Source organism: Mycobacterium sp. E735 (genome assembly GCF_001666955.1).
In the GTDB taxonomy this organism is placed as follows: domain Bacteria; phylum Actinomycetota; class Actinomycetes; order Mycobacteriales; family Mycobacteriaceae; genus Mycobacterium.
On sequence record NZ_LZIX01000243.1, the window covers coordinates 1 to 47,293 of the forward strand.

Genomic DNA, 47,293 nt, shown 5'->3' on the forward strand with positions numbered 1-47,293 from the left:
GCCGTCCGCGGCAGCGCGGCGTCCACGCGGGACACGAAGTCGCGCAGCGGTTCCGGCCGGGGCAGGGCGCCGATCCGCCCCAGCCCGGCGTCGCCCGGCGCGGGCACCAACGCGAACAGGTCGAACGCCGGCTCCTCGTAGGGATGGGCGGCGCGCATCGCCGCCAGCACGGCTCCCCGGATCCGCGCGGGCGCGACCACCTCGAACCGATCCTCGGCCACCCGCTCGACGGTGCCGACGCTGCCCACCGCGGGCGACGCCCCTTCGTGCGGCAGGAACTGGCCGATGCCGCTGACACTCCAGCTGCAGTGCGAGTAGTCGCCGATGTGCCCGGCGCCGGCCTCGAACACGGCCGCCTGCACCGCTTCTGAGTTCTCGCGCGGCACGTAGACCACCCACTTGTCGAGGTCGGTCGCGGCCGTCCGCGGCTCCAGCGGTGCTTCGACGGCGAGGCCGAGGGCTTCGGCGAGCGCGTCCGAGACGCCCGGGGCGGCCGAGTCGGCGTTGGTGTGCGCGGTGAACAGCGAACGCCCCGTTCGGATCAGGCGGTGCACCAGCGCGCCCTTGGGCGTACTGGCCGCCACCGTGTCGACGCCGCGCATCAGCAACGGATGATGGGCCAAGAGCAGCCCGCCGTCGGGAACCTCGCCAACGACGGCCGGCGTCGCGTCGACCGCCACGGTCACCGACTCGAGCGCATCATCGGGGTCCCCGCACACCAGGCCCACCGAATCCCACGATTCGGCCAGCCCCGGTGGGTAGGCCTCGTCCAGCGCGTCGATCACGTCGGCCAGCCGCACGCTCACGCGCACACCTCCGAGACGGCCTCGACCAGCAGCGGCCATTCCCGGCGCACCGCGGCCCGCAGGTACCGTTGGTCCAGGCCGACGAACGTGTCACAGCGACGGATGGCAATCCCCTTGTCTCGCAGCTTGTTTCGGATCTCAACGGCGTCCGGGCGGCGGAACAGGACGAACGGCGCCCGCCCGTGGACCACCTCGGCACCCACCGACGTCAGACCGTCCACCATCTCGGCGCGCAACTCCGTGAGACGCTCGGCACCGGCCGCCGCTTCGGCGACGGACTGCGGGCCGCAGCACGCCGCGATCGCCGTCAGCTGCAGTGTGCCCACCGGCCAGTGGGCGCGCTGAGCGGTCAGCCGGTCGAGGACTTCCGGTGAGCCCAGGGCGTAGCCCACCCGCAACCCCGCCAGCGCCCAGGTCTTGGTCAGGCTGCGCAGCACCACCACGTCGGGCAGCGAGTCACCGGCCAGCGACTCCGGTTCGCCCGGGATCGCATCGGCGAACGCCTCATCGACCACCAGGATGCGGCCCGGCCGCCGCAGCGCGAGGAGCTGCTCGCGGGTGTGCAGCACCGAGGTGGGGTTGGTCGGGTTGCCGACCACGACCAGGTCGGCGTCGTCGGGGATTCGCACCCCGTCCAGGCCGAACGGCGGCTCGAGCACCACATGGTGCACGGCCACCCCGGCGGCGGTGAGCGCTGCCGCCGGCTCGGTGAACGAGGGCGCGACGATCGCCGCCCGCGCCGGACGCAGGTTGCTCAACAGCGCGAACCCCTCGGCCGCCCCGGCGAGCGGCAGCACCTCGTCGCGCGCCCGGCCGTGCCGCTCGGCGACCGCGTCCTGCGCCACCCGGACGTCCTGGGCGCTCGGATAGCGCGCCAAATCCGGCAGCCGCGCGGCCAGCCGCCGCACCAGCCATTCGGGTGGTTGGGCGTGACGGACGTTGACGGCGAAATCCAGCATCCCGGGTGCGACGGCCTGATCACCGTGATAGCGCGCCGCAGGCGGGGTCAAGTTCAGACTCGCCATCCGAGAAACACTAGTGGGCCGCGCCGGGGCGCGGCAGCGACACCGGCACACCCGGCCGCGGGGCATCGAGGACAATGGTGAGGTGACAGGCTCAACGTCCACCGATCGCCCTTCGCCACGCCTGGCGACCGAGCTGGTGATCTTCGACCTCGACGGCACGCTCACCGACTCCGCGGAGGGGATCGTGGCCAGCTTCCTGCACGCGCTCGAGCAGGTCGGCGTGGACGTGCCGGACGGCGACCTGGTGACCCAGATCGTGGGCCCGCCGATGGACGACACATTCCACGCCATGCTGGGCGAGGACGCCGAGCGGGCGATCGCGGCCTTCCGCGCCGAATACGCCGACCGCGGCTGGGCGATGAACACCCTGTTCGACGGTATCGAGCCGCTGCTGGCCGACCTGCAGGCCGCCGGCGCCCGGCTGGCGGTGGCCACGTCGAAGCTCGAGCCGACGGCGCGCCGCATCCTGGCCCATTTCGGGCTCGATCGGCATTTCGAGGTCATCGCCGGGGCGAGCCCGGACGGCTCGCGCAAGACCAAGGTCGAGGTGCTGGCGCACGCATTGGAGCAACTGCAGCCGCTGCCCGATCGGGTGCTCATGGTCGGCGACCGCAGCCACGACGTGCACGGCGCGGCCGCGCACGGCATCGACACCGTGGTGGTCGGCTGGGGCTACGGCCGCGACGACTTCCCCGACGGGGCGACCGCCGCGGGCGTCACGGCGGTGACGCACGCCGCGACCGTCGACGAACTGCGGGCGGTGCTCGGTGTCTGAGCGCGAGCCGCTGCACGTGACGTTCGTGTGCACCGGCAACATCTGCCGGTCGGTGATGGCCGAGAAGATGTTCGCCGACCAGCTGCGCCGCCGCGGCCTCGCCGAGGCGGTGCGGGTGACCAGCGCGGGCACCGGCAACTGGCACGTCGGGGAATGCGCCGACGACCGGGCGACCGACGTGCTGCGCGCCCACGGTTACTCCACCGACCACCGCGCCGCCCAGGTCGGCGAGGACCATCTGGCGGCCGACCTGGTGGTGGCCCTGGGCCGTAACCATCTTCGGATGCTGCGCGAGCTGGGCGTCGACGAGGAGCGGGTGCGGATGCTGAGGTCGTTCGACCCCCGTTCGGGCGCCCACGCCCTCGACGTCGAGGACCCGTACTACGGCGACGCGCGGGACTTCGAGGACGTGTTCACCGTCATCGAGGCCTCGTTGCCCGGCCTGCACGCCTGGGTCGACGATCGGCTGGACCGGAACGGATCGCCCTGACATGCGTCGGTTGACGTTCTTGCTGCGGCCCGGCTGGATCGCGCTGGCGCTGGTGGTCATCGCGTTCGCCTACCTGTGCTTCACCGTGCTGGCGCCGTGGCAACTGGGCAAGCACAACCGGACGTCGCGGGAGAACCGCCAGATCGAGTATTCCCTCAACACCGAGCCTGTTCCCCTGAAAACCCTGCTGCCGCAGCAAGGTTCGGCGGCCCCGAACGCGCAGTGGCGCCGCGTCACGGCCACCGGGCACTACCTGCCCGACCTCCAGGTGCTGGCGCGGTTGCGGGTGATCGAGGGCAAACCCGCGTTCGAGGTGCTGGCGCCGTTCGTCGTCGACGACGGGCCCACGGTCCTCGTCGACCGGGGCTACGTGCGGCCCGAGCAGGGCTCCCAGGTGCCGCCGTTCCCCCGCCCGCCCCGGGAACCCGTCACCATCACCGCGCGGCTGCGCGATTCCGAGGCCGTCGTCCCGGGCAAGGACCCGTTCACCCAGGACGGTGTGCAGCAGGTGTATTCGATCAACACCGAACAGGTCGCTGCGCTGATGAAGGTCCCCCTCGCCGGGTCCTATCTCCAGCTGACCGAGGACCAGCCCGGCGGGCTCGGCGTTATCGGCGTGCCGCACCTGGACGCCGGTCCGTTCCTGTCCTACGGCATCCAGTGGATTTCGTTCGGCATCGTCGCGCCGCTGGGTTTGGGTTACTTCGTGTATTCCGAGATCCGCGCCCGCCGCCGGGAAAAGCAACCCCCGGCCGCGGCTGCGCGGGCCCCGGAACCGCCGAAGACCGTGGAGGCGAAACTCGCCGACCGCTACGGCCGCCGCAGGTAACACAGCAGCCCCGCCACGACGGCGGCGCCCGCCTGCACCGTCCGCGACAGCGCCACCGCGCGCCGCAGGTCGGCCACCGTCGGCTCGTGGCCGTCGCCCAGGGTGGGCCGGATCTGCAACTCGTGGTGGTATTGCGTGGGCCCACCGAGGCGCACGCCCAGCGCCCCGGCGAAGGCCGCCTCGACGACGCCGGCGTTGGGGCTGGGGTGCCGGGCGGCGTCACGGCGCCAGGCCCGCACCGCATCCGAAGCCGACCCGCTGACGAAGGGCGCCGAACCTACCACCAGCGCCGCCGTCACCCGGGCGGCGACGTAGTTGGCTGCGTCGTCCAATCGTGCTGCGGCCCAACCGAATCGGGCATAGCGCGCCGAGCGATAGCCCACCATGGAGTCCAGCGTGTTGATGCCGCGGTACGCCAGCACCGCGGGCACCCCGCCCACGGCGGCGCACAGCAGCGGCGCCACCTGGGCGTCGGACGTGTTCTCCGCGACCGATTCCAGCGACGCACGCGCCAGGCCTGCGGCGTCCAGCCAGGCCGGATCGCGGCCGCACAACGAGGGCAGCAGGCGGCGCGCTCCCTCGATGTCCCCGCGTTCCAGCAGTTCCGACATCGCCAAGCCGGTGCGCGCCAGCGAGGTCCCGCCCACCGACACCCAGGTGGCGGCGGCGGTGGCCGCGATCGACCAGGGCCAACCGCCGCGCGCGGCGGCCCGTTGCAGCGCGGCGCCCAGCAGGCCCACCGCTCCCACCAGCACGCCGACGTGCACCACCCCCGCGCCCCTGGCGTCGCGGTAGGTCACGCGCTCCAGCCCCGCCGCGGCCCGGCCGAACACCGCGACCGGATGCCCCCGCGCCGGGTCGCCCAGCGCCACGTCGGCCAGGTAGCCGGCCAGCACGCCGGCCAGCCGCGTCCGCGTCGCCAACACCCTGGCAGCGTCTCACACGCGTGCCGAGCGCTAGGCCATGGCGAAGAGGCCCGCGACGATCACCGCGGCGATCAGCACGACGATCACCCACCAGATCAGCAAGGGTGAGTCGAACGTGGCCGTCGACGCGGTCGCCCGGTGGCGCGCCGGGCCCGTGGCCGGAACGCCGAATGGGGTGCTCATTTTGCTAGGCGTGCCCGTTTTCGGCCGGTTCTAACGTCCGGGTCGTGGTTCACTCGAAGGCATGGCGTCGTCCGCGACGAAGCGGCCCGCGACCCGGGTCGCCGACCTCCTGAACCCGGCGGCACTGCTGCTCCCGGCCGCGAACGTGATCATGCAGTTGTCCTTGCCGGGCGTCGGGTACGGGGTGCTGGAAAGCCCGGTGGACAGCGGCAACGTCTACAAGCATCCGTTCAAGCGAGCCCGCACCACCGGCACCTACCTCGCGGCCGCCACCATCGGGACCGAGTCCGACCGCGCGTTGATTCGCGGCGCCGTCGACACCGTGCACCGGCAGGTCCGCTCGACGTCGTCAAGCCCGGTGCCCTACAACGCTTTCGACCCCAAGTTGCAGCTGTGGGTGGCCGCGTGCCTGTACCGCTATTTCGTGGACCAGCACGAATTCCTGCACGGCCCGCTCGACGACACCACCGCCGACGCCGTCTACCTCGACGCCGCCCGGCTGGGCGCCACTTTGCAGGTGCCCGAGGGCATGTGGCCGCCGGACCGGGCGGCCTTCGACGCGTACTGGAAGCGCTCGCTCGACGAGCTGCGCATCGACCCCCCGGTGCGCGAGCATCTGCGCGGCGTGGCGTCGCTGGCGTTCCTGCCCTGGCCGTTGCGGGTTTTGGCCGGCCCGTTCAACCTGTTCGCGACGACGGGTTTCCTGGCTCCGGAGTTTCGCGCGCTGATGCGGTTGGACTGGTCGCGGGGCCGGCAGCGCCGGTTCGAGTGGCTGCTGTCCGCGCTGCGGCTGGCCGACCTCTTCCTGCCGCACGGGGTCTGGCTCCTCGGGTATCAAATCTACCTGTGGGACATGCGATTTCGTGCGCGGCGGGGTTGGCGAATCGTCTAGCCCCGGATCGTCGCGAAGAACGCGCGGACGTCGTCGACGAACAGCTCCGGCTGCTCGAACGCCGCGAAGTGTCCGCCGCGCTCCATCGTGGTCCAATGCGTGATGTTGTAGACCGGCTCGCACCAGCTTCTCGGCGCCTTCAGCAGCTCGTGCGGGAAAGCCGCGACCCCCGTGGGTAATTCGACTCGGTCCAGCTGCCCGAACACCCTGAAGCTCTCCCAATACAGGCGGGCCGACGACGCGGCGGTGTCGGTGACCCAATAGACCATCACGTTGTCGAGCAGCTCGTCGCGGGTGAACGCGTTCTCCGGATGGCCGTCGCAATCGGCCCACGCCCAGAACTTTTCGACGATCCACGCCAGTTGCCCCACCGGCGAATCGGCCAGCCCGTAGCCCAGCGTCTGCGGCCGGGTGGACTGCTGCTTGGAATAGCCGGTGCCCCACTTGCGGTGCTCGGCCATCGCGGCCATCGCCCGCTGTTCCTCGTCCGTCGGGTTCTTCAGGGACTCCGGGGTGGGCCGCCCGATGGGCATGTTGAGGTGGATTCCCGCGCAGTGCCCCCGGTTTCGCCCGATCTGCGTGGTCACCGCGGCGCCCCAGTCGCCGCCCTGGGCGCCGTAGCGGTCGTAGCCCAGGCGCAGCATCAGCGCCTCCCACGCCTCGGCGATCTTCTCCACCCCCCAGCCCGTGCGGGTCGGCTTTCCGGAGAACCCGTATCCGGGCAGCGACGGGCAGATGACGTGGAAGGCGTCCTCTGCACGCCCGGACGCCGGGTTCGTCAGCGGCTCGATCACCTTGTGGAATTCGACGATCGAGCCGGGCCAGCCGTGGGTGATCAGCAGCGGGAACGCATCGTCGTGCGGCGATCGCTGGTGGATGAAATGGATGTCCAGCCCGTCGATTTGGGTGGTGAACTGGTCGAAGCGGTTGAGCGCGGCTTCGCGTGAGCGCCAGTCGTATTCGTCGGCCCAGTAGCCGGCCAGCTCGCGGGTGTAGGCCAGCGGCATGCCCTGGCTCCAGTCGTCCACGCATTCGGCTTCCGGCCATCGGGTGCGCGCCAGCCTGGAGCGCAGGTCTTCCAGGACGTCCTCAGGGACGTCGATGCGAAACGGTTCCACGGGTTGCTCGTCCACGCTCCTGAGGTTGCCACACCGCCACGGTGCGGGGCGAGCGTAACGCCATGGCGAAGATCGGAGCCGAAAGTCGCCGTGGCGTTACGCCCACGACCGCCGCGAATGGGTGAGAGCGCGACAGGGACGCGAACCGGCGGAGCCGGCCGGTTGCCGGGCCGGCTCCGCGGGTATCGCGGTCGCTACTCGCACGGCGATCATGGCCACCGCGGTCAACTGAACTGTTCTGCGGACATCCATGTCGACGTGGCGATCAGGTCGCCGCGGTCGAGCGCGGCGGCGCGGTGCTCGTGGACCTTCGCGTACTCCTCCGTGGTGACCATCTCCAAAAACGCTCCCGGCGTCGGGTATTCGACGAGCAGGATCGCGTCCCACCACGGCTCTTGACCCTCGCCGATGACCACCGCGGGGGCGGTGCCGCCGAAGCGAACCTTCGCGCCGACGCGCTCGAGGTGCGGCGCGACCTCCGCCCCGTATTGCAGGTAGCGCTCGAGGCCGCCGGGGTTCTTGAACTTCAGCAGATTGACCATCACCACCGGGGCGTCGGCCGGCCGCGCGACGAGCGCTTTCACCTGCTCGGGGGTGGTCTCTATCGAGGTGCTCATGTGGATCTCCTTGTCGTTGTCAGTGCTGGCTAACCGTGCCGGCGGCCCCACCGCCGATGTAATTGACCGGCCCCGCTTGTTGCGCCTCGGCGACCACCGGGGTCAGGTGGCGGATCATCACCGCGTCGAGGACGGAGTGGAATTGGCCGTCCTCGGTGAAATTGATGTTGGCTCCCTCGACGCGGATGAACACGACCGTGTCCTCGGTGTTGGACTCCGGGCAGACGAAGGTGTGCACGGAGCCGGCCGGCTCGTACAGATACGAACCGGCGGTCTGCGGCTGATCGGGGTACTCGAGGTAGTACCAGCGACCCGAGAGTGTGTAGGCCTCCGCGGTGCCGGTGTGGTAGTGCACGGGCAACTGGGCTCCGGGACTCAAGACGGCCAGCACCACCCAGCAGCCGGCTTCCAAATCGAGGCGAAGCGGCTTGAAGTGCACTCCTGGGGCGAGCGCGTCGCGCAGCAGGGGGTTGTCCCCCTCGTTGACCGTCAGGAGTTCGCCCTGCGGCAGGGCCGCCAGCGGCAACGGCGTTCCGGAGCTTGTCTTGGCCGATGTTGGTTCAGCGGCGAGCGTCATGGTCTTTCCTTGGGCTGCAGTGACTTCCCCCGCATCGGTGGAAGGGCGGTGTTGGTACCGCCGACTCCACGATGCCGAAGTGGCATGCCTTCGGTCTTGACCGTCAGAGACTACCTTTTGGCTTTTGACGACACCGGGGTCCGTTCGCTACTAGCATCCCGGAGCATGTCGGTGGTGCGCGGCACGGCGCTGTCGAACTATCCCGAACTGGTCACCGAGCTGGGCGGTGACCCACGACGGCTGCTGGCGCGCGCGGGGATACGGCCCATGGACATCGGCCATTACGAGGTGTTCGTGCCGTTGCGCGGAGTGGTTTTCGCCTTGGAGTCGGCAGCCGAAGAAACGGCCACACCGGATTTCGGCCGCCGCCTGGCCCGGCGGCAGGGCATCGAGATCCTCGGTCCGGTGGGGGTGGCGGCCCGCACGGCGGCCACGGTGGGTGACGCGATGGCGATCTTCGGCACCTTTCTTGCCGCGTACAGCCCCGCCCTGTCGGTCCGCGCCGCGCCGGTGCCGGACCGTCCCGAACGTTCTTTTTTCGAGTTTCACATCCTCATGGAGCGCCTGCCGCCCGTCATCCAAAGCGTGGAGTTGTCGCTCGGCGTGATCCTGGAGGTGCTGCGGCTGCTGCTTGGCGCCGCGTACTGCCCGCTTTCGGTGCACGTGCCCCATGAGCCGGTCACCCCCGCCGCGCAGTATCGCGAATACTTCGGATGCAGGCCGTATTTCGCGGAGCCGGTCGCCGGGTTCACTCTCCGAACCGCCGACTTGAGCGGCTCGCTCCAGCACGACGAACTGGCTCACCGGGCTGTGGTCGAATACCTCAGCACGCTGATCGGCCCGCGCGGCCCGGACATGAGCCAGTCGGTGCGCACGATCGCCCGGCAGTTGTTGCCCACCGGCGCCGCGAAGCTCGAGGTGATCGCGGCGCAGTTCAACATCCATCCCAAGACGTTGCAACGCAGGTTAGCCGACGAAGGCACAACGTTTTTCGAGCTGATCGACGACTTGCGGCGCGAAACCGCCGAGCACTACCTGCGCGACACCGACATCGACCTGTCTCACCTTGCCCGAGAGCTCGGCTACACCGAACAAAGCGTGCTGACCCGATCCTGCAAGCGCTGGTTCGGCACCGGGCCGGCGGCCTACCGGCGCGCCCTCAGACCCCGCAGACATCCCGCCTTTTCCTGACCTCACAGTCCGACAGCCCGCTCCAAGTCCTTGAGTGAGGTTTCCAGGTGGCCGAGCAGGCGCTGCAGGTGCGGGACGGCGCGACGGCATCCGACGAGACCGAAGTCGAGGCTGTCGGCACTGGTGGCGACCGTGACGTTGAGGGCCTGCCCGTCCACGGCGATCGACAACGGGTAGTTTCCGTCGAGGCGGGCCCCGTTGCAGTACAACGGTTTCTGCACACCCGGTACGTTGGAGACGACGATGTTGAACGGCGGCGGCGTTGCCGCGCCGAGGCCCGGAATCCCGCCGAAAGCGGCCGGCGCCAGCAAGCCCATCCCCAACGCCATCGCCTGGGCGCGTGGCAGTTCGGACAGCACCAGCTTGTTGTCGCGCATGGACTCATGGATGGTCCGCAGACGGTCGGCCGGATCGTCGCGGTCGGTCGCCAGGTTGCACAACACAGCAGAGACCACGTTGCCGCCGTCCGCGTCGCGTTCGGTGCGCAGATTCACCGGGACCATCGCGGTCAGCGGCTTGTCCGGCAGCGCCTCGTGATCGGTGAGGTAGGAGCGTAATGCGCCGGCGCACATGGCCAGAACGACGTCGTTGACCGTCATTCCCGCGACGTTCTTCACGTCCTTGATGCGGTCCAGCGGCCAGGACTGGGCGGCGCACCGCCGGGCACCGCCGATCGGAACGTTCAGCATGGTGCGCGGAGCCCGAAACGGCAGGGTCAGCTGCTGTTCGAGCAGCGCGGCGCGGGTCAGCTTCAGCGTCGCCGGCGCGAAGCCGGCCGCGGTCGCAATGGCGTCGGCCAGCATCGCGCGGCGCCCACGAGCCGGCCGCTTCTGCCGCGGCGGCGGTGCCCAGGGAGCCCGAATCACGGTGTCATGCGGGTCAGCGCTCAAGGCGCCCTGCAACATTCGCAGCGCGGACACGCCGTCGACGACCGCGTGATGCATCTCGGTATAGACCGCGAAACGTCCGTCCGCCAACCCCTCGATCAGATGTGTCTCCCACAGCGGGCGGTGCCGGTCGAGCAGGGTTCCGTGCAGCCGCGACGTCAACTCGAGTAACTCGCGGACCCGTCCGGGCGCGGGCAGCGCCGAGCGCCGCACGTGATAGCCGAGGTCGATCTCCTCGTCGAACTTCCACAGGGCGTTGCTGAACGCACCGAGCGTCTTGGCCGGACGCTTCCGGAAGGCGGGAGCCACGTGGCCGCCCGCCACCAAGGCGTCGTAGATGTCGCGAGCGAACTCCGGGCCGGCGCCCGGCGGCGGCGTGAACAACTGCAGGCCGGCGACGTGCATCGGGTGCTCGCGAGACTCGGCCAGCAGGCAGAAGGCGTCGACTGGTGCGATGAGGTTCATTGTTCCTTCGGCTTTCGTCATGGATGGTCGCGCTCACGCGCTCATCGCCGCATCAGGTGTGCGCATCGCCGCCACCGGGATGAAAGTCAAGTTGCCATCCGCGACGGAGCTCTCGCGCAGCATCTTGGCGTCGGCGAGGTGGTCCATCGCCGTCCGCCACGGCTGGCGGTCGCCCTGGCGCGGGAACTCCTCGACCGCCCTCTGGACGTAGCCGGCGTGCACTTCCAGTAGCGGCATGGTGCGCATCTCCCCGCTGATGTGCGGGTAGCACACCGCGTACCCGTGCGCGTCCATGTGGTCGAGCAGGCGGCACAGGTGCTCGCACACCGGGCCGACCTTCAACGTCCACGACGAGTTGGTGTAGCCGAACGAGTAGGCGAAGTTGGGCACCCCGTCGAGCATCATCCCCTTGAAGGCGACCTTCTCCGGCAGGTTCACCGGTGCACCGTCGACGGTCAGGGTGATGCCGCCGAATGCCAGCAGGTTCAGCCCGGTCGCGGTCACGATGATGTCGGCCTCGAGCTCCCGCCCGGACACGAGCCGGATGCCCTTCTCCGTGAAGGTGTCGATCCGATCGGTGACCACCGAGGCGCTGCCGTTGCGGATCGCGGCGAACATATCCCCGTCGGGGACCGCGCAGAGCCGTTGGTCCCACGGGTTGTAGGCCGGCCGGAAGTGCTCGTCGACCGGGTATCCCTTCGGTAGCTGCCTGGCGTTGAGGTAGCGGATGATGCGCCGTGCGGTGTCGGGATGGCGTTGGCACAGCCGGAATACCGCGCGCTGCTTGGCGATGTTCTTGCGCCGGGTGATCGCGTACGCCCGCTTACGCCCCACCAGCTTGGGCAGCGCATTGGCGATACGGTCCTTCGCGGGAACCGGCAGGACGTAGGTCGGTGAGCGTTGCAGCATCGTCACGTGGGCCGCGGCGTCGGCCATCGCCGGAACCAGCGTGACTGCGGTGGCGCCGCTGCCGATGACGACCACGCGCTTACCGCTGTAGTCCAGGTCCTCCGGCCACAGTTGCGGATGCACGATCTGCCCCGAAAACCGTTCGCGGCCCTCGAACTCAGGGGTGAAACCTTGGTCGTAGCGATAGTAACCGCCAGCGCAGAACAGCCAGCCGCAGGTGATGCGCACCCGCGCACCGGTGTCCGTGCGCTCGACGTCGACCGTCCACCGGGTGTCGGTGCTCGACCATGACGCACTGATCACCTTGTGGTGGAAGCGAATCGCGGGCGCAATGTCGTTTTCCGCGACCGTCTCGCGCAGGTAGACCATGATGGCATCGGCGCTGGCGATCGCCTTGTCGTTCTCCCACGGCTTGAACTCGTAGCTGAAGGTGTGTAGATCGGAGTCGGAGCGAATCCCCGGGTAGCGGAACAGATCCCAGGTGCCGCCGATCTCACCGCGCGCCTCCACGATCGCGAAGGTCTTGGCCGGCCGCCTGGTCTTCAGGTAGTACGCCGCCCCGATGCCGGAGATTCCGGCCCCGACGATCAACACGTCGACGTGCTCGGTGGTGGTGGTCATCGCGAGGCTCCTTTGCTTTCGATGTAGTGCATCAACTGTGCGGCACCAGCGGCCCATAGGTCTTGACCGAAGAGGACTCGTATTTAGCATCCGGAGACAGGCGAGCTGCAGATATGCGCGCAAGGGTGCCCTCGGCCACCTGTGCGAGCGGGGGTCAGATGCCGGCGAGGAAGCCGCGGAGCCGGTCGAGCAGGACGTCGGGGCGCTGCTCGGCGAACCAGTGGCCCACGCCGTCGACCAACTCCACGTCGAAGTCCCGAACCCGCCCCTCGTACCCACGCAACAGCGTCGGGGTGAGCACCGGGACTCGCGATGAGGGCCCGAGCGTGCGGCCACGGCGAAAATCGAGCCTGCAAGTCGCGATGGCGTTGTGCCCGCGAAGCGGATGAGTGGGCGCGGACGGTATCGAACCGCCGACCGCTGGTGTGTAAAACCAGAGCTCTACCACTGAGCTACGCGCCCGTGCCCCGGGGAGGCTACACGTCCGAAGGGCCGGTACTCAAAACTGTAAGCCCGCGTCAGGCCCGCTCAGCCCCGCAAGGCCGCCAGGGCTTCGGTCCACAGCCCCTGGTTGCGCGATTCGCCGGGTTGCTTCATCTCCGCGAACCGGATGATGCCGGCCTTATCGACGACGAACGTGCCGCGATTGGGGTAGCCGGCCTCGTCGTTGAATACGCCGTAGGCCTGGCTGACCTCGCCGTGCGGCCAGAAGTCCGACAGCACCGGGAAGGTGAAGCCGCTTTCCAGCGACCAGATTCGGTGCGTGGGCGGCGGACCCACCGAGATCGCCAGCGTGGCGCTGTCGTCGTTCTCGTAGTCGGGCAGGTGGTCGCGCAGCTGGTCCAACTCGCCCTGGCAGATGCCGGTGAAGGCCAGCGGGAAGAACACCAGCAGCACGTTCTTGGCGCCGCGGTAGGAGCTCAGGGTGACACGCTGTTGGTTCTGGTCGCGCAGTGTGAAATCCGGGGCGGTGGCGCCAACGGGCAGCATCAACGCTTCCCGGTTCGGGACTTCGGCTGCACCAGTCGGCTGGCGCTCCAGTCGCCCAGGTTGACCGACGACGTCGGCATCAGGCCGGCGGTCGGGGCCGCCTCGGCGATTTCGGCAGGCAGGACGTGGCCGGGCTTGCCGGTCTTGGGCGTCAGCACCCAGATCACGCCGTCCTCGGCCAGCGGACCGATCGCGTCCATCAGGGTGTCCACCAGGTCGCCGTCCCCGTCACGCCACCACAGCAGCACGACGTCGACCACCTCGTCGGTGTCCTCGTCGAGCAGCTCAGCGCCACACGCTTCCTCGACGTCGGCCCGGATCTCGTCGTCGGTGTCCTCGTCCCAGCCCCATTCCTGGACAACTTGGTCTCGTTGGATGCCCAGTTTGCGAGCGTAGCTCGGGGCGTGATCCGCCGCGACCACCGTGGAGCCTCCTTAAACCGTCCCGCGCCGTGCGATGGGGATTATCGTCGCACAGCCGCAACCGCGTCGACACCCGCGCCTTTAGAAGGATGCCAGGCACAGTTTCAGCGCTTTCGTCTTGGCGTCGTTGAGGCGGTCCACGCGCCGATTGAACTCACCCGTCGCGGCGTGGGTGCCGATCGCGTTGGCAACCCCCCGGGCCGCGTCGATATACGTGTTGAACGCGTCCTTCAGCTGCTGGGACAGCGCATCGCTGAAGCTGTTGCCCACGGTGTCGGCGCTGCTGTTCAGGGCGTCGATCGCCGGGCCCTCCGTCGGGCCGGTGCTGCGGCCCGCGTTGAACGCGCCGACGAAGATGTTCACCTTGTCGATCGCGTCCTTGCTCGACGTGGCCAGCGTGTCGCACGAGGTGCGCACGGCCCGGGTGGTGAGCGATTGCTGCCGCTGGGACTCGCGGACCCGCGAGGTCGCCGACGACGCGGACACCGACGCGGACACCGACTGCCGATACGCCGGGGCGACCTGGGTGTCGGGGGTGGCGGTGCCGTTGGTGACGGTGGTACACCCCACGATCCCCATCAGCGTCGCCGCTATACATCCGAGCGCCAAAGCGCCTCGCCTGGGGGAGCCCCCCGCAAGGACGGCACGCCATCCACTGAGCACGGCTCATGACGTTACCGGGTGGCCTCCCCGATCGTTTCGCTACGCGCGGGTTCGTGTCCGCGGGGTGAACCCGCGTCAGCTACCCGATGTCGGCTAGCCCCGCGAAACGCCGGTGCGGCACGATAGGGGGAGACGGTGCACGGCACCCCGAGGGCACAAACCCCGCCAACTACAGGAGAGTGCGTTGACAACCGAGTTCGCGCGCCACGATCTGGCCAAAACCCCTAGCAGCGCAAGCGAACCCGACCGCGTTCGGGTGATCCGTGAAGGCGTGGCGTCGTACCTGCCCGACATCGACCCCGAGGAAACGTCGGAGTGGCTGGAATCCTTCGACGAGCTGCTGGAGCGCTCCGGGCCCGCGCGGGCCCGCTATTTGATGCTGCGGCTGCTGGAACGGGCCGGCGAGCAGCGCGTCGCCATTCCGTCGCTGACGTCAACCGATTACGTCAACACGATCCCGACCGAACTCGAGCCGTGGTTTCCCGGCGACGAGGACGTGGAGCGGCGCTTCCGGGCCTGGATCCGCTGGAACGCCGCCATCATGGTGCACCGCGCGCAGCGCCCGGGAGTCGGCGTCGGCGGCCACATTTCGACGTACGCGTCGTCGGCGGCGCTGTACGAGGTCGGGTTCAACCACTTCTTCCGGGGCAAGTCGCATCCCGGCGGCGGCGACCAGGTGTTCATCCAGGGCCACGCGTCGCCCGGGATTTATGCGCGCGCCTTCCTCGAAGGCCGGCTCAGCGAGGACCGGCTCGACGGCTTCCGCCAGGAACACAGCCACGCCGCCGGCGGGCTGCCGTCCTACCCGCACCCCCGGCTGATGCCCGACTTCTGGGAATTCCCAACCGTGTCGATGGGCCTGGGCCCGCTCAACGCCATCTACCAGGCGCGGTTCAACCACTACCTGCACGACCGGGGCATCAGGGACACCTCCGACCAGCACGTGTGGTGCTTCCTCGGCGACGGGGAGATGGACGAGCCGGAGAGCCGCGGGCTCGCGCACGTCGGCGCGCTGGAGGGCCTGGACAACCTGACGTTCGTGATCAACTGCAACCTGCAGCGCCTCGACGGCCCGGTGCGCGGCAACGGCAAGATCATCCAGGAGCTGGAGTCGTTCTTCCGCGGCGCCGGCTGGAACGTCATCAAGGTGGTCTGGGGCCGCGAGTGGGACGCCCTGCTGCACGCCGACCGCGACGGCGCGCTGGTGAACCTGATGAACACCACCCCCGACGGGGACTACCAGACGTACAAGGCCAACGACGGCGCCTACGTGCGCGACCACTTCTTCGGCCGCGACCCCCGCACCAAGGCGCTCGTCGAGAACATGACCGACGCCGAGATCTGGAACCTCAAGCGCGGCGGCCACGACTACCGCAAGGTGTACGCCGCCTACCGGGCCGCCCTCGACCACAAGGGCCAACCGACGGTGATCCTGGCCAAGACCATCAAGGGCTACTCGCTGGGCGCACACTTCCAGGGCCGCAACGCCACCCATCAGATGAAAAAGCTTGCGCTGGAAGACCTTAAGCGCTTCCGGGACTCCATGCGCATCCCGATCAGCGACGCCCAGCTGGACGAGAACCCCTACCTGCCGCCCTACTACCACCCGGGGTCGGACGCCCCGGAGATCCGCTACCTGCTCGACCGCCGGCGCACCCTCGGCGGGTTCCTGCCCGAGCGCCGCACCAAGGCCAAGGCGCTCAAGCTGCCCGGACGCGAAATCTACGCCGCGCTGAAGAAGGGATCGGGCACCCAGGAGGTCGCCACCACCATGGCGACCGTGCGCACCTTCAAGGAAGTGTTGCGCGACAAGGAGATTGGGCCGCGCATCGTGCCGATCATTCCCGACGAGGCGCGCACATTCGGCATGGACTCCTGGTTCCCGTCGCTGAAGATCTACAACCGCCTGGGCCAGCTCTACACCGCCGTCGACGCCGAGCTGATGCTGGCGTACAAGGAGAGCGAAGTCGGGCAGATCCTGCACGAGGGCATCAACGAGGCCGGGTCGGTGGGCTCGTTCATCGCGGCAGGCACCTCGTACGCGACGCACAACGAGCCGATGATCCCGATCTACATCTTCTATTCGATGTTCGGTTTCCAGCGCACCGGCGACGGGCTGTGGGCCGCCGCCGACCAGATGACCCGCGGCTTCCTGCTCGGGGCCACCGCGGGACGCACCACGCTGACCGGCGAGGGGCTGCAGCACGCCGACGGTCACTCGCTGCTGCTGGCCAGCACGAATCCCGCCGTGGTCGCCTACGACCCGGCGTTCGCCTACGAGATCGCCTACATCGTGGAGAGCGGGCTGGCGCGGATGTTCGGGGAGGACCCCGAGGACGTGTACTTCTACATGACCGTCTACAACGAGCCGTACGTGCAGCCGCCGGAGCCGGAGAACTTCGACCCCGAGGGCGTGCTGCGGGGCATCTACCGCTACCGCGCGGCCACCGAACAGCGCGCCAACACCGCGCACATCCTGGCCTCCGGGGTGGCGATGCCGTCGGCGCTGCAGGCGGCCGAGATGCTGGCCGAGTGGGACGTCGCCGCCGACGTGTGGTCGGTGACCAGCTGGGGCGAACTGAACCGCGACGGCCTGTCCATCGAGAAGGCCAAGCTGCGCCACCCGGACCGACCGGCCGGGACCGCCTACGTCACCCAGGCCCTGTCGAATGCCGACGGGCCGGTGATCGCCGTGTCGGACTGGATGCGCGCCGTGCCCGAGCAGATCCGGCCGTGGGTGCCCAACACGTTCGTCACGCTGGGCACCGACGGCTTCGGCTTCTCCGACACCCGGCCCGCCGCCCGGCGCTACTTCAACACCGACGCCGAGTCGCAGGTGGTGGCGGTGCTGGAGGCGTTGGCGCGCGACGGTGAGATCGACCCGTCGGTGCCGGTCGCGGCCGCCCGCCAGTACAAGATCGACGACGTCCAGGCCGCGCCAGAGCAGACGTCCGACCCCGGGGTCGCCTGAGCGCCCAGGATTCCGCGAGCGCCCCGCCAGCCGGGCGCTGGGACGCGAGCGCCCGCTTGCCGGGCACCCGCCGCACCCGCTTCCCCGCTACCCGCGAGTGTGCGGCCAGCCGCACACCGGCGCAAAACCGCCCACCTCTTTGGCGGATACTTCCAAAATGTGGCGTAGGTTTTAGGGGTGAATGACAACCCGTTCGCCGGCCCGTTCGCCAAGCAGCCCAGGTCGCCGCTGGAGATGCTCAACACGGTGCCCGACTCCGTGCTGCGCCGGCTCAAGCAATACTCCGGCCGGCTGGCCACCGAGGCGGTCTCGGTCATGCAGGACCGGTTGCCCTTCTTCGCCGACCTGGAAGCCTCGCAGCGGGCCAGCGTGGCGCTGGTGGTGCAGACGGCCATCAACAACTTCGTCGAGTGGATGCAGGACCCACACAGCAACGTCAGCTACACCGCCCAGGCCTTCGAGCTGGTACCCCAGGATCTGGCCCGCCGGATCGCGCTGCGGCACAGCGTCGACATGGTGCGCGTCACCATGGAGTTCTTCGAGGAGGTGTTGCCGCTGGTGGCCCGCTCCGAGGAGCAGCTGACGGCCCTGACCGTGGGTGTCCTCAAGTACAGCCGCGACCTGGCGTTCACCGCGGCCTCGGCCTACGCCAACGCCGCCGAGGCCCGCGGCACGTGGGACAGCCGGATGGAGGCCAGCGTCGTCGACGCGGTGGTCCGCGGCGACACCGGCCCCGAACTGCTGTCCCGGGCCGCGGCGCTGAACTGGGACACCACCGCCCCGGCGACCGTCGTGGTCGGCGTCCCGGCCCCCGGGCGGGACGGCTCCACCGGGCCCGGCGACGACCAGCGGGCCAGCCAGCACGTCCGCGACATCGCCGCCCAGCATGGCCGCGCCGCCCTCACCGACGTCCACGGCACCTGGCTGGTCGCTATAGTTTCCGGCCAACTGTCGCCAACCGACAAATTCCTCGGCGATCTGCTGCAGGCCTTTTCCGACGGCCCGGTGGTCATCGGGCCCACCGCACCGATGCTGACGGCCGCCTATCACAGCGCCAGCGAGGCTATTTCCGGGATGAACGCCGTCGGTGGCTGGCGGGGCGCACCGAGGCCGGTTCAGGCCCGGGAACTTCTGCCCGAACGCGCCCTGATGGGCGACGCGTCCGCGATCGTCGCGTTGCACACCGACGTGATGGGGCCGCTGGCCGACGCGGGACCGACGCTCATCGAGACTCTTGACGCTTATTTGGATTGTGGCGGCGCGATTGAAGCTTGTGCCAGAAAGTTGTTCGTTCATCCAAATACGGTGCGCTACCGGCTCAAGCGGATCACCGACTTCACGGGACGCGATCCGACCCAGCCCCGCGACGCATACGTGCTGCGCGTGGCGGCGACGGTCGGCCAGCTCAACTACCCCACCCCGACCGCCAGCGTCGGCACCAACCCGCTGCCCCCTGTTCCGCTGCCGGTCAGGGCGGCTATCGTCGGTCAATCGGAGTAATAGTGACCCAGGCAACAGATCAAGCAACGGTATCGAACATGTAGCTTACGGAGCTGTTTTGTGGGGAGTACACAAAAACCTAAGACCAGGTTCATAATCTGTTACACCCGCCAAAACCGTTTCCACAGTGTTCTCTTAAACACGTGATTGCTTTGCTTGCGCCCGGACAGGGTTCGCAGACCGAGGGGATGCTCTCGCCGTGGCTCGACCTGCCGGGTGCCGCGGACCAGCTCGACCTGTGGTCGAAGGCCAGCGGCCTCGACCTGGTCAGGCTGGGCACCACCGCGTCGACCGAAGAGATCACCGACACCGCGGTCACGCAGCCCCTGGTCGTCGCCGCCACCCTGCTGGCCCACCAGGAGCTCACCAAGCGCGGCCTGCTCTCCGGCGCGGAGCTGATCGTCGCCGGCCACTCCGTCGGCGAGATCGCGGCGTACGCGATCGCCGGTGTGATGGCCGCCGACGACGCCGTCTCGCTGGCCGCCACCCGTGGCGCCGAGATGGCCAAGGCGTGCGCCATCGAGCCGACCGGCATGTCCGCCGTGCTCGGCGGTGACGAGGCCGAAGTGCTGGCCCGCCTCGAGCAGCTCGACCTGTTCCCCGCGAACCGCAACGCCGCCGGCCAGATCGTCGCCGCCGGCCCGCTGACGGCGCTGGAGAAGCTGGCCGAGGACCCGCCGGCCAAGGCCCGGGTTCGCGCCCTCGGCGTGGCCGGGGCGTTCCACACCAAGTACATGGCTCCGGCCCTCGACCGCTACGCCGCCGCGGCGGCCGCGGTCGCGACCGCCGCGCCCACCGCCACGCTGCTGTCGAACCGCGACGGCCAGCCCGTCGGCTCCGCGGCGGCGGCGATGGAGGCGCTGGTCGCCCAGCTCACCCAGCCCGTGCGCTGGGACCTGTGCACGGCGACCATGCGTGACCGGGAGATCACGGCGGCCGTGGAGTTCCCGCCCGCGGGCACTCTGACCGGCATCGCCAAACGCGAACTTCGGGGGGTTACGACCCGCGCCGTCAAGGCACCCGCAGACCTGGACGCACTGGCTGAACTGTAGAAAGCCGCTTCCAGTACAACCACATAACGCTCTATAAGAACGCTCTGTTCGATTAACACAACACATCACGAAGGGAAGACGCTGTGGCCGTCAGCCAGGAAGAAATCATCGCCGGTATCGCGGAGATCATCGAAGAGGTCACCGGTATCGAGCCGTCCGAGGTCACCCCGGAGAAGTCGTTCGTCGACGACCTGGACATCGACTCGCTGTCGATGGTGGAGATCGCGGTGCAGACCGAGGACAAGTACGGCGTGAAGATCCCGGACGAGGACCTCGCCGGTCTGCGCACCGTCGGTGACGTCGTCTCCTACATCCAGAAGCTCGAGGAAGAGAACCCCGAGGCTGCCGAGGCCCTGCGCGCCAAGCTGGAGACGGAGAACCCCGACGCCGTCGCCAACGTCAAGGCGAGGATGGAAGCGGACAAGTGAGCAAGCCTTCCACTGCTAATGGCGGTTACCCCAGCGTTGTGGTGACCGCCGTCACGGCGACGACGTCGGTCGCGCCGGACATCGAGAGCACGTGGAAGGGTTTGTTGGCCGGCGAAAGCGGCATCCACGTACTCGAGGACGAGTTCGTCACCAAGTGGGACCTGCCCGTCAAGATCGGTGGGCACCTCAAGGAGCCCATCGACGAGCACATGAGCAGGCTCGACCTGCGGCGTATGTCGTACGTCCAACGGTTGGCCAAGCTGCTCAGCACTCAGCTGTGGGAGTCCGCCGGCAGCCCGGAGGTCGACCCCGACCGGTTCTCGGTCGTGGTCGGCACCGGGCTCGGTGGCGCCGAGCGGATCGTCGAGAGCTACGACCTGATGAACGAGGGCGGCCCCCGCAAGGTGTCGCCGCTCGCCGTCCAGATGATCATGCCCAACGGCGCCGCGGCGGTGGTGGGTCTGCAACTGGGCGCTCGCGCCGGGGTCATCACCCCGGTGTCGGCATGCTCGTCGGGCTCGGAGGCGATCGCGCACGCGTGGCGCCAGATCGCGATGGGTGACGCCGACTTCGCCGTCTGCGGCGGTGTCGAGGGTCCCATCGAGGCGCTGCCGATCGCGGCGTTCTCGATGATGCGGGCGATGTCCACTCGCAACGATGAGCCCGAACGCGCCTCGCGCCCGTTCGACAAGGACCGCGACGGCTTCGTGTTCGGCGAGGCCGGGGCCCTGATGATCATCGAGACCGAGGAGCACGCCAAGGCCCGCGGCGCCAAGCCGCTGGCCCGGTTGATGGGTGCGGGCATCACCTCGGACGCGTTCCACATGGTTGCGCCGGCCGCGGACGGCGTGCGCGCCGGCCGGGCGATGCAACGGTCGCTCGAGTTGGCTGGCTTGTCCCCCAAGGACATTGACCACGTCAACGCGCACGGCACGGCGACACCGATCGGCGACACGGCCGAGGCCAACGCCATCCGGGTCGCGGGCTGCGAGCAGGCGGCGGTGTACGCACCGAAGTCGGCTCTGGGCCACTCCATCGGCGCGGTCGGCGCGCTGGAATCTGTCCTCACGGTATTGAGCCTTCGGGACGGCGTGATACCGCCAACTCTCAATTACGAAACGCCAGATCCCGAGATCGATCTTGATGTTGTCGCGGGCGAACCCCGCTACGGCGATTTCCGTTACGCCATCAACAACTCGTTCGGATTCGGTGGCCACAACGTGGCGCTCGCCTTCGGGCGGTACTGAGCACGACGTCGGGCGACGAAGCGGGCCTCAGCAAGCGGCCCGCGGAGGAGCCGGACAAGTACGAAAGGAACGTTTGCAAGACCCATGACAGAGCTGGTTACCGGGAAAACGCTCCCGAATGTGGTCGTCACTGGCGTCGCCATGACGACCGCACTGGCCACTGACGCCGAGAACACCTGGAAGTTGTTGCAGGACGGACAAAGTGGTATCCGCAGACTCGAGGACCCGTTCGTCGAGGAGTTCGACCTGCCGGTCAAGATCGGCGGGCACCTGTTGGAGGAATTCGACAGCCAGATGACCCGTGTCGAGCTGCGGCGCACGGGTTACCTGCAGCGGATGTCGACCATCTTGAGCCGCCGGGTCTGGGAGAACGCCGGCTCGCCCGAGGTCGACTCCGACCGGTTGCTGGTGTCCATCGGCACCGGCTTGGGCTCGTCGGAGGAAATGGTCTTCAGCTACGACGACATGCGCGCCCGTGGCATGCGGGCGGTTTCCCCGCTCGGTGTGCAGAAATACATGCCCAACGGCGCCGCGGCGGCGGTGGGTCTGGAACGGCACGCCAAGGCCGGCGTGATCACGCCCGTGTCGGCGTGCGCGTCCGGTTCCGAGGGTGTGGCCCAGGCGTGGCGCAACATCGTCTTCGGCGAGGCCGACATCGCCATCTGCGGTGGTGTCGAGACCAAGATCGAGGCGGTGCCGATCGCGGCGTTCGCCCAGATGCGCATCGTGATGTCGACCAAGAACGACGACCCGGCGGGTGCCTGCCGCCCGTTCGACCGGGATCGCACCGGCTTCGTGTTCGGCGAGGCCGGGGCGCTCATGGTGATCGAGACCGAGGAGCACGCCAAGGCTCGGGGGGCCAACATCCTGGCCCGCATCATGGGGGCCGCCATCACCTCGGACGGCTACCACATGGTCGCGCCGGACCCCAACGGGCTTCGGGCCGGGCACGCGATGAGCCGGGCGATTCAGCTCGCCGGCCTGACCCCCGGCGACATCCACCACGTGAACGCCCACGCGACGGGTACGTCGGTGGGTGACGTGGCCGAGGGCAAGGCGATCAACAACGCGCTGGGCCCCCACGGCGGCAACGCGGCCGTCTACGCGCCCAAGGCCGCGCTGGGCCACTCGGTGGGCGCGGTGGGTGCGGTCGAATCGATCCTGACGGTGCTGGCCCTGCGGGACCAGGTGATTCCGCCGACGCTGAACCTGGAAAACCTCGACCCCGAGATCGACCTGGACGTGGTGGCGGGCAAGCCGCGGCCGGGCAAGTACGAGTACGCGATCAACAACTCGTTCGGATTCGGCGGGCACAACGTCGCGATCGCCTTCGGGCGGTACTGACCATCGCTGCCCAACCAGAGAGCACACCGGAGAACAGGAGACCTGCGATGACAATCATGGCCCCCGCGTCGGTCGGCGAATCGCTCGACCCCAGGGACCCGTTGCTGCGTCTGAGCAACTTCTTCGACGAGGGCAGCGTCGCGCTGCTGCACGAGCGTGACCGCTCGGGTGTGCTTTCTGCGTCGGGCACCGTGAACGGTGTGCGCACCATCGCCTTCTGCACCGACGGCACCGTCATGGGCGGCGCCATGGGTATCGAGGGCTGTGCGCACATCGTCAACGCCTACGACACCGCCATCGAGGAGCAGAGCCCGATCGTCGGGATCTGGCACTCCGGCGGTGCGCGGTTGGCCGAGGGCGTGAAGGCGTTGCACGCGGTGGGGAGGGTCTTCGAGGCGATGATCCGTGCGTCCGGTTACATCCCGCAGATCTCGGTGGTCGTCGGCTTCGCCGCCGGTGGCGCCGCCTACGGGCCGGCGCTGACCGACGTGATCGTGATGGCTCCGGAGAGCCGGGTGTTCGTGACCGGGCCCGACGTCGTGCGCAGCGTGACCGGCGAGGACGTCGACATGGCGTCCCTCGGCGGTCCGGAGACCCACCACAAGAAGTCCGGCGTGTGCCACATCGTCGCCGACGACGAGCTCGACGCCTACGAGCGCGGCCGTCGACTGGTCGGATTGTTCTGCCAGCAGGGCCATTTCGACCGCACCAAGGCCGAGGCCGGTGACACCGACATCCACGCCCTGTTGCCGGAATCGGCGCGGCGGGCCTACGACGTGCGTCCGATCGTGACCGCGATCCTGGACGCCGAGACCCCGTTCGACGAGTTCCAGGCCAACTGGGCGCCGTCGATGGTGATCGGGCTGGGCCGGCTCTCCGGCCGCACGGTGGGTGTCCTGGCGAACAACCCGCTTCGTCTGGGCGGCTGCCTGAACTCCGAAAGCGCCGAGAAGGCAGCACGTTTCGTGCGCCTCTGCGACGCGTTCGGCATCCCGCTGGTCGTGATCGTCGACGTGCCCGGCTACCTGCCCGGCGTCGACCAGGAGTGGGGCGGCGTGGTGCGCCGCGGCGCCAAGCTGTTGCACGCCTTCGGCGAGTGCACGGTTCCGCGGGTCACGCTGGTCACCCGAAAGACCTACGGCGGGGCCTACATTGCGATGAACTCCCGGTCGCTCAACGCGACCAAGGTGTACGCCTGGCCGGACGCCGAGGTGGCGGTGATGGGCGCCAAGGCCGCCGTCGGCATCCTGCACAAGAAAAAGCTGGCCGCCGCGGCCGATCACGAGCGTGAGGCGCTGCACGACCAGCTCGCCGCCGAGCACGAGAAGATCGCCGGTGGCGTGGACAGCGCCATCGAAATCGGCGTGGTCGACGAGAAGATCGACCCGTCGCACACCCGCAGCAAGCTCACCGAGGCGCTGGCTCAGGCCCCGGCGCGCCGCGGTCGGCACAAGAACATCCCGCTGTAAGCCGCAGCGCCACCTTCTAGCGCGAGCAGACGCAAAATCGCACTCGCGGTGCCCGCGTGGTGCGATTTTGCGTCTGCTCGGCGGTTAATCCCCAGGCGTGACTGGTCAATTGAGCCGGGCCACCGCATGCTTCCGCGGTGCTCACCGACGCGCTAAAGCTGATGCAGGAAGTCGGCGGGTTCGCGACGACGTCCCAACTGCTGACAGTCATGACCCGTCAACAACTCGACGTTCAAGTCCGAAACGGTGGGCTGGTCCGCGTATGGCACGGGGTCTACGGCGCCACACAGCCAACTTGTCTGGGGCGGTTGGCCGCCTTGGACGTCTTCATGGGCCGACATGCGGTGGCCTGCCTGGGCACCGCCGCGGCCTTGTACGGATTCGACACCGAGAACACGAGAGCTATTCACGTTCTCGATCCCGGTGTGCGCATGCGCCCTACGGCCGGCTTGATGGTTCACCAACGAACCGGTGCCCGGCTCCAACGAATTGGGGGTCGTCTCGCGACGGCACCGGGATGGACTGCAGTGGAGGTCGCAAGGCAACTGCGCCGGCCGCGGGCGCTGGCGACGCTTGACGCGGCGTTGCGCTCAATGAAGTGCACTCGCAATGAAATTCGGAGAGCCGTTATCGAGCAGCGAGGACGTCGAGGCATAGTTGCTGTGCGCGCACTGTTGCCCTTTGCGGATGGCCGTGCGGAATCGCCCATGGAAAGCGAGGCGCGGCTGGTGATGATCGATCGCGGGCTACCGCTTCCCGAGCTGCAGCATCCGATCGTCGGACGCGATGGCCAGTTGTGGCGCGTCGACTTCGCATGGCCGCATCTGCGTTTGGCCGCAGAATACGAGAGCGTCGATTGGCACGTTGGCCGCGAGGAAATGCTTCGCGACAAGACGCGGTGGGCCAAGATCCAGGAGCTTGGGTGGACGATCATCCCAATCGTCGTCGACGACGTGCGACGAGAACCTGACCGCCTCGCTGACCGCATCGCGACGCACCTGAACCGCCCACCGACGGCCGGTTAACGCCGCCGAGCAGACACATAATCGCACGCAACACGCTTTGGCCATGCGCTTTTGTGTCTGCTCACGGAGCGCGGTCATGGTCTGCAGAGGATCTTCGCAAGCACCGCCCGCAGTTGCCCCTCGGGATCGTCGGGCAGAAAGTCACAGCGCCAGCCGACGAAATCGTCGGGGCGCACCAGCAGCGCGCCGGAAGGGCCGAGCCCGGTGACCGCCGCCCACTCGTCGCTGTCGATGCGATGCGCGGCCACCGACGCCGAAGCCGCGGCGGCGCACCAGCGTTCGTCGCCGGTGAGCAGGGTGAATCCCGGGCCCAGCAGGTCGAGCGTCGAAACCCCCTCGCGCACCCAAACATGCGGCACCCGAGTGCCGGGCTGCCCGCGCAATTCGTCGATCAGCGACACGGCGTCGGGATCCGCCGGGCCGGGATCATCGGAAACCACTGCGCCCGAGCGGTATTGGTAGCCGATAAGCAGCGCGAACATCGGCGCCTCCTCGTCCGGCGGCAACATGGGCCGGTCGTCGTCCAACCGCAGGAAGCCCAGCGACGGCCCGCTAAGCGACTGGCGAGCGTTGAAGCGCCCGACCGGGTGTCGCTCGGCATGGTAGGTGGTCAGCAGGGCCGGGCCGGCGGTCCCGTTCACGACGGCGGCCAGTTTCCAGGCCAGGTTATGCGCGCTCTGGATGGCGGTGTTGGCCCCGCCGCCCTTGAACGGCGGCATGGTATGGGCCGAGTCGCCGACGAGAAACACTCGGCCGCAGTGGAATTGGTTGGCCACCCGCTCGTAGGGCTGCCAGGGTGCCACATCGATGATTTCCACGTCCATCGGCTCACCGATCGCTTTGGTCAGCATCTCGCGGCACCGCTGGGCGGTGAACTGTTCGGCGGTTTCCCCGCGGGCGGGAAAGTACGTGGTGATGAACATGCCCATGTCGTCGCGCACCGACAGAAAAATTCCCTCGACGTCCGGGTTGCTGACTTGGATGGCGTCGCCGTCGCCCAGGTCCGGAGCGAATTTTCGCCACGTCGCCCGGAAGTAGATGAACACGACATAGATGGGCAATGCCCCGTGGCCGGAGGTGGTCACGCCGAGCGCGTCGCGGACCGGGCTGTGCACGCCGTCGGCCGCGACGAGATAGTCGGCGCGTACCGCCTCGGTCGCGCCCGACTCGCGATCGCGGACAACCGCGGTGATGCCGCTAGCGTCTTGTTCGAACGAGCCCAACTCCGTGTTGTAGCGCACCTCGCTGCCGCGCCGGCGGATGTGGGTGAGCAGGATCGGTTCGAAGGCGCTCTGCGGGCAGTACTGGCCGCCGGGCTCGGGGCTCAATTCGTCGAACGGCGCGAAGATCGCGTTGATGTCGATCGCCTGACGCTGTTCGGCGCTGTTGAGCGTCGGCTTGCTCAGCATGTCGGAAACGCCGTTGGCGACCGCGTGGATCTCGTCGGCCAATCCAAGACCGCGCAGGATTTCCAGGGTGCGGAAGCTGAGGTTGCGGGCCTTCGGATAGATGAACACCTCGCGCCGCTTCTCGACCAGCAGCGAGCGGACCCCGTGTTTCGCCAGCAATGCCGACGTGGCGAGGCCGGCGGCGCCGGCGCCGACGATGAGGACTGGAACTCGTGTGGTCGTCATAGAACAAAATGATAGTCGCTATCATTCGATATCTACAGTCAGAATCAAGCTTCGGCGCCTAACCCAGGCGCGCCACGAACTCCTCGGCCGCCGGCAGCGCCCGCTCGCGATCGGAGGCCACCAGGCCGATGCGGGTCCGCCGGTCCACGATGTCGGAGACGTCCAGCGCGCCCTCATGGGTGATGGCGTACTCGAATTCCGCCCGGGTGACGTCGATGCCCTCGGCGACCGGCTCGGTCGGGCGCTTACACGTGGCGGTGGCCACGACCTTGGCGGCCTCGGCGCCGTACCGCCGCACCAGCGAGTCCGGCAACCCGGCGACCGGGCCGGAGCCCGGCGGTCCCGGATTGGCGGGCGCCCCGACCAGCGGCAGGTCGTGGGTCCGGCACTTCGCGGCGGGCAGGCGCCGAAGGCCGACGGCGCGGTCCAGCACGTCTTGCGCCATGTAGCGGTACTCGGTCAATTTGCCGCCGATCACGCTGATGATCCCGGACGCCGACTCCACGACGGCGTGCTCGCGCGAGATGTCGGCGGTGCGGCCCTCGCCGGTGTCGATCAGCGGCCGCAGCCCCGCGTAGGCGCCGATGACGTCGGCCGGCCCGAGCGCGACCCCCAACGCGGTGTTGACCGTGTCGAGCAGGAAGGTGACCTCGTCGGCCGACGGTGTGGGCACATCCGGAATCGGGCCGGGGGCGGCTTCGTCGGTCAGCCCCAGATAGACCCGGCCCAGCTGCTCGGGCATGGCGAAGACGAACCGGTTGAGCTCGCCGGGGATCGGAATCGTCAGCGCCGCAGTGGGATTCCCGAACGCTTCGGCGTCGAAAACCAGATGCGTTCCGCGGCTGGGCCGCAGCCGCAGCAGGCCGTCGATCTCCGCGGCCCACACCCCGGCGGCGTTGATGACCGCCCGCGCCGCGACGTCGAACGACTGTCCCGTGCGCTGGTCGGTCAGCCGCACCGAGGTGCCGGTGGCCCTCGACGCCGCCACGTAGGTCAGGATCCGTGCGCCGTGCTGCGCCGCGGTGCGCGCGACCGCGGTGACCAGGCGGGCGTCGTCGATCAACTGCCCGTCGTAGGCGAGCAGCCCGCCGTCCAGCCCCGCGCGCCGAACGGTGGGCGCCAGCTGCACGACGCGCTCCGGTGAGATCCGGCGCGACCGCGGCAGTATCGACGACGACGTGCCCGCAAGCATCCGCAGCGCGTCGCCCGCCAGGAACCCCGTGCGCACCAGCGCGCGCTTGCCCCGGCTCATCGAGGGCAGGAGCGGAACCACTTGCGGCATCGCGTGAACCAGGTGGGGGGCGTTGCGGCCCATCAGGATTCCGCGCTCGAGGGCGCTGCGGCGGGCGATCCCCACGTTGCCGGTCGCGAGGTAACGCAGCCCGCCGTGCACCAATTTGGAGCTCCACCGGCTGGTGCCGAAGGCGAGGTCGTGCTTCTCCACCAGCGCCACCCGCAGCCCGCGCACCGCGGCGTCCAGGGCGATGCCGGCGCCGGTGATGCCGCCGCCGATCACGACGACGTCCAGCGGCTCGCCGTCGGCCAGGGCAATCAGGTCGGCCTCGCGGCGGGCGGCGTTCAGCGCGGTGGGGTCGGGTATCACGACAGGTATCCGTTCAGCGAGTAGGCGAGTTCGACGGCCAGCGTGTCGGCGTCGAGGAGGGGTTCGACGATCTGCGCCGACTGAATGGTCGACTGGGCGATCAGCAACACCATGGTGGCCATCTGGACGGGGTCGCCGGCGCGCACGCTGCCGTTGCGCTGGGCCACCCGCAGCCGGGCGGCGAGGGCGTCGATCAGCATGTGCTGGCTGGTCCCGAGCCGCTCGGTGATGTAGATCGGTGCGAGTTCGGAGTGCAGCACCGACATGACGAGGCGGTCGCGACGCAGCAGATTGGCCACCGTAACGATCTGTCGCACAAGGGATTCCCGGTCGTCACCGAGCAGCGGCGCGTCCCGCATCACCTCGGTGACGTGGCGGGTCAACAGCGCCGCGACGATCGACGGGGTGTCCGGCCAGCGCCGGTACACCGTGGGCCTGCTGACGCCGGCACGTCGCGCGATCTCGGCCAGGGTCACCCGGTCCACCCCGAAGTCGACCACGCAGCTGGCCGCCGCCGCGAGGATGCGCTCCCCCGTGTCCACCGGGACGCGTGCGTTACTGGTTGACAGCATGTGTAATACTGTAACGCATGACGCAACCCGAGGGCCTGCTCCCCCCGATGAAATGGAACGCGTGGGGGGATCCGGCCGCGGCCAAGCCGCTCTCCGAGGGCATCCGGACGCTGCTGGAACAGGCCGTCGGCGTGCAGGATTCCGGCGCCGCCGAGCTGCAACCCGATCAGGTGCGCCTGCGCCCGTCGGCGCTCTCGCAGGCCCATCGCGACGCGCTGGCCGAGCTCGTCGGCGCCGAGTACTGCCGCACCGACGACCGGGACCGGCTGCTGCACGCCGGCGGCAAGTCCACGCTCGATCTGCTGCGCCGCAAGGACGCCGGCGTGCAGGACGCGCCCGACGCGGTCTTGCTGCCCGGTGACGAGGACGCCGTCGCCACGATCCTGCGCTACTGCTCCCACCACCACATCGCCGTGGTTCCGTTCGGCGGCGGCACCAGTGTGGTCGGCGGCCTGGATCCCATTCGCGGCGAGTTCCCCGCCGTGGTGTCGCTCGACCTGCGCCGCCTCGACCAACTGTTCTCCCTCGACGAGGTGTCCGGCCAGGCCGTGTTCGGGGCCGGCGTCACCGGGCCGGATGCCGAACGCATGCTTGGCGCCCAAGGTTTTTCGCTCGGGCATTTCCCGCAGAGCTTCGAATACGCGACGATCGGCGGCTTCGCCGCCACGCGCTCGTCCGGGCAGGACTCGGCGGGCTACGGCCGCTTCAACGACATGGTGCGCGGCCTGCGGGTGGTCACGCCGGTGGGCACCCTGGACCTGGGCCGCGCGCCCGAGTCCGCGGCCGGCCCCGACCTGCGCCAGCTGATGATCGGGTCCGAGGGCGTCTTCGGCGTCATCACCCGGGTGCGGCTGCGCGTGCACCGGGTCCCGGCGGCCGTCCGCTACGAGGCGTGGTCCTTCCCCGACTTCGAGACCGGCGCCGCAGCCCTGCGCGCCGTCACCCAAACCGCGACCGGCCCCACGGTCATCCGGCTTTCCGACGAGGCCGAGACCGGGGTCAACCTGGCCACCACCGAGTCCATCGGGGAAAGCCAGATCACCGGCGGTTGCCTGGGCATCACCGTGTTCGAAGGCACCGAGGAACACGTCGAAAGCCGGCACGCCGAAACCAGCGCCCTGCTGGCGGCGCAGGGCGGAACCTCGCTGGGCGAAGCGCCGGCGCGGGCGTGGGAGCACGGGCGCTTCGGCGCGCCGTACCTGCGCGATTCGCTGCTGTCGGCGGGCGCGCTGTGCGAGACGCTCGAGACGGCCACCGACTGGTCCAATGTTGCGGCCCTCAAAGCCGCTGTGACGCAAGCGCTTACGGACGCTCTGGCCGCGAGCGGCACGCCCGCGTTGGTGATGTGCCACATCTCGCACGTCTACCCGACCGGGGCGTCGCTGTACTTCACCGTCGTCGCCGGGCAGCGCGGCAACCCGATCGAACAATGGTGGGCCGCCAAGAAGGCCGCGTGCGACGCGATCATGGCCACCGGCGGGACCATCACCCACCACCATGCGGTCGGCGCCGACCACCGCCCCTGGATGGGCGACGAGGTGGGCGAGCTGGGCGTGCAGGTGCTGCGCGCGGTGAAGGCCACCCTGGACCCGGCCGGAATCCTCAACCCGGGCAAGCTGATTCCATGACCCGGCGCGAGATCGCGAAGGTGATCGCGCTGACCAATCCCGTCTCGGGGCATGGCGCCGCGATCCGGGCGGCGCAGCTCGCGATCGCGCGGCTGCACCACCGCGGGGTCGAGGTCGTCGAGATCATCGGCGACGACGCGCAAGACGCGCGGTACCTGGTGGGCGCCGCGCTGGAAAAGGGCGCCGACGCGGTAATGGTGACCGGCGGGGACGGCGTCGTCTCCAACGCGCTGCAGGTGCTCGCGGGCACCGACGTGCCGATCGGCATCGTGGCGGCCGGGACCGGCAACGACCACGCCCGCGAATTCGGGCTTCCCACCAAGGATCCCGAGGCCGCGGCGGACATCATCGTCGAAGGTTTCACCCAGACGATCGATCTGGGCCGCATCCGCAACAGCGACGGGGCCACGAAGTGGTTCGGCACCGTGGCGGCCACCGGATTCGACTCGCTGGTGACCGACCGGGCCAACCGGATGCGCTGGCCGCACGGGCGGTTGCGGTACTACGTCGCGATGCTCGCCGAGCTATCGCAGCTGCGGCTCCTGCCCTTCCGCATGGTGCTCGACGGGACGCGCGAGATCGACGCCGACATCACGCTGGCGGCCTTCGGCAACACCCGCAGCTACGGCGGGGGCATGCTGATCTGCCCGCACGCCGACCCCACCGACGGCCTGCTCGACATCACGATGGTGCACGAGGCGTCGCGCACCAAGCTGGTCCGCCTGTTCCCCACCGTCATGAAGGGCACCCACATCGACCTCGCCGAGGTGAGCACGACGCGGGCCCGATCCATTCACGTCGAGTGCCCCGGCATCAACGTCTACGCCGACGGCGACTTCGCCTGCGCGCTGCCCGCGGAGATCAGCGCGGTTGCGGGGGCGCTGCGGATCCTGCGCCGGGCCGGGGACCAATAGCGGGCCACCGGATTTGATATCGCCCGCGATATCAAATCCGGACGTCGCACATTCCCGCGGAGACCTAGCCGACGCCGCGGCTGAGCCAGGTCACCTCGCCGACCTCGCCGCCGTCGCGGTAGGCCTCCAGGGCGTCGTCCCACGCCGTTCCTAGCACGGTGTCCAGCTCGGCGGCCAGGGTGTCGGCGCCCTGCGACATCAGCGCCCGCAGTCGCATCTCCCCGACCATGACGTCGCCGTTGGCGCTCATCGCCCCGCTCCACAGGCCGAGCTGCGGGGTGTGGCTGAACCGCTGGCCGTCGACTCCGGGGCTGGGGTCCTCGGTGACCTCGAACCGCAGCACCGACCACGACCGCAGGGCGTTGGCCAGCCGGGCGCCGGTGCCCACCGGCCCGACCCAGTTGGTGACCGCCCGCAGCTGTCCGGGCATGGCCGGCTGCGGGGTCCACGTGAGGTTCGCCTTCGCCCCAAGGGTCGACGACAACGCCCACTCGACATGCGGGCACACCGCCGCGGGCGAGGCGTGCACGTACACCACGCCAGTCGTCACGTCGGCGAATTGATTCGACGCACGCATTTCCTGCTCCTTCGGTTCCGCGAGGGACGTCTTCCCCAACGACCTGGCGGGACCTGGCAAGCAGGATGTCTAACTATTTTGTGTGTCGTGCGTGTCTATTGTGCCTTGTGATACCCGTGTTGCGCTAGTGTGCATTTTTTCTCAGCCGTATTCCGCGACCACGGCGTCCGAGAACGCCGGCCACGGCTGCAGCGCCCACTCCCCGAAATCGCGGTTGGTCAGGGCCACCAGCGCCAGCTCCCGTTCGGGATCTGCCCAGATGAACCCACCCGCCTGGCCGAAATGGCCGTAGGTGCGCGGCGAGTTGTGCGCGCCGGTCCAGTGCGGCGATTTGGCGTCCCGAATCTCGAAGCCCAGCCCCCAGTCGTTGGGCCGCTGGACGCCGTAGCCGGGCAGCACGCCGTCCAGGCCGGGAAACTGCACCGTCGTCGCCTCGGCGTGCAGCTCGGCGGAGACAGTCACCGGCCGCAGCAGGTCGCCGGCGAATTTCGCCAGGTCAACCACCGTGGACACCGCCCCGAACCCCGCCGCCGCCGCGCCGCCGTCCAGCCGGGTGGAAGCCATCCCGAGCGGCTGGAACACCGCCTCGGTTAGGTAGCGGCCGAATTCGATGCCCGATTCGCGCTCCACGGTCTCGGCCAGCACGGTGAAGCCGTGGTTGGAGTAGATGCGCCGCGCGCCGGGGGCGGCGAGCACGTGGTCGTTCTGCAACGCCAGCCCCGACGCGTGCGCCAGCAGATGGCGCACGGTGGCCCCGGGCGGGCCGGCCGCGGTGTCCAGTTCGATGACGCCCTCTTCGACGGCGACCTGCACCGCGCGGGCCACCAGCGGCTTGGTCACCGAAGCCAGCACGAACACCCGCTCGGTGTCGCCGTGACCGGCCAGCACGCCGTCGGGTCCGATCACCGCCGCGGCGGCGGCCTCGACTGGCCAATCCTGCAGAGCGTCGAGGGCCGCCATCACTTTCGGGCGATGTAGTAGTTGTTGATCGGGTCGGACTCGATCTCGGCGACCCGCACGTCGCCGAATCCGGCGTCGGCCAGCATCGCGGTGGCCAGCTGCGTCCCCCACGCCGTGCCCAGCCCGGCGCCGTCCAGCGCCAACGACACCGTCATGCAGTGCATCAGCGACGTGGTGTACAGGTAGGTGCTCATCGGAACGCCGACGTTGTCCTCGAGGCGGCTCGACGCCTTGATGTCGGCCATCAGCAGCACGCCGCCGGGCCGCAGGGCGCGGTAGATGTTCTCCAGCACCTGCGCGGGCTGGGCCTGGTCGTGGATGGCGTCGAACACGGTGATGACGTCGTAGGCCTCGACCTTGTCCAACTCGGCCAGGTTGTGGCTCTCGAAGGTCGCGTTCGCCAGCCCGAGGTCGGCCGCCTCGCGGGCGCCGACGGCGATCGCCTCGTCGGAGAAGTCGATGCCGGTGAAGCGGCTGGCGGGGAACGCACGCGCCATCACGTTGATCGCGTGGCCGCTGCCGCAGCCGAAGTCCGCGACGTCGGCCCCGTCCCGCAGGCGTTCGACGAGGCCGTCCACCAACGGCAGCACCACGTCGACCAGGGCGGTGTCGTACACCACCCCGCTCTGCTCGGCCATCAGCGCGTGGAAGCGGGGGAACTCGCTGTAGTGCAGTCCACCGCCGTCGCGGAAGCAGCCGATGATCTTCTGTTCGACCTCGGCGAGCAGCGGGACGAACAGGGTCACCAGGGCGAGGTTGTCCGGCCCGGCCGCCCGGGTCAGCACGCCGGCACGGTGCGCGGGCAGCGAGTAGGTGGCGGTCTCGGCGTCATAGTCGACGACGTGCGCGGTCGTCATGCCGGCCAGCCACTCGCGCACGTAGCGCTCGTTGAGGCCGGCCGCCTCGGCGATCTCGGCGCTGGTGGCCGGCGCGAGCCCGGACATCGTGTCGAGCAGACCGGTCTGGTGCCCGATGCTCAGCAGCAGGGTCAGGCTGGCGCCGTCGATGGCCGCGGCGATTCGTTCGGTGAATTCGTCGGTGGTTTCCGAGGCGGTCTCGGGTGCTGCGTTCATCTGCGCCGCTCCTCTTCATCGTTTCGTCCCCCGCAAGCGGGTGGGGGTCCCACTGCATCGTCCCCGGCGCGCATGGTCAGCGACGGTACACCGTAGTTTGGTGGCCATGAGTCAGACAGTGCGCGGCGTGATTTCACGAAAGAAGGGCGAGCCCGTCGAGCTGGTCGACATCGTCGTCCCCGACCCGGGGCCCGGTGAGGCCCTGGTGGACGTCATCGCCTGCGGGGTGTGCCATACCGACCTGACCTACCGCGAGGGCGGCATCAACGACGAGTACCCGTTCCTGCTCGGCCACGAGGCCGCCGGCCGGGTCGAGGCCGTCGGGCCGGGCGTGACGGCGGTCGAGCCGGGCGACTTCGTGATCCTGAACTGGCGGGCCGTCTGCGGCCAGTGCCGGGCCTGCAAACGCGGCCGCCCTCACCTGTGTTTCGACACGTTCAACGCCGCGCAGAAGATGACGCTGACCGACGGCACGGAACTGACGCCCGCGCTGGGCATCGGGGCGTTCGCCGACAAGACGCTGGTGCACGCCGGGCAGTGCACCAAGGTCGATCCCGCCGCCGACCCGGCCGTCGCGGGCCTGCTCGGCTGCGGGGTGATGGCCGGCATCGGCGCGGCGATCAACACCGGCGGCGTCACCCGCGACGACACGGTCGCGGTGATCGGCTGCGGCGGGGTCGGGGACGCCGCGATCGCCGGCGCCGCGCTGGTCGGGGCCCGGCGGATCATCGCGGTCGACACCGACGACACCAAGCTGGAGTGGGCCCGTAAATTCGGCGCCACCCACACCGTCAACGCCCGCCAGGCCGACGTCGTCGAGGCGATCCAGGACCTCACCGACGGGTTCGGGGTGAACGTGGCGATCGACGCGGTCGGCCGGCCCGAGACCTGGAAGCAGGCCTTCTACGCCCGCGACCTCGCGGGCACCGTTGTGCTGGTGGGGGTTCCGACGCCCGACATGAAGCTGGAGATGCCGCTGATCGACTTCTTCAGCCACGGCGGGTCGCTGAAGTCGTCGTGGTACGGCGATTGCCTACCCGAACGCGACTTCCCGACGCTGATCGATCTGTATTTGCAGGGCCGGCTCCCGCTGGAGCAGTTCGTCTCCGAGCGCATCGGCCTCGGCGACGTCGAGGAAGCCTTCCACAAGATGCACGGGGGCAAGGTGTTGCGTTCGGTGGTGGTGCTCTAATGGTCGAGATCCAGAAGGTGGTCACCCACGGCACGTTCGAACTGGACGGCGGCAGTTGGGAAGTCGACAACAACATCTGGCTGATCGGTGACAACTCCAACGTCGTGGTGTTCGACGCCGCGCACACGGCCGAGCCGATCATCGAGGCCGTGGACGGCCGGCACGTGGTCGCGGTGGTGTGCACGCACGGCCACAACGACCACGTGACGGTCGCGCCGGAACTGAGCGAGGCGCTCGACGCGCCGGTGCTGCTGCACCCGGCCGACGAGGTCCTGTGGCGAATGACGCACCCCGACAAGGAGTTCCGCTCCGTGTCCGACGGCGAGACGGTCAAGATCGGCGGGACCGAGCTGCGCGCGTTGCACACCCCGGGCCACTCGCCCGGATCGGTGTGCTGGTATTCGCACGACCTGGGCGTGGTGTTCAGCGGCGACACCCTGTTCTCCGGCGGCCCGGGTGCGACCGGCCGCTCCTATTCGGATTTCCCGACGATCTTGCAGTCGATCTCCGAGCGGTTGGGCAAGTTGCCCGGCGAGACGCTGGTGCACACCGGTCACGGCGATGACACCACGATCGGCGACGAGATCGTGCACTACGAGGAGTGGGTGGCCCGGGGCCACTGATGACGGCGCAGCCCGCGCATCCGTCACGCGCGCAGCGGTTTCCCGACCACCATGCGGTCCCCGGATTTGATATCACCGGCGATATCAAATCCGAAAGTCGCCTAATGGTCGCGGACAGGCGGGCTATTGCCCCTCGAGGATCCGCCGCTTCTCGGCCTCGAACTCCTCCTGGGTCAGCGCCCCCGAGTCACGCAGCGCCGCAATGGTTTTGAGCCGCTCCAGGCGCACCCCCTCGTCGGTCGGCTCGACGGGCGCGGCGGTCACGACCGGCGCCCCGTAGTAGGGATTCGCCGCCACCACCGCCCGGCGGCGGGTGCGGCTCAGCCAGCGGCCCGACAACACCGATCCGGCCAGGCCCACCACGAACGTGGCGACGAACAGCCACACCGCAAAGCCGTAGGAACTCTTGTGGCCGAAGGCCAGTCGCGGGTCGATGTACCCGTTGACCTGTCCGTCGGTCGTGATGTTGTAGGTGCCGCTCGACGCGACGCGGGCGACCCACACCCGCACGTGCGCATCGTTGTTGACCGTCGTCGTCGACCCGATGCTCTCGGTCACGACGGGCTGCGCCACCCCGTCGGGCGGCGCGATCGTGACGCCCAGCGGCGGCACCGGCAGCCCGCGGTCGGGGCCGCTGATGACGACGGTGTGCAGGCTGATGGTGACATCACCGGCGGGCAGGTAGAGGCTGCCCGACCCGGGGACGGGCACCTCGCCGTAGGCGTTGTATTTGTCCAGAAAGAAGGCGTTGAGCACCAGGGCGGCGATGAAGCCGCCCACCGATACGACCATCACGACGATGGCAGCGGCCAGCGAAATCTTCGCGAGCCGTCGGCTGCTCATCCAGGCAGTGTGTCACCGCGACGGCAGACGGCGCACACTGGGAGCCGGGTGAAACCGGTAAGGAGTGATACGCATGGCCAACGATCTCGTCGCCACGGTCCCCGACTTGTCCGGCAAGCTGGCTATCGTCACGGGTGCCAACAGCGGCCTGGGCTTCGGTCTGGCCCGCCGGCTCGCGGCCGCCGGCGCCGACGTCGTGATGGCGATCCGCAACCGCGCCAAGGGCGAGGGGGCGATCGAGCAAATCCGCAAGACGGTGCCGGACGCGAAGCTGACCATCGCCGCGCTGGACCTGTCGTCGCTGGCCTCCGTCGCCGCGCTGGGTGATCAACTCAACGCCGAGGGCCGCCCGATCGACATCCTGATCAACAACGCCGGCGTCATGACGCCGCCGGAACGCGACACCACCGCCGACGGCTTCGAATTGCAGTTCGGCAGCAACCATCTCGGGCACTTCGCGCTGACCGGGCACGTGCTGCCGCTGCTGCGCGCCGCCGGCAAGGCGCGCGTCGTCTCGCTGAGCAGCCTGGCGGCCCGCCAAAGCGGCAAGATCCACTTCGACGACCCGAATTTCGAGAAGTCCTACGCGGCGATGTCGGCGTACGGCCAGTCGAAGCTCGCGGTGCTGATGTTCGCCCTCGAGCTGGACCGGCGCAGCCGCGCGGGCGGTTGGGGCATCGTGTCCAACGCCGCGCACCCGGGCCTGACCAAGACCAACCTGCAGATCGCCGGGCCCTCGCACGGCCGGGAGAAGCCCGCGCTGATGGAGCGGCTGTACAAGGCGTCCTGGCGCTTCACGCCGTTCCTGTGGCAGGAGATCGACGAGGGAATCCTGCCTGCGCTCTACGCGGCGGCCGCCCCGCACGCCGAGGGCGGCGCGTTCTACGGGCCCCGCGGGTTTCAGGAGCTGGCCGGCGGCGGCGTCCGGCCGGCCAAGGTCCCGGCGCCGGCCCGCAACGAGGCTGACTGCCAACGACTTTGGGAGCTTTCCGAGCGGCTCACCGGCGTCAGCTACCCGAAGCCGGACTGACGACTATCGTTGGGACATGCGGCCTGAGCCAAGGATGCCCGAATCGAGCATTGTGGTTCGGCCCGAGCCCGTTTACACCCAGTCGTCGCGGCTGCAGGCCGCCGGGCTGGCGCCGGCCATCGCGATGTTCGAGCGCGCCGCCGAGCAGGTGGCGCTGCCCAAGCCGCCGCAGCCCATCGTCATCGCCGACTACGGCGCCGCCAACGGCCACAATTCGCTGAAGCCCCTCGCGGCCGCCATCGCGGTGCTGCGCCGCCGTACCCGTCACGACCACGCAATCCTGGTGGCGCACACCGACATACCGGACAACGACTTCTCGGCGCTCTTCCACACCCTGGAAGACGACCCGGAGAGCTACCTGCAGCTCGACAACGCGACGTTCGCGTCGTCGATCGGCCGTTCGTTCTACGACCAGATCGTGCCGTCCAAGACGGTCAACCTCGGCTGGTCGTCGTGGGCGACGCAGTGGCTGAGCGCGATGCCCGGGGAGGTGCACGATCACGTGCACGTCGCCTACAGCAGCGACGCCGCGGCGCGCGCGGCGTACGCCGAGCGCGCGGCGCTGGACTGGCACAACTTCGTCGCGTTCCGGGGCCGCGAGCTGGCCCCCGAGGGTCGGCTGGTGGTGATGACGATCGCGCTCGACGAAGACGGCACGACGGGGTTCCCGACGCTGATCGACGCGATGCTCGAGGGGCTGCGGGAGCGCGTGCGCGACGGCCTGGTGCGCGAGGACGAGGCGCGGCGGATGACCATTCCCACCTTCGCCCGCGGCGAGAAGGACTTCCGCGCCCCGTTCGCGCCCAGTGGGCGCTTCGAGGGCCTGACGATCGACCAGCTGGAGATGTTCAACGCCGAGGACCGATTCTGGGCCCGCTTTCAAGCCGACCGCGACGCCGAGGCCTTCGGCGCGCAGTGGGCTGCCTTCGCCCGCGCGGCGCTGTTTCCCGCCCTGGTGCGCGGGCTGGACGGCGGGGTCGACGACGCGCGGGCCCGCGAGTTCGTCGATCAGCTCGAGCGCGCGGTCGCGGTTCGGCTGGCAAGCGCACCCGAGCCGATGCGAATCCCCCTGGCCTTGGTCGAGCTGGTCAAACGCGAACGATCCGGCGCGTGAGAGTTTCGACACATCCCGGCAACGGGTAACCCCCGACAATCGCGACCTGCGATTGCGAGGGGGTTATTGCATGAGCGTGCAGGACGACAAGTCGGCTGACCAGGACGCCGATCTCAAGTCGGCTGACGAGGACACCGATCAGAAGCTGACGGAAAAGCCCGAGCCTGACGAGGACGATAAAGCGAAGGCCGCCGAGATGATGGAGGCCTATAAGGAGAAGCCGACCATCGTGCTCCCCGGCACCGGCGGGAGCGTTTCCGGCACCGCCGTCAACGACTGGCTGGACGAGGACGGCAATCCCAAGCACGAGGTTCCCGAGGGTACCGACTCGAAGGCCGAAAATTCCGACGACGAGCGCGACGAGCAGGCGTTGAAGGAACAGATCGAGAAAGACAAGGAGCTCAACGAGAAGCTCAAAGAGGCCGCGGCCGCCGAGAACAAGGGCGAAAAGGGTTGACCCGTCGGCCCGTTCCGCGCTACGGGCCGAATTGAGGGATGCCGCTGATGCCCAAGTCGCCCGCGATCCCCTGCACGATCTGATTGACGCGGTCCAGCCCCGGGATGGGTTCGTTGAGACCCGGCACCGGCGGGATGGGCGGCACCTCGGGGATCCGCGGGGCCACCGGACGGGCGGGCCCGGCCGCGAGTGGGGGCGCCTGCTGCGGTTTGGCTGACGGGACGCTGCTGGACGGCGTCTCGGTGTTGGCCGGCGGGTTGGTGTCCGTGCTCGACGGCGGCGGAGCCTCTTGCGTCGGGGGCGGCGGCTGCGCCGTCGCGGTATTGGGCGGCGGAGCGGGCGCCCGACTGCTGGTCACGCCCGGAGCCGGCGTGTTCGCCGAGTCGTTCGAGGAGGTCAGGCCGATCGTGACCGCGGTCCCCACGAGCGCAACCGCGGCCGCCCCGCCGACGATCGCGGCCAGCACCGGCAGCCGAAACAGGCGGTTCTTGCGCTTGGCGATCGGCCGCTCGCGCGGCTCGTCGATGTCAATGGCGGGCGCGGCCCCCGTCGGCCTCTCAGACCCCACCGGAGCCGCCTGCGCCGTCGCCGTGACGGGCGCGGCCGGGGCGGCCCCCGTCGCCGCCGCCGCGAACGCCTCCCCGGGCCCGTGCGCCGCCCGCAGCGCGGCCCCGGTGGCGGCCGTCAGTTCCGGGCGCGCCGTGGTGATGACCGGGACGCGGAAGTACTGCGACAGCGTGGTGGTGATCGACGGGATGTGCGCCCCGCCGCCGGCGGAGGCCACCGCGACCAGATCTTCAATTCCGTTGCGCGCCAACGCGTTTTCCAACACGGCCACGAACCTGTCCAGCGGGGTGCGGATCGCGTCGTCGAGCTCCTCGCGGGTGACCCGGATTTCGCCGGTCAGCCCGTCGGCCACCGTGGTGACCGTGTTGAACGACAGCTCTTCCTTGGCGTTTCGGCACGCGGTCCGCAGCCGGCTCAGCGAGCCGATCGCCACGGTGCCGGCCGGGTCGAAGGACGCGGTGCTCGGCATGTTGGCGACGACGGCGCTCAGCAGCGCCTGATCGATCAGGTCGCCGGAGAAGTCGTGCAGCCGCAGGGTCGGGGCCAGCGCCTGGTAGTCGCCGTCGGCGCGCAGGAAGGTGACGCTGGTGCCGGTGCCGCCGAAGTCGCACACCGCCACCGTGCCGCGGCCCGGGATGCCGGCGTTGTTGCGCGCGGCGACGAGCGTGGCGGCGGCGTCGGGAATCAGCAGCAGGGGCCGGGCCCGGTTGGACCATTCGGCCACCGAGCTCAGCGCCGTGCCCACCGCGTCCACCGCCGCGGACGGCCAGTGGGCGGGGTAGGTCACGGCGACGCTCTCGGGCAGGGGCCGCCCGCCGGTGACGGCGTAGGCGAGCGCGCGCATGGCGTCGGCGATCAGTTGCTCGCCGCGGTGCACCGAGCCGTCGGGCGCCACGATGCCGCGGGGGTCGGAGACCCGGTTGACGAATCCGGTCAGCACCAGGCCGGGCTGGTTGAGCCGCGGGTTCTCGGCGGGGATGCCGACCTCGGGGGCGCGCTCGGGGTACAGCGTCAGGACGGGCTTGCGGGTGATGGCCTGGCCGGGGGCGACGGCCGCCAGGTTGGTGGCCCCGATCGACAGTCCCAGCGCGGTCTCAGCTCCATCGGCCATGTATCCCAACCCCAAACCTCAGCGACTCGCAAACCGGCTCGCCGTCATTGTGCCGCGGAAACCTGTACCGCGTCTCAGCGCAACCTAGGTGCCGGCTGTGCGGCGCGTCAGCGAATGTTGCCGGTCCCCGCGATCAGCGGGAGGTCCAGCGGCGTGACCCAGCCCGGCCGCAGGTCGTTGACGGCCGGCACCGCGTTGAGGGCGCGCATCCCGGTCGCCAGGCACCCGGCCGTGGCCGCGTCGCGGCCCGAGCCGTCGGTGAACCGGAACGCGGTCTCCTGGAAGATGCTGGGCGTGCCCTCGATGTCCACCCGGTAGACGTCGTTGTCGTGGCCGGACGGCCAGTCGGGGGCGGCGTCCAGGCCGATGCGGTTGACGTGCTCGAGCTGAATCCTGGTGTCGCCCTTGTAGATTCCGTTAATGGTGAACCGGACGGCGGCGACGTGCCCGGCCTTGATGACGCCCTTGACGGTGTGCCGCTCGGTGGGCGTCACCCACTTGTCCCAGGTGGTGGTGATCTCATCGAGCATGATGCCCGCGGCATGAGCGATCATCGGGACCGTGGCGCCCCACGCGAAGATCAACATGTTGGAGTCTTCGAGCATCGGGCTGTATTCGGGTTCGCGGCCGATGCCCATCTCGACCTCGTAGTCACCCTCGTAGTTGGTGTAGTCGAGCAGCTCGGACGCGCGCACCCGGCGCACCTCCGAGCACAGGCCCATCAGCGTCATGGGGAACAGGTCGTTGGCGAACCCCGGGTCGATGCCGGTGGTGAAGCAGGACGACTCCCCCAGCTCGCAGGCTTCGGTGATGGGCGCGATCCACTGCGGCGGGTTGAGGTGCATCGTCGGCCACACCCAGGGGGTCATCGCGGTCGAGCACACGTCGATGCCGGCCCGCAGGAAGCGGGTGATCAGCGCGATGTTGTCCTTGGCGTGCATCGCCGTCGGGCCGTAGTGCACCAGCGCGTCGGGCTGCAGCGCGATCAGGGCGTCGACGTCGTCGGTGGCCTTGATGCCCACCGGCTCGGGCAGCCCGCAGATGTCGCCGACGTCGCGGCCGACCTTGTCGGGATTGCTGACGCCGACACCCACCAACTCGAACAGCGGATGCTTGACGATCTCGGCGATCACCATCTTGCCGACGAAGCCGGTGCCCCAGACCACCACACGTTTTGAACCGTGTTCCGACATACTCACCTTCCCGTACCAGCCCCCGTGGGACTCACACTAGACCGGGCCGGTCGTCGCCTTGGCCGGAAACCTTCCCTAGCACCGCGTGTGGTGACACGATGCAAATCATGACCAAGCATGTGCGCGGGCTCTCGATCCTGTTCGCCGTCGCCGTCGCGGCGGCCCCGGGCGTGGCGCACGCCCTCCCCCAGATGCCCCAGGCCCGTTACGAGGTGACCGGTACCGGCGTCGCGCAGTACATCTCGTACCAGACCGACAACGGACAGCTGCACCAGGTGAATGCGCCGCTGCCGTGGTCGACGGAATTCACCGCCTTCGGGGGCCAGGTGTTCGTGGTCAGCGCGCAGGGGGTCGGCCCCATCCGCTGCCGGATCCTGCTCGACGGCAACGTCGTCGCCGACGCGCAGTCGGCCGGCGGCCGGACCGTATGCACCCATTAACGGAGGTCCTGTGAGTCTGAAGACGGGTATCGCGACGCGAACCAACGGGGCGCCTCCGCCGGAGGTCCCGCTCTCCGACATCCATCTGGAATCGCTCGACTTCTGGGGTCTGGACGACGACTTCCGCGACGGCGCGTTCGCCACGTTGCGTCGCGAGGCCCCGCTGTCGTTCTGGCCCGCGATCGAGATGGAGGGATTCGTGGCGGGCGAGGGTTATTGGTCGCTCAGCCGCCACGACGACGTGCACTTCGCCAGCCGTCACCCGGAGATCTTCAGCAGCACCCCCAACATCACGGTCAACGACAACGCGCCGGAGATCGCCGAGTACTTCGGGTCGATGATCGTGCTCGACGATCCTCGGCACCAAAGGCTGCGCTCGATCGTCAGCCGCGCGTTCACGCCGAAGGTGGTGGCGCGCATCGAGGCGTCGGTGCGCGAGCGCGCCCGCCGGCTGGTCGCGTCGCTGATCGCCAACCACCCCGACGGCGAGGCCGATCTGGTCACCGAGCTCGCGGGGCCGCTGCCGCTGCAGATCATCTGCGACATGATGGGCATCCCCGAGGACGACCATCAGCGAATCTTCCACTGGACCAACGTGATTCTCGGGTTCGGTGACCCGGACCTGACGACCGATTTCGACGAGTTCCTGAAGATCTCGATGGACATCGGCGCGTACGCGACCGCGCTCGCCGAGGACCGCCGCGTCAATCACCACGACGACCTGACCACCAGCCTGGTCGAGGCCGAGGTCGACGGTGAACGGCTGTCGTCGGCGGAGATCGCGTCGTTCTTCATCCTGCTGGTGGTAGCCGGCAACGAGACGACGCGCAACGCGATCAGCCACGGCGTGCTGGCGCTGTCCCGCTACCCCGATGAACGGGACAAGTGGTGGGCCAACTTCGACCGGCTGGCGCCGACCGCCGTCGAGGAGATCGTGCGGTGGGCCTCGCCGGTGGTCTACATGCGGCGGACCCTGACCCGTGATTTCAAGCTGAGCGGCACCAAGCTGGCCGAGGGAGATAAGGCCGTGCTGTGGTACAACTCGGCCAACCGCGACGAGTCGAAGTTCGCCAATCCCTGGCAGTTCGACGTGGCGCGCTCCCCCAACCCGCATTTCGGATTCGGCGGCGGCGGGGCGCATTTCTGCCTGGGCGCCAACCTCGCCCGCCGCGAGATCCGGGTCGTCTTCGACGAATTGCGCCGCGAGATACCCGACATCGTCGCGACCGACGAGCCTGCGCGGCTGCTGTCGCAGTTCATCCACGGCATCAAGGCCCTGCCGGTCGCCTGGACCCCGCCCCGGTAGCGCTCAGTCCGGAACCATGTGCGCGCTGGAAAACTTGATAGCGCCCGCGATATCAAATTCCGCCTAACCTATTCGCCATGACGATTCCCGAGTTACCTCCCCCCGAGGTGCTGGCCGCCCGCGAGAAGCTCGTGCTCGACCATTTCCACGACGAGGTTCGCCAGGACTGGGACGACGTGTTGGCGAAGTTCCCGCATCCGCGCTACGAGCTGATCCCGCAGATGATCGTGCACGACGGCGACAGGGCGGTGCGCGACTACTACACCTACACGCGCACCGCCTTTCCCGACCAGGACCACGAGATCATCGCGCTGCGCCACAGCGCCGATGCGGTGATCGTCGAGTTCTGGTTGATGGGCACCCATCGCGGTTACCTGGGCAAGGTCCCGCCCACCGGCAGCCGGTTCCGGGTCCGCATGACCGCCTACTTCGTCTTCGACGACACCGAAACCCTTGTCTGCGAACGTATTTACTTCGACACGCTGACCATGATCAAACAGCTGCTCGGCGGGCTGGACATGAAGAAGCTGGCGAACTGGCTGCTGGCCGCGCGCTGCGCGCGCGGCTTCCTGTCGATGTCGTCGGAAAAGCCCGACCCGGCGCTCACGGGTGCCTAGACTCTCTGCATGCGTGGCCTTTACGGGTTGGGCGGCCTGACCGTCGCGGCGATGCTGGCCGCCTGCCCCGGCGCCGCGGCCGCCCCCACCACCTCGCACACCGTGAAGTGGATCGAACTGCAGGTCGGCGACTGCGTGGCCGACCTTCCGCCGATCGACCTGAGCCTGGTGACCGTCACCGCCGTCGACTGCGCCACACCACATTTGGCCGAGGTGTACCTGCGCGGCCCCTTGGCCGTCGACAAAGCCGTCGCCATCGTCGCCAACAAGGACTGCAACGACGGATTCGCCCCGTACACCGGGCGATCCGTCGACGGCAGCCCGTTCTCGATCACGTTTCTGATCGACTCGAACCAGGACCGGACCGGCGCGGACCCCACGCCCAGCACGGTCATCTGCCTGCTGCAGTCCGCCACCGGGCAACCCCTGACCGGGTCGGCGCGCCGCTGATCAGCGGCCGAGTTGTGCCGCCAGGTCCAAGAAGTCGGACGCGTTGACGTCGAACTCGTCGGAATAGGCCACGTCGGCCTCGCCGTCGGCCCCGAACTCCATCGGGCGCGCGACGAAGGCGGTCCGGAATCCGAGTGCGGCCGCGGCGCGGATATCGTATTTGTGGCTGGCCACCATCATGATCTCGGCGGGTTCGAGGCCGAGGTAGGTCGCGGCCATCCGATAGATGGCCGGGTCGGGCTTGAACACCCCGGCCATCTCCGCGGCGAACACCGCATCCCACGGCAGGCCCGCCCGTTTGGAGATCTCGACGACGGCCGACACGTCGGCGTTGGACAGGGTGGCCAGCGTGTACCCGGCTTTCAAGCGCGTCAGCCCGGGCACCACGTCCGGCCAGGGTTTCAGCCGCCGCCAGGCCTGCGTCAGCTCGTCCCTTTCGGCCGCTGTGAACGCGATGCCGCGCTCGTCCAGGACGGCGTCGAGCGACCGCCGATACACCGAGTGCACCGACACCCACCCGCTCTGACGGGACCGCGCCGCCTCCAGCGTCGTGAAGTAGCCTGCGCGCCAACGCCTTACCACCTCGGGCCAGTCCGCTTCCGGGTGCCGCCCGGCGCTGATCCGCCGCGCCTCGTCGCAGACGGTCGAATGAAAGTCCGTCGCCGTGCCTTGCACGTCGAACAGCAGAGCCTTGACCACAGGCTTCATCATGCAACGATGTGCGTCGTGGCCGACACCGACTGCGCCGACGAGCTAGAGCCCGACTACCGGTTCACCTTCGCCAACGAGCGGACCTTCCTGGCCTGGCAGCGCACCGCGCTGGGGTTGCTCGCCGCGGCGGTCGCGCTCGTCCAGCTGGTCCCCGAGCTCGCCGTCCCGGGCGCCCGCCGGGTGCTGGCGGTGGGGCTCGCGGTGCTCGCGATCCTCACCAGCGGGATGGGCCTGCTGCGCTGGCGGCAGGCGGATGACGCGATGCGCCACGGGCGGCCGCTGCCCTGGCATCCCTCGCCGACCTACCTAGCGATCGGGCTCACGCTGGTCGCGATCGTGGCGCTCGGACTGGTGATCGCCAAGGCGGTGATGCATTGACCGACGCGCCGGGTGGCCCGGTGGAGCGGACGATCCTGGCCTGGACGCGGACCTCGTTCGCGTTTCTGGGCAACGGCGCCCTGCTGATGATCAGGAATCTGCACGGCCCGGTCGGGCCCGCCGCCTTCATCCCGGCCGGCCTCGCCGGCGCGGTGGCGTTGGCGACGTTCGTGATCGCCGTTCGGCGCCAGCGGGTTCTGCAGCAGCGCCCCATTCCGCCGCGCGTCACACCGCGGCGGCAGGTCTACATCGTCGGGGTCGCCGTCTTGCTGCTCGTCGCCGTGACGACGGTCGCCCAGCTGATCTAGCAGCGTGTTTCGTCGTCAACGGGGTCGACGTCATCCGCGCGATCTTCGGCTACGAATCACCAGCGTGGACAGGTCCGGGCACCCCGCCGCCCTGCTGCGGCATCGGGTTGCCGCAGCAGGGCGACAAACTCGATCCTTCGGCGGCGCGCCGGGCGCTAGGCTACCGATCGATGACCGGACCGCCCACGCCCAGCAAGGACCTGGACGCGCTGCTGCACCAGGTCGCGCGCGGCGACCGCGACGCGTTCGCCGCGGTCTACGACCTCACTAAAAGTCGGGTGTACGGCATGGTCATGCGGGTGCTGCGCGATTCCGGCTACAGCGAGGAGACCACCCAGGAGGTCTACTGCGAGGTGTGGCGGACGGCGCCGGACTACGACTCCAGCAGGGGGTCGGCGCTGGCGGCGGCGTAGCGGGAATCCCGCCTGCCGGAAGCCTCCTCGGACCGCACCCGGTCGACGGCCCGCCGGTGCGCGATGGTCAGCAGCCAGGACAGCGCCGACCCCCTGCTGGAGTCGTAGTCCGGCGCCGTCCGCCACACCTCGCAGTAGACCTCCTGGGTGGTCTCCT

At 69.2% G+C, this 47,293-nt stretch carries 50 protein-coding genes, 1 tRNA gene and 2 pseudogenes; 27 read left to right on the forward strand and 26 right to left on the reverse strand.

Annotated features, from left to right (window positions below; all coding sequences use genetic code 11):
- Positions 1-806 (reverse strand): YqfO family protein (locus A5704_RS19715; protein WP_067890638.1); only part of this gene is annotated, 806 nt, incomplete at its 3' end.
- Positions 803-1,831 carry an Rv2231c family pyridoxal phosphate-dependent protein CobC gene (gene cobC, locus A5704_RS19720; RefSeq protein WP_067749692.1) on the reverse strand — a complete coding sequence of 343 codons (1,029 nt, stop codon included), beginning with the start codon at positions 1,829-1,831 and terminating at the stop codon, positions 803-805. The genes A5704_RS19715 and cobC, both read right to left, overlap by 4 nt.
- An 82-nt stretch (positions 1,832-1,913) precedes the next feature.
- Between cobC and A5704_RS19725 the strand changes: the two genes are divergently transcribed.
- The 3 genes from A5704_RS19725 to A5704_RS19735 are packed head-to-tail and all read left to right on the forward strand — an operon-like array spanning position 1,914 to position 3,925.
- On the forward strand, positions 1,914-2,606 hold the full coding sequence (locus A5704_RS19725) for an HAD-IA family hydrolase (protein WP_197508512.1): 693 nt from the start codon (positions 1,914-1,916) through the stop codon (positions 2,604-2,606).
- Positions 2,599-3,096 (forward strand): low molecular weight protein-tyrosine-phosphatase, encoded by a 498-nt coding sequence (locus tag A5704_RS19730; RefSeq protein WP_067749691.1) that lies wholly within the window; start codon positions 2,599-2,601, stop codon positions 3,094-3,096. The genes A5704_RS19725 and A5704_RS19730 overlap by 8 nt, the downstream gene beginning before the upstream one ends.
- A gap of 1 nt (position 3,097) precedes the next feature.
- On the forward strand, positions 3,098-3,925 hold the full coding sequence (locus A5704_RS19735; RefSeq protein WP_067778490.1) for an SURF1 family protein: 828 nt from the start codon (positions 3,098-3,100) through the stop codon (positions 3,923-3,925).
- Here A5704_RS19735 and A5704_RS19740 read toward each other — a convergent pair.
- Both A5704_RS19740 and A5704_RS28470 read right to left on the reverse strand, forming a co-directional pair.
- A complete protein-coding gene (locus tag A5704_RS19740; protein ID WP_067778488.1) occupies positions 3,907-4,851 on the reverse strand; it encodes a cobalamin biosynthesis protein in 945 nt (314 codons plus the stop codon). The genes A5704_RS19735 and A5704_RS19740 overlap by 19 nt on opposite strands.
- A 30-nt stretch (positions 4,852-4,881) precedes the next feature.
- Positions 4,882-5,034 carry a hypothetical protein gene (locus A5704_RS28470; RefSeq protein ID WP_156669934.1) on the reverse strand — a complete coding sequence of 51 codons (153 nt, stop codon included), beginning with the start codon at positions 5,032-5,034 and terminating at the stop codon, positions 4,882-4,884.
- Positions 5,035-5,095: 61 nt separating this feature from the next.
- On the opposite strand from A5704_RS28470, the gene A5704_RS19745 reads away from it, so the two are divergent.
- The gene (locus tag A5704_RS19745) at positions 5,096-5,926 is read left to right on the forward strand and encodes an oxygenase MpaB family protein (RefSeq protein WP_067749686.1); all 831 of its coding nucleotides are present in this window, start codon (positions 5,096-5,098) and stop codon (positions 5,924-5,926) included.
- Here A5704_RS19745 and A5704_RS19750 read toward each other — a convergent pair.
- From A5704_RS19750 to A5704_RS19760, 3 genes are all read right to left on the reverse strand, one after another.
- A complete protein-coding gene (locus tag A5704_RS19750; protein ID WP_067890643.1) occupies positions 5,923-7,044 on the reverse strand; it encodes an epoxide hydrolase family protein in 1,122 nt (373 codons plus the stop codon). The two genes, A5704_RS19745 and A5704_RS19750, sit on opposite strands and share 4 nt — an antisense overlap.
- Positions 7,045-7,268: 224 nt before the next feature.
- The gene (locus A5704_RS19755) at positions 7,269-7,661 is read right to left on the reverse strand and encodes a DUF1330 domain-containing protein (RefSeq protein WP_067749702.1); all 393 of its coding nucleotides are present in this window, start codon (positions 7,659-7,661) and stop codon (positions 7,269-7,271) included.
- Between the two features lie 19 nt (positions 7,662-7,680).
- A complete protein-coding gene (locus A5704_RS19760) occupies positions 7,681-8,238 on the reverse strand; it encodes a 2,4'-dihydroxyacetophenone dioxygenase family protein (RefSeq protein WP_067749684.1) in 558 nt (185 codons plus the stop codon).
- Between the two features lie 165 nt (positions 8,239-8,403).
- Between A5704_RS19760 and A5704_RS19765 the strand changes: the two genes are divergently transcribed.
- Positions 8,404-9,429, forward strand: coding sequence for an AraC family transcriptional regulator (locus A5704_RS19765; protein WP_067890580.1), 1,026 nt, complete (start codon positions 8,404-8,406; stop codon positions 9,427-9,429).
- A gap of 2 nt (positions 9,430-9,431) precedes the next feature.
- Here A5704_RS19765 and A5704_RS19770 read toward each other — a convergent pair whose 3' ends face one another.
- From A5704_RS19770 to A5704_RS19795, 7 genes are all read right to left on the reverse strand, one after another.
- The gene (locus A5704_RS19770; protein WP_067890583.1) at positions 9,432-10,781 is read right to left on the reverse strand and encodes a wax ester/triacylglycerol synthase family O-acyltransferase; all 1,350 of its coding nucleotides are present in this window, start codon (positions 10,779-10,781) and stop codon (positions 9,432-9,434) included.
- A 33-nt stretch (positions 10,782-10,814) separates the two neighbouring features.
- Positions 10,815-12,311: an NAD(P)/FAD-dependent oxidoreductase gene (locus tag A5704_RS19775; protein ID WP_067749677.1), complete on the reverse strand. Its 1,497-nt coding sequence runs from the start codon at positions 12,309-12,311 to the stop codon at positions 10,815-10,817.
- 154 nt (positions 12,312-12,465) lie between these two features.
- On the reverse strand, positions 12,466-12,612 hold the full coding sequence (locus A5704_RS28475; protein WP_156669933.1) for a hypothetical protein: 147 nt from the start codon (positions 12,610-12,612) through the stop codon (positions 12,466-12,468).
- 89 nt (positions 12,613-12,701) lie between these two features.
- Positions 12,702-12,773, reverse strand: a tRNA-Val gene (locus A5704_RS19780).
- A gap of 66 nt (positions 12,774-12,839) precedes the next feature.
- Positions 12,840-13,301, reverse strand: a complete 462-nt coding sequence (locus A5704_RS19785; RefSeq protein ID WP_067749675.1) for a peroxiredoxin — start codon at positions 13,299-13,301, stop codon at positions 12,840-12,842.
- Positions 13,301-13,723, reverse strand: coding sequence for a DUF3052 domain-containing protein (locus A5704_RS19790; RefSeq protein ID WP_067269553.1), 423 nt, complete (start codon positions 13,721-13,723; stop codon positions 13,301-13,303). Before A5704_RS19790 ends, A5704_RS19785 begins: the two co-directional genes overlap by 1 nt.
- An 81-nt stretch (positions 13,724-13,804) precedes the next feature.
- Entirely contained in the window at positions 13,805-14,386 is a 582-nt protein-coding gene (locus A5704_RS19795) for a hypothetical protein (RefSeq protein WP_082950078.1), read from the reverse strand.
- Between the two features lie 184 nt (positions 14,387-14,570).
- Between A5704_RS19795 and aceE the strand changes: the two genes are divergently transcribed.
- From aceE to A5704_RS19835, 8 genes are all read left to right on the forward strand, one after another.
- The gene (gene aceE / locus A5704_RS19800; protein ID WP_067749672.1) at positions 14,571-17,357 is read left to right on the forward strand and encodes a pyruvate dehydrogenase (acetyl-transferring), homodimeric type; all 2,787 of its coding nucleotides are present in this window, start codon (positions 14,571-14,573) and stop codon (positions 17,355-17,357) included.
- 177 nt (positions 17,358-17,534) lie between these two features.
- Positions 17,535-18,857, forward strand: coding sequence for a CdaR family transcriptional regulator (locus A5704_RS19805; protein WP_067749670.1), 1,323 nt, complete (start codon positions 17,535-17,537; stop codon positions 18,855-18,857).
- A 143-nt stretch (positions 18,858-19,000) separates the two neighbouring features.
- Complete coding sequence (locus A5704_RS19810; protein ID WP_067890586.1) at positions 19,001-19,909, forward strand: ACP S-malonyltransferase; 909 nt, start codon at positions 19,001-19,003, stop codon at positions 19,907-19,909.
- An 83-nt stretch (positions 19,910-19,992) separates the two neighbouring features.
- Complete coding sequence (acpM, locus tag A5704_RS19815; RefSeq protein WP_007170888.1) at positions 19,993-20,337, forward strand: meromycolate extension acyl carrier protein AcpM; 345 nt, start codon at positions 19,993-19,995, stop codon at positions 20,335-20,337.
- Positions 20,334-21,584, forward strand: a complete 1,251-nt coding sequence (gene kasA / locus A5704_RS19820; protein WP_067749666.1) for a 3-oxoacyl-ACP synthase KasA — start codon at positions 20,334-20,336, stop codon at positions 21,582-21,584. Before acpM ends, kasA begins: the two co-directional genes overlap by 4 nt.
- Positions 21,585-21,668: 84 nt before the next feature.
- Entirely contained in the window at positions 21,669-22,928 is a 1,260-nt protein-coding gene (kasB, locus tag A5704_RS19825) for a 3-oxoacyl-ACP synthase KasB (RefSeq protein WP_067749664.1), read from the forward strand.
- A 47-nt stretch (positions 22,929-22,975) separates the two neighbouring features.
- Positions 22,976-24,397, forward strand: a complete 1,422-nt coding sequence (locus A5704_RS19830; RefSeq protein ID WP_067890589.1) for an acyl-CoA carboxylase subunit beta — start codon at positions 22,976-22,978, stop codon at positions 24,395-24,397.
- Between the two features lie 137 nt (positions 24,398-24,534).
- Positions 24,535-25,422, forward strand: a complete 888-nt coding sequence (locus A5704_RS19835; RefSeq protein WP_067890594.1) for a hypothetical protein — start codon at positions 24,535-24,537, stop codon at positions 25,420-25,422.
- Between the two features lie 74 nt (positions 25,423-25,496).
- On the opposite strand, the gene A5704_RS19840 is transcribed toward A5704_RS19835, so the two are convergent.
- The 3 genes from A5704_RS19840 to A5704_RS19850 are packed head-to-tail and all read right to left on the reverse strand — an operon-like array spanning position 25,497 to position 29,231.
- Positions 25,497-27,056 (reverse strand): FAD-dependent monooxygenase, encoded by a 1,560-nt coding sequence (locus A5704_RS19840; RefSeq protein ID WP_067890597.1) that lies wholly within the window; start codon positions 27,054-27,056, stop codon positions 25,497-25,499.
- 58 nt (positions 27,057-27,114) lie between these two features.
- Positions 27,115-28,659, reverse strand: a complete 1,545-nt coding sequence (locus A5704_RS19845; protein WP_067890600.1) for a glycerol-3-phosphate dehydrogenase/oxidase — start codon at positions 28,657-28,659, stop codon at positions 27,115-27,117.
- Positions 28,656-29,231, reverse strand: coding sequence for a TetR/AcrR family transcriptional regulator (locus A5704_RS19850; protein ID WP_067749654.1), 576 nt, complete (start codon positions 29,229-29,231; stop codon positions 28,656-28,658). Before A5704_RS19850 ends, A5704_RS19845 begins: the two co-directional genes overlap by 4 nt.
- A 47-nt stretch (positions 29,232-29,278) precedes the next feature.
- On the opposite strand from A5704_RS19850, the gene A5704_RS19855 reads away from it, so the two are divergent.
- Positions 29,279-30,859: an FAD-binding oxidoreductase gene (locus tag A5704_RS19855; RefSeq protein WP_369807390.1), complete on the forward strand. Its 1,581-nt coding sequence runs from the start codon at positions 29,279-29,281 to the stop codon at positions 30,857-30,859.
- Entirely contained in the window at positions 30,856-31,773 is a 918-nt protein-coding gene (locus tag A5704_RS19860) for a diacylglycerol kinase (protein WP_067749650.1), read from the forward strand. Before A5704_RS19855 ends, A5704_RS19860 begins: the two co-directional genes overlap by 4 nt.
- Before the next feature lie 64 nt (positions 31,774-31,837).
- Here A5704_RS19860 and A5704_RS19865 read toward each other — a convergent pair whose 3' ends face one another.
- The 4 genes and pseudogenes from A5704_RS19865 to A5704_RS29835 form a co-directional block, all read right to left on the reverse strand.
- The gene (locus tag A5704_RS19865) at positions 31,838-32,350 is read right to left on the reverse strand and encodes a DUF3145 domain-containing protein (RefSeq protein ID WP_067749648.1); all 513 of its coding nucleotides are present in this window, start codon (positions 32,348-32,350) and stop codon (positions 31,838-31,840) included.
- 141 nt (positions 32,351-32,491) lie between these two features.
- Complete coding sequence (locus A5704_RS19870) at positions 32,492-33,310, reverse strand: serine hydrolase (protein ID WP_067890604.1); 819 nt, start codon at positions 33,308-33,310, stop codon at positions 32,492-32,494.
- Positions 33,310-34,383 (reverse strand): class I SAM-dependent methyltransferase, encoded by a 1,074-nt coding sequence (locus A5704_RS19875; RefSeq protein WP_067890607.1) that lies wholly within the window; start codon positions 34,381-34,383, stop codon positions 33,310-33,312. Before A5704_RS19875 ends, A5704_RS19870 begins: the two co-directional genes overlap by 1 nt.
- Positions 34,380-34,499, reverse strand: a pseudogene (locus A5704_RS29835) (hypothetical protein); the annotation flags it as partial. The gene A5704_RS19875 and the pseudogene A5704_RS29835, both read right to left, overlap by 4 nt.
- Between A5704_RS29835 and A5704_RS19880 the strand changes: the two are divergent.
- Entirely contained in the window at positions 34,490-35,575 is a 1,086-nt protein-coding gene (locus A5704_RS19880; RefSeq protein ID WP_067890610.1) for an S-(hydroxymethyl)mycothiol dehydrogenase, read from the forward strand. The pseudogene A5704_RS29835 and the gene A5704_RS19880 overlap by 10 nt on opposite strands.
- A complete protein-coding gene (locus tag A5704_RS19885) occupies positions 35,575-36,198 on the forward strand; it encodes an MBL fold metallo-hydrolase (protein ID WP_067890613.1) in 624 nt (207 codons plus the stop codon). Before A5704_RS19880 ends, A5704_RS19885 begins: the two co-directional genes overlap by 1 nt.
- 123 nt (positions 36,199-36,321) lie before the next feature.
- On the opposite strand, the gene A5704_RS19890 is transcribed toward A5704_RS19885, so the two are convergent.
- Positions 36,322-37,041, reverse strand: a complete 720-nt coding sequence (locus tag A5704_RS19890; RefSeq protein WP_067890616.1) for an SHOCT domain-containing protein — start codon at positions 37,039-37,041, stop codon at positions 36,322-36,324.
- Between the two features lie 73 nt (positions 37,042-37,114).
- Between A5704_RS19890 and A5704_RS19895 the strand changes: the two genes are divergently transcribed.
- The 3 genes from A5704_RS19895 (at position 37,115) to A5704_RS19905 (ending at position 39,642) form a co-directional block, all read left to right on the forward strand.
- Complete coding sequence (locus A5704_RS19895) at positions 37,115-38,071, forward strand: SDR family oxidoreductase (protein WP_067890619.1); 957 nt, start codon at positions 37,115-37,117, stop codon at positions 38,069-38,071.
- 16 nt (positions 38,072-38,087) lie between these two features.
- Entirely contained in the window at positions 38,088-39,185 is a 1,098-nt protein-coding gene (locus A5704_RS19900; RefSeq protein ID WP_067890622.1) for an SAM-dependent methyltransferase, read from the forward strand.
- Positions 39,186-39,255: 70 nt separating this feature from the next.
- Positions 39,256-39,642 carry a hypothetical protein gene (locus tag A5704_RS19905; protein WP_067749633.1) on the forward strand — a complete coding sequence of 129 codons (387 nt, stop codon included), beginning with the start codon at positions 39,256-39,258 and terminating at the stop codon, positions 39,640-39,642.
- Between the two features lie 19 nt (positions 39,643-39,661).
- On the opposite strand, the gene A5704_RS19910 is transcribed toward A5704_RS19905, so the two are convergent.
- Both A5704_RS19910 and A5704_RS19915 read right to left on the reverse strand, forming a co-directional pair.
- Complete coding sequence (locus A5704_RS19910) at positions 39,662-41,320, reverse strand: Hsp70 family protein (RefSeq protein WP_067890625.1); 1,659 nt, start codon at positions 41,318-41,320, stop codon at positions 39,662-39,664.
- A 107-nt stretch (positions 41,321-41,427) separates the two neighbouring features.
- Positions 41,428-42,513 (reverse strand): dihydrodipicolinate reductase, encoded by a 1,086-nt coding sequence (locus A5704_RS19915; protein WP_067749629.1) that lies wholly within the window; start codon positions 42,511-42,513, stop codon positions 41,428-41,430.
- Positions 42,514-42,620: 107 nt separating this feature from the next.
- Between A5704_RS19915 and A5704_RS19920 the strand changes: the two genes are divergently transcribed.
- The 4 genes from A5704_RS19920 to A5704_RS19935 all read left to right on the forward strand — a co-directional run bounded on the left by A5704_RS19920 (position 42,621) and on the right by A5704_RS19935 (position 45,326).
- On the forward strand, positions 42,621-42,953 hold the full coding sequence (locus tag A5704_RS19920; RefSeq protein WP_197499162.1) for an MmpS family transport accessory protein: 333 nt from the start codon (positions 42,621-42,623) through the stop codon (positions 42,951-42,953).
- Positions 42,954-42,963: 10 nt separating this feature from the next.
- On the forward strand, positions 42,964-44,259 hold the full coding sequence (locus A5704_RS19925; RefSeq protein ID WP_067783984.1) for a cytochrome P450: 1,296 nt from the start codon (positions 42,964-42,966) through the stop codon (positions 44,257-44,259).
- 77 nt (positions 44,260-44,336) lie between these two features.
- Positions 44,337-44,876 (forward strand): ester cyclase, encoded by a 540-nt coding sequence (locus A5704_RS19930; RefSeq protein WP_067890628.1) that lies wholly within the window; start codon positions 44,337-44,339, stop codon positions 44,874-44,876.
- Positions 44,877-44,927: 51 nt separating this feature from the next.
- A complete protein-coding gene (locus A5704_RS19935) occupies positions 44,928-45,326 on the forward strand; it encodes a hypothetical protein (RefSeq protein WP_231969186.1) in 399 nt (132 codons plus the stop codon).
- Here the strand turns inward: A5704_RS19935 and A5704_RS19940 are convergent, their stop codons facing one another.
- Positions 45,327-46,037, reverse strand: coding sequence for a haloacid dehalogenase type II (locus A5704_RS19940; protein WP_082954911.1), 711 nt, complete (start codon positions 46,035-46,037; stop codon positions 45,327-45,329).
- 6 nt (positions 46,038-46,043) lie between these two features.
- On the opposite strand from A5704_RS19940, the gene A5704_RS19945 reads away from it, so the two are divergent.
- The 3 genes and pseudogenes from A5704_RS19945 to A5704_RS19955 all read left to right on the forward strand — a co-directional run.
- Positions 46,044-46,415 (forward strand): YidH family protein, encoded by a 372-nt coding sequence (locus A5704_RS19945; RefSeq protein ID WP_067890635.1) that lies wholly within the window; start codon positions 46,044-46,046, stop codon positions 46,413-46,415.
- Positions 46,412-46,723 carry a DUF202 domain-containing protein gene (locus A5704_RS19950; RefSeq protein WP_067785512.1) on the forward strand — a complete coding sequence of 104 codons (312 nt, stop codon included), beginning with the start codon at positions 46,412-46,414 and terminating at the stop codon, positions 46,721-46,723. The genes A5704_RS19945 and A5704_RS19950 overlap by 4 nt, the downstream gene beginning before the upstream one ends.
- Before the next feature lie 170 nt (positions 46,724-46,893).
- Positions 46,894-47,127: pseudogene (locus A5704_RS19955) on the forward strand (sigma factor); the annotation flags it as partial.
- Here A5704_RS19955 and A5704_RS19960 read toward each other — a convergent pair.
- The coding region (locus tag A5704_RS19960) for a sigma factor (protein WP_369828478.1) at positions 47,097-47,293 on the reverse strand (197 nt) is incomplete at its 5' end. The pseudogene A5704_RS19955 and the gene A5704_RS19960 sit on opposite strands and share 31 nt — an antisense overlap.

Excerpts from the sequence above, each read along its gene's own strand:
- cobC (WP_067749692.1), bottom strand. The coding sequence starts at position 1,831 with ATGGCGAGTCTGAACTTGACCCCGCCTGCGGCGCGCTATCACGGTGAT.
- A5704_RS19735 (WP_067778490.1), top strand. The coding sequence starts at position 3,098 with ATGCGTCGGTTGACGTTCTTGCTGCGGCCCGGCTGGATCGCGCTGGCG.
- A5704_RS28470 (WP_156669934.1), bottom strand. The coding sequence starts at position 5,034 with ATGAGCACCCCATTCGGCGTTCCGGCCACGGGCCCGGCGCGCCACCGG.
- A5704_RS19745 (WP_067749686.1), top strand. The coding sequence starts at position 5,096 with ATGGCGTCGTCCGCGACGAAGCGGCCCGCGACCCGGGTCGCCGACCTC.
- A5704_RS19755 (WP_067749702.1), bottom strand. The coding sequence starts at position 7,661 with ATGAGCACCTCGATAGAGACCACCCCCGAGCAGGTGAAAGCGCTCGTC.
- A5704_RS19760 (WP_067749684.1), bottom strand. The coding sequence starts at position 8,238 with ATGACGCTCGCCGCTGAACCAACATCGGCCAAGACAAGCTCCGGAACG.
- A5704_RS19765 (WP_067890580.1), top strand. The coding sequence starts at position 8,404 with ATGTCGGTGGTGCGCGGCACGGCGCTGTCGAACTATCCCGAACTGGTC.
- A5704_RS19770 (WP_067890583.1), bottom strand. The coding sequence starts at position 10,781 with ATGAACCTCATCGCACCAGTCGACGCCTTCTGCCTGCTGGCCGAGTCT.
- A5704_RS19775 (WP_067749677.1), bottom strand. The coding sequence starts at position 12,311 with ATGACCACCACCACCGAGCACGTCGACGTGTTGATCGTCGGGGCCGGA.
- A5704_RS19785 (WP_067749675.1), bottom strand. The coding sequence starts at position 13,301 with ATGCTGCCCGTTGGCGCCACCGCCCCGGATTTCACACTGCGCGACCAG.
- kasB (WP_067749664.1), top strand. The coding sequence starts at position 21,669 with ATGACAGAGCTGGTTACCGGGAAAACGCTCCCGAATGTGGTCGTCACT.
- A5704_RS19830 (WP_067890589.1), top strand. The coding sequence starts at position 22,976 with ATGACAATCATGGCCCCCGCGTCGGTCGGCGAATCGCTCGACCCCAGG.
- A5704_RS19840 (WP_067890597.1), bottom strand. The coding sequence starts at position 27,056 with ATGACGACCACACGAGTTCCAGTCCTCATCGTCGGCGCCGGCGCCGCC.
- A5704_RS19850 (WP_067749654.1), bottom strand. The coding sequence starts at position 29,231 with ATGCTGTCAACCAGTAACGCACGCGTCCCGGTGGACACGGGGGAGCGC.
- A5704_RS19855 (WP_369807390.1), top strand. The coding sequence starts at position 29,279 with ATGAAATGGAACGCGTGGGGGGATCCGGCCGCGGCCAAGCCGCTCTCC.
- A5704_RS19860 (WP_067749650.1), top strand. The coding sequence starts at position 30,856 with ATGACCCGGCGCGAGATCGCGAAGGTGATCGCGCTGACCAATCCCGTC.
- A5704_RS19865 (WP_067749648.1), bottom strand. The coding sequence starts at position 32,350 with ATGCGTGCGTCGAATCAATTCGCCGACGTGACGACTGGCGTGGTGTAC.
- A5704_RS19870 (WP_067890604.1), bottom strand. The coding sequence starts at position 33,310 with ATGGCGGCCCTCGACGCTCTGCAGGATTGGCCAGTCGAGGCCGCCGCC.
- A5704_RS19875 (WP_067890607.1), bottom strand. The coding sequence starts at position 34,383 with ATGAACGCAGCACCCGAGACCGCCTCGGAAACCACCGACGAATTCACC.
- A5704_RS19880 (WP_067890610.1), top strand. The coding sequence starts at position 34,490 with ATGAGTCAGACAGTGCGCGGCGTGATTTCACGAAAGAAGGGCGAGCCC.
- A5704_RS19885 (WP_067890613.1), top strand. The coding sequence starts at position 35,575 with ATGGTCGAGATCCAGAAGGTGGTCACCCACGGCACGTTCGAACTGGAC.
- A5704_RS19890 (WP_067890616.1), bottom strand. The coding sequence starts at position 37,041 with ATGAGCAGCCGACGGCTCGCGAAGATTTCGCTGGCCGCTGCCATCGTC.
- A5704_RS19895 (WP_067890619.1), top strand. The coding sequence starts at position 37,115 with ATGGCCAACGATCTCGTCGCCACGGTCCCCGACTTGTCCGGCAAGCTG.
- A5704_RS19900 (WP_067890622.1), top strand. The coding sequence starts at position 38,088 with ATGCGGCCTGAGCCAAGGATGCCCGAATCGAGCATTGTGGTTCGGCCC.
- A5704_RS19905 (WP_067749633.1), top strand. The coding sequence starts at position 39,256 with ATGAGCGTGCAGGACGACAAGTCGGCTGACCAGGACGCCGATCTCAAG.
- A5704_RS19910 (WP_067890625.1), bottom strand. The coding sequence starts at position 41,320 with ATGGCCGATGGAGCTGAGACCGCGCTGGGACTGTCGATCGGGGCCACC.
- A5704_RS19915 (WP_067749629.1), bottom strand. The coding sequence starts at position 42,513 with ATGTCGGAACACGGTTCAAAACGTGTGGTGGTCTGGGGCACCGGCTTC.
- A5704_RS19920 (WP_197499162.1), top strand. The coding sequence starts at position 42,621 with ATGACCAAGCATGTGCGCGGGCTCTCGATCCTGTTCGCCGTCGCCGTC.
- A5704_RS19930 (WP_067890628.1), top strand. The coding sequence starts at position 44,337 with ATGACGATTCCCGAGTTACCTCCCCCCGAGGTGCTGGCCGCCCGCGAG.
- A5704_RS19935 (WP_231969186.1), top strand. The coding sequence starts at position 44,928 with ATGCTGGCCGCCTGCCCCGGCGCCGCGGCCGCCCCCACCACCTCGCAC.
- A5704_RS19940 (WP_082954911.1), bottom strand. The coding sequence starts at position 46,037 with ATGATGAAGCCTGTGGTCAAGGCTCTGCTGTTCGACGTGCAAGGCACG.
- A5704_RS19945 (WP_067890635.1), top strand. The coding sequence starts at position 46,044 with ATGTGCGTCGTGGCCGACACCGACTGCGCCGACGAGCTAGAGCCCGAC.